This window comes from Tildeniella sp. (genome assembly GCF_059505325.1).
This window is the reverse complement of sequence record NZ_JCACKI010000001.1, coordinates 115,344-161,510: the sequence shown is the minus strand read 5'-3', so window position 1 is coordinate 161,510 and position 46,167 is coordinate 115,344. Positions and strand designations below refer to the sequence as shown.

The window sequence follows — 46,167 nt, the reverse complement described above, 5'->3', positions numbered from 1 at the left end:
ACTGCTGTTTCAGCCTATTGTGCTACGCTGCCTAATTGGATAAAGTCGAGCTTAGTGAGAAGCGATTTTTTGCTGGTCGATCGCGGCAAAATCGACGCGCTCTGCATGACCCCAAAAGGCTTCCAGATTGTAGAATTCTCGCTCTTGCGGCATCAAGATATGGACAATCACATCGCCGTAGTCCTGGAGTGTCCAGCTACCTTCTGACTGCCCTTCGGTGCGGATGGGAGTGCGCTGCAATTCCTCTTCAACCTTGTCTTTGACGGAACCCGCGATCGCCCGTACCTGCGCTTTTGAAAAGCCCGTCACGATCACAAAGTAATCTGCCAGCGTAGAGATATCGGCAACCCGCAGGAGCGTAATATCAGCGGCTTTACGATCGTCAGCGGCATGGGCAGCCGCGATCGCCAGTTGCAGGCTCGAATCATCTTCGGTGCTAGGAGTACCCTCGCTAGCAGTGGCTAAGACAGACGTTAGAGAGGATTCTTGAGCGTAGTTTGGCATTCAATCTCCAGCTTCGTAGGGTAATTAAACAGTTGCGAGTCAGAAAAGGGTCATTCAAGTTTGATCAGAGGTTGATCAAAGCAACATTGTTTCGTCTTTAACATCTTAGATTGAGAAGCATTCAGAGCTTGAACGTCATTGAGACTGAATCTTGGCGGGCGCGGGCGTTTTCTTGTGAGTCAACCCCAGCGCCCAGTTGCGAGTGAGTACCATACGGGGATGAATTTGCTGAGCGCGAGACAACAGATAGCGCAAGGATTCATCGCAGGTTAGCCAAACAGCGCGATAGAGGTCTTGCTGGCTACTTTGACGTAACACATCCAATTCTGGTGTGTCTCCGCGACCAGGCTCCAGACTATCGGCTAGAAAAACGACACAACTCAACGCACTCATGCCAGGGCAGCCCAGCGTATGGTTGCGAATAGCATCCAGCACTGCCTCATCCTGAATACCAAACTCGTCTCTAGCGACGATCGCGCCTACTGCGGCATGAAGCAAATGCGGATTTGCCATATCGACTGGATCAAGCACGATTCCTTCAGCTTGCGCCATTTGCAGCAGACGTTGCGGCTTAAAAAACTTCGCCAGATCGTGCATTAGACCTGCCTGTGCAGCTTGCGCTTGATCAAGCTGATGACACTGAGCCAGCTCGATTGAGCACTGCTCTACACGCAGAATATGTTGCAGTCGACTGATGGGCACGTTTCTTTGCAGCCAGCGAATGATGCGATCGCGCAACTCGACGGACATCACTGAGGCAGAGGTGCTGACATGAGGGTTATCAGACGGTAGTGTCGTAGCAGCTTGTGAATGATCATCAAACGGCACACGGTTCAAAGACTGAGCGTTTGGAGACTGAGGAGATGCGGCAGAGAGCGCTTTGTCGGCAATCCGCTCTACAGACTGCTTCACAGGCTTCAGATGCCCTACATCTGCGGTGTCATAAGAATCCATGTTGCCGTCTAATTCACGCATTCAGACAAGGGTCTCCTAGTTTGCACTGAGAGTGTTCAGGCTGAGAGGGTAAGTTGCAGTGAACGACAGTGTACGAAATCAAAAACTTGCTTGGAAATGTGGAGCCTCTTCATTCTAGCTCACCCCTTCCGGTTGCTTTCGACCCAACGGCAAAATTCAAAATTCGCAACACAACCCCTGCGGTGATAACTGCTTGCCTGTCCTAGCGTGACTACTTTTGACCGCACGGGAGTTCCCATTGAGTTGCAACCTTCGCTCCTAAACAAGCAAGTTGAAAGCAAGCAGGCTGGTCGGCGGATAGTATACAAATTCAGTTCCTCTTGGGGCATAAAATAGCTTTCCAAGGCACTGAAGCGACGGCTATGGGGTCGGTAGATGGCACCAGAACGCAAGTCTGGACGCAAAAGCCAGAGTGCCGTCCGTTCGTCGTAACCACGGTCTAGCCCCTCGGATGGCACCACGTAAGGTCGTCAGGCTGCTGGGAGAAAGCCAGTCGGCGCCGCCTCCGGCAGCTTGCGACGCATACCGGCATGGATCTCACGCACCCACTGCAGGGCTTGCTGCCAGCCCTGATCTTCCTGGCGAGACTGACACCGAGGGTGGACAGGAACCGACTGGCGAAGTGCCGCACCCGTTTGGACGACTTGCCGAAGTCGTCCACGTAGGTATCCTTTGCCGGGCGAATCAGTGGCTGTGAGGGGTTGGATTTGTCGTTGGTGGTGTTGCTGTGTGCTGGTGCGGTGCCGTAACAAGCCAAGAGTGCTGGTGAAACCGCTACCTGTTGAGCCACGTACTGGATGACCACGTGAGGACTCTGCAAGCGGTGCTCTGGAAAGCAGCCCAGTTGCAGTGCAAAACCCAAACGGTTGGAATCGCCTCGAACGGCATCAAGTGCTTGTTGTTCCGCAGGCGAGAGCCCAAAGAAGCGGTTTAACTCCTCCTGGCTGATTGCCTCTGGAAACCGATGCCATTGGTCTTGCTCGGCTTGGGAGAGCAATTGCACGGGCAGGATGCAAACAGGGCAAACTGTCCCATGATGGTTTGTCAATGGGTCGGACGTTGCTGAGTCGTCTCGGTAGCCATGCAGCGCTCACGTTCCCAGTGCCTCCTCACAGGCTGCGTCATGGTTGTGGCTACAAGCTGGTTAAGGACGGGCATGACCCACGCTCGATTCAGCACTCTCTGGGGCACAAGAACATTCAGCAGACGGTGCGCGACACAGAGTTAGCGTCGGCTTGCTTTAGTGACTTCCGGCACGACTGAATGCTTGAACGACCAAAGATCTTTCCGTTGCGATCACTAAGCCTGTTCGCGATCGTAGCACTGATTGTTTTTGCCTTTAAGGTTCGTCCACCCCAGCGATCGCAGGTCACCGACAAAACACCTAGTCCGAGGGTCGTGGGTCTGGTTTCGCTGCTTGCGTCGAGTGTGTTCATGGCATTAAGTCTGGTCATTGATGTTGTACTTGGCTAGGCGATCGTTGGAATTTAACTGACGCTTTATGCTCTGATGATCAAACTCGTTTCTCAATGGTCACGCTCGGCAAGATGGGGAAACGCCCACCAGTTAGCACTCGCAGGTGGAGCACTGTTGACCTATGTCTGGTATGGGTTTCCTCACCCCCCGGCTGCGGGTTCAAAGGGCGTTGTTGATTTGATTGGCAATGGCATCTTCGCGATCGGTGCGATCGTTCTGCTTGTGCTTAGCGCAAAGCGCAACTCCGAAAGAACCGCTCATCATACTGTGCAAGGATTGTGACCCAGATCTCGATAGGTAACGGTATCGTTGGGATGCTGCTGTTTCCATTGCTCGACAAACTCTTTAGTCATGCGGCGAGAGCGCGATCGCTCTCTACGTGGACTCGCATCAATGTGCAATAGATGTTTCATATTTGAATCTCCTGTTTCTACACTAAAGACTTTGTTTTTGAAATCTGAGTTGTGTTCGCATAGTAATCGGCAATATCGTCGCTCGTCGTTAACCAAACACCTTCATGCCCCGTGATGTATTCCAGTGCCTTTTCAAGGTACTTGTGACGAAACGGCTGATTGATAATAAAGGGGTGTAAACAAAGCGCCATCACTCTGCCTGACTGCTCTCCCTCTTTGTAGAGCTGATCGAATTGATCGACGACTGTACGGTAAAAGTCTTCTCCAGATAGACCTTTATTGACCAACAACATTCCGTCATTGAGTTCGATCGAATAGGGTACAGATATCATGCCTGCAATATTGAGCGGGAATGGCTGATCGTCAGCACACCAATCCAGGACATAGGAAAGACCGAGTTCCTTGAGTAGCTCTGGAGTTTCAAAGGTTTCTGTGAGACCTGGTCCCAGCCAGCCCTTGATCGATTGTCCAGTTGCATCCGAGATGGTTTTGACCACAGCAGTCAGATAGCTGCGCTCTTGCTCAACCGTCATATTGGCGTGGAGAATCGAGTTGTTCTTGCCGTGAGCAACCCAAGCCCAATTGCGCTCCTTCCCTGCATCAATGATTTGAGGGTAACGGCTGCAACAGTCCGAGTTAAGCAGAACTGTGGCACGTATGTTATATCTGTCCAGGGTCTCAATCATGCGCCAAATGCCTACCCGGACACCATAGTCGCGCCAACCGTAGTTCAGCGGATCAGGTTTTAGATGCGCTGTGCCGTCAAAGATGTTGAATGACGGTTTGTCAACTTCATAGTGTTCAATATTCAAGCCAACATAAAACGCGATCCGCGCACCGTCTGACCAAATCAGCTTGGGGCGATTGACGATCGGCGAATAGCTGTAAAGCGTATTGTCCATTTTGATCTCCAATGCTTGGAATTCACACAATCAGTCAGCACCAGTTAAGACGAAGCAGTGTCATCTGGTGTGACAAGTCTGTTCTGATCAATTTCCTGATGTTGCTAAGCAACTAAACGCGACACTTGCGGCATCCGGGAAGCAGCGTGCAACTCCTCCAACGTCACATGACCCATAAACTTGCTACTGGCGATCGCTGCCTGGTCATTCTCAATTGCTTCAGCAAATAGGACAGCAGGGTCAGACTTCAGCTTCTGCAAATACCTGTGTAGATTGGGATACATCTGCTGCAAGTCAAAGAGCTGATGATAGTCCACCCAACGACCAATCCCAGCCAAGTAGGCATCGGCTAACGTGCGGGTTTTGCCGCCTAACAGCCATTCCTGATTGACTAGAAATGTATCCAGGTAGGCACAATTTTTAGCAACTTCTGCTCGTCCAACAGTTCTCAGCAGTTCGCGATCGGCTGGCTCCAGATCTGGCATTTCATCAGCTGTCCAGAGGGGATTAAACGCTGCATAAAAGTCAGTGTTGAGATAGGCTAACATCTGGTTGAGGCGATCGAACTTTCGTGTACCCTGACGAAAGCCCAAGCCTTGATCCAAACCACGATTCGCCAGATGCATCAAAATTGCGAAGCTTTCAGTTAATGTCTGCCCATCCTCTAGCAGCAGCGCGGGAGTCAGGTACAGCGGGTTGATATAACCATAGAGCGGGTTCCACGGGTGCTGAAGCATTTCAATACGACAGAGCTGGTAGGGCTGACCGAGCCATTCGAGTGCCACGATCGAGCCAAATGAACTGCCTTGTGGCACACCATAAAACAATACAGGTTGCATAAGATAACTCCTAAAAGACTTACTCAACGAAGTACTTTGATTAGCGCAGCGGCTTCTTCATTGCCGTAACCTGCCGCCATTGCTCGTTTGAACAGCCCTGAAGCGAATGTGGGAAATTCAGCATTGATCTGGGCGGCTTGAGCGGTTTTCACCAATCGTTCTGTCGCTTCCACAGAAATTTTGAGCGGACTTTCGGAAACCGTGTAATCTCCTGTCTGAATGACCGTCCCTTCGTGTTTGAGAAACTCGCCAAAGCTCGGTGCAATATCCGCGACAATGGAGCCGTAGGTATTGACGCGAAAGCCCTCCGCCTCGCAAATACGAGCACCGTGAAAAAAGCCAAGCACTGCACCGTAGATGTAGGAAAGCGTTGCTAAATCCATTGCAGAGGCGGAACCAATCTGCTCACCTAGATAGGTCAAATTGCCGCCTAAAATCTTGAGCAGCGATTCACTCTGCCGGAATGTAGTTTCGGCACCCGACACCAGAATGGGCGTGTCTGGTCTTCCCATCTGGCTGGGAGCTGCCTGAATCGCACCATCGAGGTAGCCCGCACCTCGCTCTTTCGCCCAACTTTCGCTATCTCGTGCTTCTTAGGGGCTACCTGTAGTCAACTGAATCAGAATGCGTCCAGCGAGAGCAGCAGCGACTTCTTTGGTAGCAAGAATCTGGTTCGTAGCTGAATAATCATGAACGCAAACTACGATGATGGGACTGGCACTAACGGCAGCAGCGGCGTTGGGAGCAAGCACGGCTCCTGCTTGAACCAGTGATTTCGCTTTGGCGATCGTCCGGTTCCAGACCGTCACGCGATATCCGTTTTGCAGCAGCAACTGAGCCAATGTTGAACCCATTGTTCCTAGACCAATCACTGAAGCTTCTAGCATTGTGTGTTCTCCCTATGCTGAGATTGCAGAGCAACCAATCTAAATGAATGACTCTTTCACCTTAGGGAAACCTCTCACGATTCAACTATCAAAATCCTGTGCAACTATCAAAATCCTGCAACCAGTTTTCAGGCGACCCAACAGAAAGGCTCTGAAAGTGAATAGAATCAGAACTAGACATATTGGGTTTGCAAAATGAAGACACTTTTCACCCATCTGGCTGGAACCACTGACTTGCCTATCTGGTCGAGTCAAGCCCAGGGTTGGAACCATATTCTGGTTGAGCAATTTCAGCACCCTCCCGGCGAGGAGAAGAGTCATTTCAGCGAAGAACACGCCATTTGTCTGTCTCTGGCTCCTCGCCCAGTGCGCCTATTGCAAATTAAGGGCAGCAAAACCCATGTAGGCTTGCAATCCAAAGGGGACGTTTCGCTTACGCCTGCAAAGATTCCATCTTATTTCCGTTGGGAGAGTGACGATAGTTGTTTGCAAATTCGTATTGCATCGCAGTTTATCCAGACTGTTGCTAGGGAGACGATAAGTGCTTCGCACGGACAAGTCAACGCCACCGATTCCGATCGCTTAGAATTGCGCCTGGAATTTCAGACTCGCGATCCACAGCTTGAAGCAATCGGCATGATGCTGCTGGCTGAACTCAAGCAGGAAGGTATTGGCGGAAAACTCTACATTGAATCGTTGTCAAATGTACTGGCAGTGCATCTGATCAGACAGTACGCAGCTTCCAAATCTCGGTTTATCGTTTACGAAAGTGGTTTATCTGAACGTCAGGTTCTGCAAGTCGTAGAGTACATTGATGTCCATCTCCATCAAGACATCAAACTGGCTGATCTGGCGACCTTACTCAACATTAGTAAATCCCATCTCAGCCACCGATTCAAACAATCGATCGGCATGACTCCCTATCAATATCTGCTGCAACAGCGAATTGAACGGGCAAAGCAGTTGTTGAAGAAGGGCGATCGCTCCATCATGGACATTGCTTTCCTATGTGGATTCAACAGCCACAGTCATCTCAGCAAACAGTTCCGCCAGCTTACAGGCATGACCCCAAAAACCTACAGAGTGAATTAAACAACTTTCTCTGTGTCTTTAGAGCTTCTTGAAGTATCTGGCAACTGGAAACAGCCCGAAGCCTGCCTTTTCGTATATATGACGTGCTGGGGCATGACCAGGATCACCTCCGGTCTCAACCATCGCAACAGACATCCCAGCCTCTTTCATCCAATTCAGAGCGAATTTCGTCAGAGCGGTGCCAATGGCAATGTTCTACATAAGCTTGGCAGGGTAAAAGGCACAATATAAGATTGCTCAAGCGATTGGTCAAAGCCGCTCAAAGGAGTTAGGAAACGTAGCGAGGGATAAGATGACGACACAACCCATTAGGGTGATTGATTACAGCGAAGCAAATGCTGCTCATTCGTTATTGCCCAAGCCGTCCATCCTTTCAAGCTCTGGCTGGAGTCAATTACATCTAGAGGTCTTTCAGCAACCCAAATTTGAAATTGCTGAACACCAGCACACGATGCATGTGATTGCCCACTCGCCCATTTCTAACCATTTTCCTGCATCCTCCACTGGAGAGCGCTGGTTAGATAGCAAGGTATGTCACGAAACGCGCCATCAGGGGGAAATTGCGATCGTTCCGGCGGGGGTTACCCATCGCTGTAACTGGAATGCCTCGGTTGAGTTTATGGTGCTGGCGATCGAGCCTGTACTGCTTCAGCAAGTTGGGCAGGATGCTGTGGATGTTGATCAGATTGAACTCCCTCCCCAGTTCATGAATCAAGTCGATCCGTTGATTCAAGGCATCTTTCTAACACTGAGAGAGGAATTAGAGTTTGGCAAAATTGGCAGTAATTTGTTGATCGATAGCCTCAAAACAACCTTAGCCACTCATCTGCTACGCAACTACTGTACTTTCCAACCGAGGCGATTCGGTAATGAAACTGGTTTATCTCAATTCAGACTGGGACAGATCAAGGAGTATATCAACGAACATCTGAATTGGGATCTGAAACTGATTGAGTTAAGCGCGATCGCTCAACTCAGTCCTTATCATTTTCTGCGTCTATTTAAGCAACATATGGGCATCACTCCGCATCAATACATTCTGCAACAACGAATTGAACGGGCAAAGCACCTGCTGCAACACAGCAACCTCAGCATTGCAGACATTGCTGTGCGAACAGGATTTTCTGACCAAAGCCACTTAACGAGATGCTTTAAAGGCAGATTTGGTGTAACGCCCAAACAACTGCTGCAAGATTGATCGCAAGAATTTACTAAAATCCCGCAACTTTTTTCTAGCATTCTGAACCACCAGCTTTTTAAGTTATGAACAGGCTTTGCTGGAGAGAAAATGAAAATCAGCACAAACGAGGTGCTAATCGAAACATCGGATGGACAAATGCCTGCTGTGCTAGTGACACCGACTCAACCCGATCGCAAACCCGCCATTTTGCTACTAATGGAAGCATTTGGATTAACCTCACACATTCGAGCTGTCGCAGCCCGAATTGCGAACGAAGGCTATATAGTGCTTATTCCAGACCTTTACTACCGTGAATTGCCTCACAATAAGTTTGGCTATGACCAGGTAGAACAGGCAATGGCGATAATGTGGCGCTTGGACTTCGGCAAACTAATGGAAAACGACTTACGAGCCGCGCTAGCTTATTTGACGTCACACCAATTGGTGAATCCTAGTCGTATTGGGGTAGCAGGATTCTGTTTGGGCGGTGGCTTGACCTTCTTCACAGCCTGCAAGCTATCCGATGAAATTGCAGTAGCGGCTTCCTTTTACGGCATGGTGCTTGATGAATGGATTGAGTCTGTAAAAGAGATCACAGTGCCCGTCTACGTGTTTTTTGGCGGTAAAGATCCGTTCATTTCAAGCGATCGCATTGGGCAGATCGAATCCCGATTTCAAGTCCTAGAGAAAGACTATCGGCTGAAGATCTATCCAGACGCAGGGCACGGTTTTTTCTGTGATGAAAGGTCTGACTACAATCCATCAGCAGCAGCAGATGCATGGTCTGAACTGCTGCAATTCTTTGATCAACACTTAAACAGTTAGACTACGGTTTATCAATTCGTGATTTTATATTGACTGTTTGTTCAGTCATAAATACACTGAAAAGTAAGCAAGAACTCTGCAAACCGTTGGAGGAAGAATGATGATTTGGCAAGAAGTCATTGAAGACAGCAATGTTTGGGTTTACGAATACGTGGCAAATGGGTACAAAGCGAATGCGGTCGCAGTGACACTCGAAGACGGTGAACTCGCGATCGTCAGTCCACCGATTGGACTATCAGAAGCCGATTTTACTGAAATTGATGCAAAGGGACAGGTAACAGCACTGATCGCCCCGCATTCTGCACATGATTTAGGGCAAAACGAGTGGCAAGCCCGTTATCCCGATGCAATTCCCTATGCTCCTACAATTGCGATCGAGCAACTGAAGCATGTAGGACAACGATCGTTTACACCCGTTTCTAAGTTATTTGCTTCAACTGTGGAGTTTCGAGAAGTTCCGGGCACGAAGAAAGGCGGAACAATCGCCATCTCGCGTCGAGGTAAACGACCGATTGTCTATCTTGATGAACTAATCATCAACTGGTCATCGCTCCCCCATAATTGGACAAGATTCTGGTTCCAGTTCAGCAACAGTGCGCCCAGACTCAGAGTCAATCAGATTTACAAACAAATGTTTTGCCCCGATCTACAAGCAGTCGTGCAGACGGTGTTGGGAGCGTTAGAGGGCGATCCAGCGATCGTACCCGCACATGGAACTCCCCTGGTTCAAGTCGGTGATGCCGCACGGGTACGGGCACTTGTCGAATCCTTAACCAAACCAGTCGCAAATTAGATGATTTTTTCTGAACGCCTGGATCAGCTTTGTAGTACATTGTACTACAATTGAGATTGATGACCTCGTCGCGCTAGCTTTTCGCTCAAAGGACATTGAGATGCGTGAATTGAAGTATTTCATCGCCTGTACCATCGATCGCTCATCGACCGCGAAAATGGTTCTTTCACCGCTATGATCCACCAGACGACTTATCGACCAAGATCGCCCCTCTCACAGTGCATAGAATTTTTTTGGTTTCGGGAGGGCGATCATCTGCCACAATCCCAGTCGTGCTTGCTACCGATCGGCTCAATGGAGTTAGTCATCAACCTGCACGAGGACAGGATTCCCCTGTTTGATCGGCAGAGTCGGGCAGAGTGTGGCAGCACGAACGGCACCATGATTTGTGGCATACATACAGTTATTTAAGAGTGAGGGTTCACTAAATGACCGATCTGATTCTCACCACTTTCGATTGGGTTCCCGAAGCTCCGCGAGGCTATGTGCGCGACTTACGTGTGCGTTGGGCACTAGAAGAGGCTGAATTACCCTACCGCGTCAATAGTGTGCCATTTCGCGATCGAGGGATCGATCATTTCTCGCACCAACCCTTCGGACAGGTGCCGTGGTTGACCGATAGAGACATTTCTATCTTCGAGAGTGGTGCCATCCTGCTTCATCTCGGCGAACTGAGTAGCAAGCTGATGCCTACCGAGCCGCACGATCGGAGTGATGTCAAGGAATGGCTATTTGCAGCGATCGCTTCAGTCGAAGCCGCGAGCCAGCCCTGGTCATTCTTCAAGTTCTCAGGTGACACCGACGAAACTCCAATGCGGAAGTTTTTTGATAGCTTCCTTGAGGCTCGGCTCAAGCACATGGAAACCGTCTTGGCAGGACACGAATGGTTGGTCGGCACCTTCTCCATCGCCGATATTCTCATGGCGGATGTGCTGCGCCTTGTCGATCGATTCGACGGGTTGGCGGTATATCCTGCCTGCCGCGACTATGTGGCGCGCGCCACGGCACGCCCGTCGTTTGTGAAGGCACACGCAGACCAGATGGCGCATTTTGCTGCGGCAGACTGAACCACCGATCGTATCAAGTTGGTTGGTGGAGTCCGATATGAGCCAATGCGAGTCGCCAACTATTTCGGAGAGAGGATGATCTCATGAAAAAGCTATTGCTGAGTACCACTGCTGTTTATATGGGGCTACTCGGACTCGGATTCATCTTTGCTCCACGAGAAATCGGTATCGGTGCCGTTCCAGCAGATGCACCCGCCGCGCTGATCGCCTATCTCCGGGTGTTCGGCAGCACCTTTCTGGGGATTGCCGTTCTCAACTGGACGGCTCGGAACGCGGAGCCATCTACAGCACGTCAGGCAATTATCCTCGGCAACATTGTTGGGTTTAGTGTGGGTCCTGCTTTAGATGTATGGGGATTGCTCAGCGGCGCGCGGCAGTTGGCGGTGGTGTTCGGTTTGATTCATCTGCTCATCGCGTCAGCCTTCATCTGGGCATGGCGGGCAAGCAGATCAATCAGCACGAGTTAGAGAATGCTTTTAGCGCAACAATAATGGCACTTCCAACGCTCGTCATACTCTTAACTCTCGAAGCAAAACGCGATCGCAAGGAGGTAAAACTATGAGTTCTGATGTGCTTGCTTTTCAGGACATTGATCAAACAAAAATCGGGATTGTTGGGGGGAAAGGCGCGAATCTGGGAGAACTTTCCAAAATTGAAGGAATACTCGTACCAGAGGGCTTTTGTATTTCTACGATCGCTTTTCAAAGAATCATTGAAGAAACACCGTCGATTAACAGATTACTGGATCAGTTATCGCTTTTGAAGGTAGATGACCAAGCTAAAATCCATGAGCTTAGTACTGAGATTCGCAGAGTGATCGCAGGGATAGTCATTCCTCAAGACATTGATGAAGCGATCGCCCACTTTCTCTCCAGACTTGGTGAAAAAGACGCTTATGCAGTGCGATCGAGCGCAACCGCAGAAGATTTACCGACAGTCTCTTTTGCAGGTCAGCACGATACCTATTTAAACATTATTGGAAAAGAAGCAATCCTAACGCACATCAGCAAGTGCTGGGCATCGCTATTTACCGATAGAGCCGTCACCTACCGCCTGCAAAACGGCTTCGACCATCGTAACGTTTACCTGTCTGTGGTGGTTCAGAAGATGGTCTTTCCGCAGGCGGCAGGCATTTTGTTTACTGCCAATCCCGTCACTTGTAATCGGAAAGTATTATCCATTGATGCCAGCTTCGGGCTTGGGGAAGCATTGGTCTCCGGTCTAGTGAATGCGGATAACTACAAAGTGCAGAACGGTAAGGTAATAGATAAGAAGATATCCACCAAGAAACTGGCTATTTATGCTTTAAAGGATGGCGGTACGAAAGCACAGGAGATTGAGCCTGAGCGGCAGAATAAACAAGTGTTGACGGATGAGCAGATCTTGCAGCTTGAGCGTATTGGTCGGGCGATCGAGGCACATTTCGACAGTCCCAAAGACATTGAATGGTGCCTGGTTGATGATACGTTTTACATGGTTCAGAGTCGTCCGATCACGACTTTATTCCCAATTCCTGAAGCGAATGATCAGGAAAATCACGTCTATGTCTCTGTCGGTCATCAACAAATGATGACCGATGCCATGAAACCATTGGGACTGTCTTTTTGGCTGTTAACGACCCCCAGACCCATGCCTATAGCTGGTGGAAGGTTGTTTGTTGATGTTACCAATATACTGGCTTCACCTGACAACAGAGAAGTTTTATTAGATAGCCTGGGACAATCCGATCCCCTCATAAAAGACGCACTTTTGACTATCGTAGAGCGAGGGGATTTTATCAAATCGTCACCAGACGATAAAAAAGAACTAAGCTTCGGTAAAAGCAATAAAGTTATTTCGCCTGCGGGTTTTCGTACGCAAATCGAAAACGATCCGGCGATCGTTGCTGATTTGATGCAACAGAGTCAAACATCGATCGAAGCATTAAAACAAAACATCCAGACGAAATCAGGATCAGATTTATTTGATTTTATCCTGGAAGATCTCCAGCAATTAAAGAAGATCTTATTTGCCCCGCAAAGTCATAGTGTAATTATGGCTGCGATGGATGCTTCATCGTGGATCAATGAAAAAATGAACGAGTGGTTAGGTGAGAAAAATGCAGCAGACACGCTTTCTCAATCTGTACCCAACAATATTACTTCGGAAATGGGTTTGGAACTATTGGATGTCGCAGATGTGATTCGTCCTTATCCAAAAATAATTGATTATTTACATCATGTAAAAGATGATAGCTTTTTGGACGAGCTGATTCAGTTTGATGGTGGAGAGGAAATCCAGGACGCGATCGCTGTTTTTCTCAACAAATACGGAATGCGATGTGCGGGTGAGATCGATATGACAAGACCTCGTTGGAGCGAAAAACCAATGACGCTTGTCCCCATCATTCTCAGTCATATCAAAAATTTTGAGCCTGGTGCTAGCGATCGGAAATTTGAGCAAGGGCGACAGGAAGCTTTGGAAAAAGAACAAGAGTTATTGGAGCGACTGAAGCAATTACCGGGTGGTGAACAAAAGGCTAAAGAAACAAAACGAATGATCAGCCTGATCCGGAATTTCAGCGGTTATCGTGAATATCCCAAATACGGCATGATTAATCGCTACTTCATTTATAGGCAGGCTTTACTGAAAGCAGCCGAACCACTCGTAAGAACTAAGGTTATTCAGGAAAAAGAAGATATTTACTACCTCACGTTTGAAGAACTTCACGAAGTCGTACGCACAAATAAACTGAATTACCCGATCGTCAGTAAACGAAAAGACGAGTACAAATTCTATGAAAAACTAACGCCACCACGGGTGATCACATCTGACGGTGAAATCATCACGGGTGAGTACAAACGAGAAAATCTTCCAGCCGCAGCGATGGTAGGTCTGCCTGTTTCCTCCGGAGTGATAGAGGGACGGGCACGGGTCATCTTAAAGATGGAAGCTGCGGATCTGGAAGCTGGAGATATATTAGTCACCGCCTTTACTGACCCTAGCTGGACACCACTATTTGTATCCATCAAAGGTCTAGTCACCGAAGTCGGTGGGCTGATGACCCATGGAGCAGTGATCGCCCGTGAATATGGCTTGCCAGCAGTTGTCGGAGTCGGAAATGCTACCAAACTGATCAAAGATGGGCAACGAATTCGCGTACATGGAACAGAAGGGTATGTAGAAATTCTATAGTGGACGATGTTGCTGACGAATTTGGGGAGTTTCTAATGTTTTATTGACTCCGCGTCGCCCGCTGCTACTTCGTTGTCAAGAATAGGACGGTCTGCTTCAAACCTCCTATTCTTGGCATCAACTTCAGACTATGCGGCGACCTGCGCTGCCGCTGCGTTCTTTGGTGATGGAAATCTTATCATGCGACCTACTCCTCAAAGCGACCCGTGGTGTCACGATCGCGATCGTATCGTCTTGTGAGCGGAAACGGCGGCAACCAGGACTCGCGACGGACGATCCAGCTTTCGTAGGTGGGCATCAGTTGGTCAGAAGCATCCAGGGAGCCGAGGTTCACTTCGATTTCGTCTGCGGTGCGTGCGAAAATGGACGAGCCGCAGCGGGGACAGAAAAACCGCCTGGCGTAGGATTGGGTTTCGCCCTCGATCGTGACTGCATCCTGAGGGAACACCGCAGAAGCGTGAAAAAGCGCCCCATGATGTTTGCGGCAGTCGAGACAGTGACAAAGACCGACTCGATAGGGGAGTCCCAATGCCACAATGCGGACATTACCGCACAGGCAACCGCCAGTGAATCGATTCATGCTACGTCTCCTCTAAAATTAAGCGATCGAAATGGTTACAACGAACAGCACTAATCCACCGCCGTTCGGGATCGAGTCACAACAATTCTTATGAGCATTCTGCTGACGACCAAGTTGAGCAGCAGCAGATCAACCATAGCGATCAACGAAAAGACTCTCAACTGTCCGCTCCAACCGGGTTGTTATGCCGTTTTTTACGATCAACTCTCTGTACACCAATCGACTTCAACTTTGTGCGGAGCTGTTGAGTTGTTGCTGAAGTTGTTGCACTTCTTCGATCGACAATCCCGTTCCACGAGCGACCATTTCAACTGATAAGCCCTCTCGCAGAAAGTTGAGTGCGATCGCCCGATCTCTTTCTTCCTGGACTTCTCTCTGAATTGAACGATAAACAGTAGATTCTTGCATAATATCTCTCCACAAGAACTACTTTGTTAGAGAGAGTTAGAGAGAAACCCGGTCTCTTTGAGCAACCGCTGTAGTTTTGCGTGATCAAGTTTCGTATCCTTCTGGTGATTTCCCCACATAGCAACAAAGAAGTCTTGCATCAGCGCAATGATGCGGCGATAGTTGACAATGCTGGCAACATAGAGCGCATCTAGCTGCATGTCTCCATCAGCATGGATTTGCTCAATGTGATTCAATAATAGCGATCGCAATTCGTAGGGTTGTAAGCCTGCTTTGATATTATATTTTGCCATGATTCTACGCTGATCGTTTTCCGAACAGGCATCATAGACTGGTCGAATCAGGTGTCCTAAATTCCGCAGAACTTCTCCGTAGTCATAAAATATATGCTGCTTAAAGAAAGACTCTTCTTCTTTCGTCAATGCAAAACTCTTGTCCAGTGTCAAACCGAAATCGGTCAAATAAGCCTGTTCACCGTCAGTGAGCACATTTTGAAAATGCGCGTCAAAGTGGATGATTCCTTTCATCCTCAGAAAGTCAACTGTTGCGCGTAAGTCATTCAACGGTTTCTGGAGTTTGTTAGGATTTTCCCGCAGCCATGTTTCCAGAACGTAGGGAATATACTCTAGAAACAAAACTAATTCGTAGTTAGCGATCGCTCGATCTAACACATACTTCCCAGCGTTCTCACTATTACCCCAGGATTCCACATACCTGCTGTGCTGCGACCTATCTACCGCCGCCCGCTGCCCAACAAAAGGAATAATCCGGTAATGGTACATCAGTGGGAAGGTAGCAATTTCTCCCTCCAAGACCCAGTGGGTGGTCTTGAGATGGGTCACGAGTTCACGGAAGACCCCAAAACCCGTGGAAGCAAAGGCACCAATGCCGTAATTACAGTAAGTCGGCAGGTCATAGAGGTTTCTGGTGGAGAACAGGTTGTCATATTCAAGGTTTGTTACTGGAACCCGTTTCACAAAGACTTTGGATTGTCCAAGAATGACGACCTGACTACTTCCCCAACCCGTACTCGACTCATGCGACTCACTGTTGTCAAGCAGAGAATGCAATTCTGCATTGTTCAACTGAGCGACGTGTGAGCTGAGCTTGAAGTATTTCGTTCTTCTGAGTTCGATCGAATTGTGAGCCATTTTCGTTTGAGCTGCCGAATAGTCGATCATGGTGCCTGATACCATTCCTTGATATCGCTTAAAACTGATACTGTCCTCTGATGCTCAAGTAGGGTAGACAGTTCCTCCTAAGCCTTTCGGTAACTCTTGGCTTCTAGGTGTGGATGAACGCTTCAACAGATGATTTTCGCCATTATTCATACAGTGTAAATCGATTCGCCTCCTGAGCATCCCGATGCAGATAGCAGGTGACAAAAGTATGCGCCAATCCCCCATTGCATCAGTTCAGGTGAATGATTCATATTAGACCCATGAACTCAGGGATTCTTACAAAACTCCGCAATCACTTGGGCTTTGACTTCATCTAGCGGAAAATTTTTGGGATAGGTGGAATACATCAGCATGATGCCCTGCAACGTTGAGGAGAAATAGAGCGATCGCTGCCTCGGATTTTCGACTCCCAAGGCTTCAAACATGTCTGTCTGCACCTTAAATTGTTGGGCTTGTTCATCCATCAACTGTTGCGTGTATTTTGCAACGACTGGATCAAGTTTCGGCTGAGTGAACAGATTCAGATAAAACCGAAAGATATCTGGTTTACGGCGTACATCATCCAGTGCCCCCTCTGCAATGTGCTGAATTTGTTGAGCAGGCGTTGGTTTTGTTTGAGCCGCATTCATCACGACTAACACATCATTGATCCGAATCTCCACCAGCGCCGCCAACACCTCCTCTTTACTTTTGAAGTAGTGATACAGTAGCCCTTTTGAAATATCTGCTTGTCTGGCAATATCTTCAATTGACGTGGAGTAATAGCCCTTTTCGCAGAACAAACTCAATGCGGTATTCAGTATTTGTTCAGTGGTGGCACGACGGATGCGATCGTTTTCGGCTGGAGTGCGTGGCATTGTTGTTACTCTTTCACCAGTTCGCGTAAATCAACAGTTTCAGGATATTGAGGCAAGGCATCACTAATCTCAAGCCACGACACTTTTGCTTTCACATACAAATGTGCCACGGGCTGTGTTTTTGGATCATCATCCAGCGTCGCTAAGGGAATCCGCACGTAGTTCATTTCAGGAAATACGCTTGGTAGATTGGAACCACAGATTCGACAAAAATTCCGCACATTGCCCGCTGAGGAGTGATATCCAGTCAACAACGATTCTCCCTGAATCCAGCGGAAATGGTCTGACTGGGCATGACCAAACGTGCCAAATGCGGCTCCATGTACCTTGCGACAGGTTGAACAGTAACAATGGTTAGCAATCAGAAAGCGATCGTTGAGTTCGTACTGCACGCCACCACAGGCACAACTTCCTCTCATGCGAGTACGCTTTGCGTGTGCCATAGACATCGCTCCTTAGATTCAGGGTTAGCCTCCAGCGACCACTACAGCAAGCAGAAAGAACGCGGACTAGTTCGTTTGCTAAAGCCGCTAAGCATCTATATCATAATTATGACTGACTAAACAGTCAGTAGAGACGGCAGGTCAGACCGAGGTTTTGATGACGAAAGCTTTTAATTCGACAATCTGACCGTTGCGAAAGCGCCAGATGTCGCAGTACGAGTAATGAGCCGCCTTTCCGTCTGCGTCCTTCATTGTGATGTCGCCGAGTGCCGTGACGAAATCACCCTCAGCGATTAAGTTAGCGACCCTAAACTTTGGCGGCTCTACGTATGTCGTTGCCATCCATTGGCGAACGGCTTCTTTTCCATTGAGGGTTTTGTCACCTACAAACGTCCACTGCGTGTCGTCGGTGCAGAACGACAAGAATCCTTCATTGTTGCCTTCAGCGATCGCCGCATTTCCCTCTAATAAAATTGCTTTATTGTTCTCTGACATCTGAAACTTTCCTTTGTTTGAGTGGGTGCTTTAACGGAGCGAGGGCAGTTTTTCTATCGGCGCTTCCTTCTCCTCAGCGTAGTCGCCGAATCACCCCGTTGCCACTTGTGCAAAATTCACGGAACAATTGCAGTCACGCGGATTTCAATCCGCATCGCTGGCAGTCCAAGCGCCGCGACTCCTAACTCTGTCCAAATGGGGGCATGGTTGGGCATGTAATGACGAAATAGCCTGACCATCTCATCGTTCACCTCTGGGGGAAACCCGCCAACATGGTAAGAATTGACGTGAACCACATGCTCCCAACCCGCACCAGCAGTCGCCAAGGTTCGCTCTATGTTCCATGTTCCGAAACGCCTGAGCAATCCCGTCCGCAAGCGATTCTGGAATTTGCAGGTTGTCATCCCAACCACCTTGTCCAGATGTCTCCACGCGATCGCCTATTTTTACCGCTTGCGAGTAGTGCAATTTATTCAACATGTATTCCCCATAACCGGGAGTGACAAAAAACTCGGGCTGATTCATGGTGTTCCTTGTGTAGTACGTTTGACTCGATCTCGCGTTGCTGAAACGAGTTTGTTTCAGGATCATCCGCTTTAGACACTAATGTTCAGAATTCACTTGCCATGTAACAACAATGATTTCTGCAAACAGTAAGACAACTATTAGCCGCGAAAACGCTTGTAAAATGGCTTCCATCGTCCAGTTCTGACTCTGAACCTCCCAGATCATCCAAATAATGTTCACTCCAATCACCAACCAGGGTAGAATGACCGCTGAATTGCGGCTGCGATAGAAGCGGATCGTCGTCTCGCGCCAAAATGGGAAAGTACTGAGAATACAAACAATGTAGGATGCTCCTGCGCTGATGAACAGGCTGGTTTGAAGACCCGAAGGCAGGTTTGGGTATCCAAGCGCGATCGCTGTCAGACAAACTCCCAGCGCGAGATACAGGAAAGTAAACAAGGTAAATCGTTTCATTATTTCTTCTCTGGTGAAGCTTATTCTCTGTACCAAACACGCACACATTGAAAGCAGTTGATTGCAAGACCCTGACTGATCATCACTGGGTGAAAAGCATTACTGGTCGTCAATCCGTAAACATCATCACTGGTGCCTTCGATGCGATCGGGTAAAACAACAGTTTCAACATTGATCACCTGGATCGTGCTACTTTCAATCCACTGATTGACCTCACTCACAACCTCAGAGAAGGATTCATACTCGGCAGGTCCGCCGAAGGGTCCCCGTTCCGTAATCCGAGGCGCAAAATCTTTGTACTTAATCATTTGATTCACCATCTTAAAATTGTAGAGTTGACAATCGATTCAAGAAACCATCATGATTTGATCCGTTTAGCGCTACAACAACCATTGGGTCAGCGGAGAAACCAGGTAGCGGAGCGAGAACGCCTCCCAGATCGCGCCGACGATGAACAGTGGGAGCGTGGACAAACTCAACCAACCGAGCTGTTGCAGCCCACGGACGTAACCCTGACGATGGTTCCGAGTACCGATGGTTGCGGGGCGAACCCAAGACCGACCAAGAATGTATGCGCCAAACATCAAGAGAGCGTAAGCTTGGAATTCGATGAGTATCGTCAGCGAGTGCGGGATCAATGCCACCGCCATAATCTTGGTAGTCGGAGCCATAGCTAAACCGAGAGTGAATGTCTTATACGCAAACATGGCGATGCCAGCAAAGGGAACGATCAGCGAAGGGAGCACGATCCACAGCGCGCCGGTCGTGAGGTTGACTCCCAGGATGGTCAGCGAGAACAGCCAGGGGGTATTGATTAGCGATCGGACAAGATCAGCCGTTCCGTTGTCTTCCAGGATGGCTACCCGAGTTGCGCTCAGGTTGGGGAAGACTGTCGCCGCTATCAACCCGGTGATGACTAAGCCATACACAATGGCGTTGATGGTGAAGTAGGCGCGAAAATTAGTGCGAATGATCTGAAGAGGTTTGCGAAGAAATCGCAGAAGCGGGTGTTTGGCACTGGGAGTAAGGGGTCGTTGTGGAGACTGGTCTTTGGTGGCGATCGTTTTGCGTGACATGTTTTAGCTCCGATATTTGGTGATGGATGCAGTGATGCTTGCCAGAAAAAAGCTTAGGCAAATCTTGCCAGCAAAAGGCTAAGAGCAAAGGAAAAGGCATGAACGCTGACATGGGATAACATCGCAGCCTCAAGCGAGTATTGCCAAAAGAGCCAGCCAAACGCAATGCCAGCAATCCCATTGAGTAATATCGCTCGGGCAATCACAACTGGAGTGAGGGGAACGATCGCGGCAGTCGCTGGCAGGTGTAGTAGTCCAAAGACCAACGCGGCTAGAACGATCGCACCCTGGTAAATCCCTTGGCTCGGCAACGTAACGCCTTGTTTTAGACCTTTCCACGCAATCCAAATAAGCAGTGACATTAAACCCCAGCGCATCAAAATTTCCTCAGTGATGCCGCCATAGAACATTGCTGTGAGCAAATTCAACCCACTTAGCTCTGTATGATTGGCAGCCCGTAGCGCTTCAGGGAGGACAGGTTGCATCAACTGATCGAGCAACAAGAGAACGATCGCCGCCGCTGCACCCACACCCAAGCTCCACTTCATCTCAACGGCAAAAGATGGAGACTTAGCGGTGTGAAACACCCAATGATCAATCAAATGGGAGCGTAATCCAACACGATCAGCACAACCAATGCCGACCAGAATGCTGATTGCCAGTAGAACTGTAAGCTGTAGTCCTTGCAGAAGCATTAAAATCCACAATGGCGGCACTTTTGCCAGTGTTTCTGGAGACAGTTTCGCCAACTGTTGCTCAACTAATGGAGCCGACGTAATCGTAACCATCGCAATTCCTGCAATGCCCAAGACAAATAAAATCCCAAATTGTTTCAAAACTGCCATTGATTTAATCTCCAGATGATCCGTCCTATTAGCCCATGCCAGCAGCTACCATCACCGGGATCGTGGGCAAGTTGAAAACGACGTGAACGACGACAGCAGTCCAAACCGATCCACTACGGCGGAAGATCTCGGCAGTGGCAAGACCCGCGACTACGGCTGCGGGAAAGACGATGTTGATGCCATGAGCGAGGGCAAAGATCACGGTGCTACCCACAACCCCGATGAACGAACCGTAGCGCAGCAGCGCGTTGGCGACGACACCCCGGAAGAGCAACTCCTCACCAAGAGGCGTAACGATTCCGAGGAAAAATGTCGCTAAAACCAGAGAGAGTACCCCGCCGCTACCGCCCTCTGCGTAAACACCCTGAACATTGTTGGTGTTCCCGGTGATCTGAATCCAGCCCAGAACTGCCAATCCCTTAAGTACGAAGGCAACCAGTCCGACTCCGACCGCGATGAGCAACCAGCGCCTGGAGACGGGGCGCACACCGAAGGCTTTCAGGGAACGAATCCGAAGTAGCACTGCCGCTGCGAACCCGGCAATCCCGGCGATGCCAGTCCACGAAGTCAAGATCAGTCCGTAAACCACTGGGTCGAGACCGAGCCGCTTGAACTGCCAGATGCCTCCGAACGCTACGATCGCGAAGACGACAAGACCCACAATGATCTCAAGCCAGCCTGGACGAGAGTCCCTGTTTGGTGCGAACGCGGCAGGAGGCTTCTGTGGGCGGTTAGAAGACACTTTAGACATGATGATCAACTCCTTTGATCGAGTTGCTGATTCAAGTGGCTAATAGATTTAGGAATCAACGGGTTCGGATGCCTTGTCGCGTTTGAACACCTTGTAGGCGATCGCCAGGAACACGGGTACTACAACCAGCACTGATAGCGCGTAGAAGGTCGCATGGTACTCGCTGACCATGAACAGCGCTGGCGTGGTCGCGGCGCTTCCGGCTGCGTTGACTAGGAGAAAGAAGCTGATGTTGTTCGCGAAGTGCGCGCCGATGGCGAGTTCGGTCGTTCCCTCCACCAGCGAGACGACCACCCACAACAGTCCTCCGCTAACAAAGTAGCCAAGGAACACTTGGAGCCAGCCGCCCGCGATCGCCTCCGGGTTGCCGAGGTGCATCAGGGTGAAGAGTACTGCCGACACAAGCGCTAGAAAGACGCGGTTAGACCAGATCAGGCTCGCGCCCTGCACGATGTAGCCGCGAAAGAACAGCTCTTCGGTGGTGGTCTGGATCGCGGTGAAGACTAGCGCGATCGGCACGAAGAGCGCGAACGTCGTGAGGTCGGAGTTAAAGGAAAAGGTGTCGGGATAGAAGAAGTACTGTCCTAGCCCATCGATCAGGCAGAATGGCACGAACCCAGCCACAAACCCGTGACCGACACGCCGCCAGCTTATCCGCTCCCGCGCCGTGACCAGCGTCCGGAGGGAGCGGCGGTGAATTCCAACAACGGCAATGAAGATTCCCGCGAGGAAGAACGGGAACCCCGCCATGATCGCCAGAAAGTTGCCAAAGGGACCGAGCAAGGAGTAATCTGCCTGCCCGAACGCTATAAGCCCCTCCTGACCGCCGAGCAAGAACGTGACGAGCGGGGCGGCGATGCCGCCGACCACCAGCCACGCAAAGAGGATGACTACTAATCCTAGAACATACCGCCACCCCCGATATTTACCCCACCGGGCAGCCTCCACGTAAGTCGCGTCTTTCACGTCCGTTCCGCTTCCCTGATGTCCTTTGATTGCTTTGATCCTCATCTTTGTCTCCTTGACTCGTGCATATATGTAGTGCTTGGATCTGACCGCTAGTTGCCTTTACGATTGTTTTCAGGGTTCGATGGGATTACTAAAAACCCTTCCGATCGCTCTGGAAAACAGGTTCGGATGCCTCATCGCGTTTGAACACCTTGTAGGCGATCGCCAGGAATATGGGTATTGCAACTAGCACCGATAGCGCCACGTAGGTCGCGTGGAACTCGCTGATTGTGAACAGAGCCGGTGTGGTCACGGCGCTTCCGGCTATGTTGAACAGGAGTATGCCAATGATGTTATTTGCGAAATGTACGCCGATGGCGAGTTCAGTGGTGCCGTCAATCAGCGAAACCACAGTCCACAACAGACCCGGAACGAGGAAGTAGTTGGAGAAAACCGTGAGCCAGCCGCCTGCGATCGCCTCCGGGTTTAAGAGGTGCGGCAGGGTGAATATCACGGCTGCCACGATCGCCAGAAAAACGCGGTTGGTCGAGATCATGCTCGCCCCTTGCACAACGTATCCGCGAAAGAAAAGCTCCTCAGTGGTCGTCTGGATCGCGGTGAAGACCAGTGCCAATGGCACAAAGAGCGCGAACGTCGCCAGGTCGAAGTTGAAGGAAAAGGTGTCGGGGTAGAAGAGGTACTGTCCCAGCACGCCTATCAGACACGCTGGAACGGACCACGCCACAAACCCCTGACCGATGCGACGCCAGCTTATCTTCTTCCGCGCCGTGATGAGCGTCAGGGGATGACGGCGATGGATAAGGGTAACGGCGATGAGGACTCCCGCCAGGAAGACCGGAAAGCCTACCATGATATACAGGAACTTCCCCAAAGGACCAAGCATGGAGTAATCCGGCTGACCGCTAAACGCGATCACGACGAGTACGCTGGCACCAGTCCCGACCACCAGCCACGCAAAGAGGATGACCACCAGCCCCAGAACATACCGCCACCCCCGATACTTACCCCACCGAGCAGCCTCCACATAAGTTGCGTTTTTCATGAGAATACCTCCTACCTTTTGCAAATGATTTACACCGCGCTGCTGGGTTTAACTTTGACTTCGGTTGTGATTACGAAAGCTCTTAATTCGACCATCTTGTCGCCGCGAAAACGCCAGATGTCGCAGTACGAGAATCAGCCACCTTCCCGTCTTAGGTTTAAGCGGCATAACGTTCCCGCTTACCGGATTCAGATCACCTTTGTCTGTGACCAACAACCTATATTCGTACTGGTGAAGAGGGTTTATTAGCTGGTTTTTGTTGCATCAAACATGGAACTTTATGAATTCAACGCCTTTTCGATACGACGATCGGGAATGAGCCACAGAACTGAAACCAGAACGTACAATGCACATGCAAGCCAAGGGATTGCAAAAGCAAGTGGAATTGCAACTGCATAAATCAATACCGATAACTTGCCTTTAAAGTTCCGACCCAGAGCGTTTGCAAGTGTGGAATCTTGACCGTGGTGAAAAACAAGTGTGCGGGTCAGAGTGAAGTAGGCGATCGCAGCCAACAATAGAACCACACCATAAAGCGCCACAGGCAACGCAGCAAAATGATTTTCACCCATCCATGCGGTGACAAAGGGAAATAATGATAACCAGAACAACAAATGTAGGTTTGCCCACAAAGTTGAACCATTCACTTGTCGGACTGCCTGAAACAGGTGATGGTGATTGTTCCAGTAGATACCAACATGCACGAAACTCAACACATAGCTTAGAAAGGTTGGAATCAGCAGACGTAGCGCAGCTAAATCTGACTCATGAGGTATTTTCAACTCCAGTACCATAATGGTGATAATAATAGCAATTACCCCATCACTGAATGCTTCTAACCGACCTTTAATCATTTTTGGGTATGCTCCTTGTCTGCTTACCGCTCTGCTTACCGCTTTGTATAACTGCCGTTTGCAAAAATGTCCGGTTATCCACTATCCATTGAGTCTCTCTAGGTGACAGCAGATCGCCTCAAACTTTGTATCAAGGTCGCCAGTCCATCCGCTTCAGCAATTTGCAATTTGTTAGCCTTACACGGTTGGGGAACGCTCCAGGGCTACTCGATCCCAATGTCCTAAGTTGGCTGCTGCTTCATAGGTGCTTTGGAGAAAAGCAAGGAGCATTGCATCTGGATCGTCAGCTTGTCTCACGGCTTCATAGGGTAGGATAAACTCTTGCATCTCTGGGCTGTAAAACGCTTCTCTGGGTTGGATTGGGTAATCACGGAAACCCTCCGGCGCAGGGTAAGCGTAAGCGTAAAAAACAGGCTCCACAACTGACCCACCCCCTAGCCAAAAGCCGCAACTACTAACTTCGTGTGAATAGGCTTCGCGCGTGACCCAATCTGCCATATTCGGAACCCCACCGGGATGTTCTGGCGCACGACGACCAGAGAAACGAGTCACAGCAAGATCAAAGCTGCCCCAAAAAAAATGTACAGGGCTGGATTTACCAACAAACTGGGAACGGAAGACGGTCATGATGCGATCGACTTGCACAAGAATTCGCCAGAACCGTTGTGCATACTCCGGATCGTAAGCTGCGTGTTGATAGTCTCGCTCAAACGGGATTGGTTCTGACACTTCTTGCGGCATCGTCCAGATTTGGACTTCGATGCCGATGTCGCTCAATGTAGTTAGCACCATTTGGTAAAAATCTGCCACAGAGCGAGGAGCCAGTGCAATTCTTTTAGTGATGCCGTCGCTAGTGTCTATTTGTAGTTGATGGTCGAGAAAATCAAAGCTAATTTGAAAGTTACTAGTTCCGCAGGGGATTGAAGCGGTTGTTAGTCCACGCGGTGTGACATAAAGAGTAGATTGCCACCAGTGATTGAGTTTAGGTGCCAGTGCCAACCGGATTTTACCGATGATTTGCATCCATAGATGGAGAGTTGCATAGGTATCCTGCCAAGCTGCTAAGGGCAAACTGGGCCAAACGATGTCAACGGGAGTACTTTGATGAGAAACAGCCATGAAAATCACCCACATGAGGAGAATATGTTGAAGAAATAGGAAGGAAATCTAGATGAAATCAGAATCGCTATCAATAGTCTTTTCCCTGTTCATCTGCAAAACACCATAACCACTGCTCCCCCAATTCAGCCGAACTAACCACTGCATGATTGGTTGCTTCATAATGACGACGAGCATGTTGATGCTCAGAAGAATCACAGCACAGCATTTTGCTACAGGTTTGGCAAATCCGGAGGTGTACCCAGCGGCTATTTATTTTAATGCACTCTTCACAACGAAATATGGGATAGGCTGCTTTAGAAATCAGGTTTTCCACAGTTAGATTGTTGAGATGTTCGCAGGTCATAGTTTTTTGGTATCCCTGGTAGGAGACAACGGTGAACAGAATGATTGAGGCTATCGGAGCAAGTTCAGAATCTGTGAATTTTGGAGGTTAAATACTGTTAGAGGTCAGCAACATCACGACATCTGCATGAGCTAACACGCCATCGGGGTGGCGTTGAAGCGCCGTATCATACTTCATGGCAAACTCATCACCCAATTCGTCGGGGCTGAGCAGTGTCCGAATGTCACTGTCGATCGCTGCAATTGCCTCTGGTGTAACAAGTTCACCGTCATGAAGCAACTCATCGATTTGGATAATCAATGCTGAGAGTTGGTGCAACCAGGCAAACTGCTCATGACTAATCACCAGTTGTAGCAATTCACCGCTAGAAACTTGCCCTCGAACTTGCTCATAGGTAAGGCGCTCAGTCTCTAGTAAAAGCTTGTGCAGACGCAGTAGTTTGATTCGTAACTCACTTAAGCGTTGATGTTGACTAATTTGATATTGAGATGTGTTAAACATCAATCCGTCCCATCCTTCCTTCCTGATAGTCGTTGATCGCCTGGGTAATTTCAGCTTCAGTGTTCATGACAAATGGACCGTAGCGCACGACGGGTTCGTTAAGGGGTACACCTGCAATCAGCAGCAGATCTAGAGGACGTTGAGCAGCAGCAGGGTTGGAGATTATCACATCTTCTCCATCTTGAGAAAAGAGCACCATCTGCCCATCATCACCAGGCGCTGGCTTTGTCCCAAACAACCCAGACCCCTCCAGTACATAGGCAAAGGCGTTGTACTCTTTGGGTACAGGCTGGATCATCGTTGCCCCTGGTTGCAGTGTGAAGTGGAGGTAAGTTATGGGCGTGCGCGTCTGAATGACGGCTTTTGCCCCTAACGCTTCTCCCGTAATCACCCGCACCGTCACAGACCGATCTTCAGTTTGAGCGATCGGAATGTGAGCCGCTGGAATTTCCTGATAGCGGGGCGGCATCATTTTGTCTCGTTGTGGCAGATTGACCCATAGTTGAATGCCGTGGAGCCGTCCACCCGTTTGAGTAAACATTGACTCTGGCATCTCGGAATGCACGACCCCGGCACCTGCTGTCATCCACTGAACATCACCCGGATTTAGTAGCCCGGCGTGCCCCACAGAATCTTTGTGTTCTAACCGTCCATCCAAGACATAGCTGACGATTTCAAAGCCCCGATGCGGATGATCGGGCGCACCTTTTGCTTGACCCGGCTTGAGATTAATCGGCCCCAATTCGTCGAGGAGGAGAAACGGGTCAAATTCAGAGAAGCTACTTTTGGGAAAGGGCCGACGGACAAGAAATCCAGCCCCTTCGAGTGTTTCAACGCTGTTAATTACTCCGGCAACGGTTCGAGACGTTTGAGTAGGGACAGTCATAGAATTGCCTCTTCAGAACTAGACAAATATGTGTATCATTTGAGCCTGACTCAACGGGATGAATCACAGCGTTTTTTCACAAGCCAGAAATGCAGCAGATCACTGATTATTCCTGTTGAAGAAAGTCCAGTAACAGGGGATTGATCTGATCAGCGTGAGTCCAGTTGATGGCGTGCGGTCCGCCAGGAATGACAACCAGTTGACTGTTTTTAATCAGCTTTGGGAGTCTTGCTGCGGTGGATTCCAGTGGCAAAATCCGATCGCTATCGCCATGAATAATCAGAGTCGGTACATCAATGCGGGGCAGATCATCGCGGAAATCAGTCAACCAGGACGGTACACAATCCAAAGTTCCTTTTGCAGAAGCCCCTGCTGCCACATTCCAACTGGCTTGAATTGCCTCATTGCTGATGCGATCGCCAAGCAATACATCGACATTGAAAAACTCTTTGAAGAACGCAGAGAAATAGGCTGGACGGTCTTCAACGATCGCTTTCATAATGCCATCGAAGACACTTTGATCAACACCCTCTGGATTGTCGTCTGTCTTTAACAGAAAAGGTGGAACGGGAGCCATCAGCACGGCTTTCTGCACCCGCTCTGAGCCGTATTTGCCAAGATAACGTGTGACTTCACCTGTTCCCATTGAGAAACCGACCAGCACGGTATTTTGCAAGTCAAGCTTGGTCATCAGCCCGTTCAAATCGGCTGCAAAGGTATCGTAGTCATAGCCAAACGAGGGTTGGCTAGAAGCACCGAATCCTCGGCGATCGTAGGTAATGACTCGATACCCCGCATTTAGCAGCACTAAGACCTGCTTTTCCCAGGAATGACCGTTGAGGGGAAATCCATGAATCAGAACAATCGGTTGACCTGTCCCCAGATCTTCGTAGTAGAGATCGATGGTTGCAGAATTTTCTTGACCGACAGTAACGTAAGGCATGAGAGGTTTCTCCGTTGTAAATTGATGACGTGTTTTTGTCTGTTGCATCGTCTCGCACTGTCAATCGACTACTGCGCTACATACCCGCCATCTACCATCAACGTTTCACCTGTTATGAACGATGCCAGGTCAGATGATAAAAACAGGACTGCATTTGCAACTTCAAGCGGTGTTCCAATTCGTCCGATCGGGTGAAGTCCTGTTATATAAGCTTTGACCTCATCCTGCCCACCTGTAGCTGCTTCAAACATATCTGTTTCGATTGCTGCTGGTGCAACGACATTGATGCGAATCCCCGCTTTGGCATATTGGAGCGCGGCGGCTTTTGTTAAGCCTACTACTGCATGTTTACTCGCGGTGTAGAGGAGTTGGGTAGGAACTGCAACGACTCCAGCCCCAGATGATGTATTGACGATGCACATAGTGCCGCCAGAGGCGAACGAACCACTTCCCTGTTTCAACATCTGAGCGATTTCATATTTCATCGACAACCAAACGCCTTTGATATTGACGTTCATCGTGCGATCGTATTCCGCTTCTGTTTGCTCAATCAATGAGGGATTTTCGCCGACAGTTCCTGCATTATTAAAGGCAATATCTAACCGACCAAAAACGTCAACCGTTTTATCAACCATTGCTTTAACATCGGCTTCTTTCGTGACATCGGCTTGCACAAAAATAGCCTCTCCGCCAGCTTCCTTGATCAATCGAACCGTTTCTTCACCTTCATCCATTCGACGACCCACCACCACCACCTTTGCTTGTTGTTGGGCATAAGCGATCGCCGTTGCTCTGCCAATTCCTGAAGTTCCGCCAGTGACAAGCGCAACTTTTCCTGAGAGTTTTTGTGACATAGTGTTTTACTGCGTATGTGATTACTAATGTGATCGTCAAATCGGCAATTTACTTACCAATAAGCCCGCGAATCGCTTCGCCCTGATGACAAATGCCGGGCGGTCGAGTGCAGTGTCGGGTTATCCTGCCGCCCGCTCCGCCTGATGAATTCAGCCTGGAATACGGGCGATGACCTTGATCTCGAAGTCGAACCCCGCGAGCCAGTTGACCCCGATCGCCGTCCAATTCGGATAAGGCGCTTCCGGGAAGACTTCGCTTTTAACGGTCATGACCGTGCCGAACTGATTCTCGGGATCGGTATGAAAGGTCGTCACGTCGACGATATCGTCAAGCCCGCATCCACCCGCTTGTAGGGTCGCCTCAAGATTGGAGAATGCCAGGCGGACCTGAGCCTCAAAGTCCGGCTCGGGCGAGCCATCGCTGCGACTGCCGACCTGACCAGACACGAACAGGAGGTCACCTGATCTGATCGCTGCGGAATAGGTGTATGAGGTGTAGAGGTCATGCCGATCGGCGGGGAAAACGGCGTCACGCTGGGTCATATAGAATGCTCCTGTTGTAGGTCGCTGGAAAGCGGTGTTCAGTTTTTGCATTTTTTACAGTTTCTTCACCTTCATCAATTCGACGACCCACCACCACCACCTTTGCTTGTTGTTGGGCATAAGCGATTACCTCCGGTAGGCTTCGCCAACGCGGTAGCTCTACCAATTCCCGATGTGCCTCCAGTAACTAACACCACTTTGTCTTGCAGTATCATTGTTGTTTCTCCTGTTTCAATCAAGATTGACCTTCAGCAACGAACTGACGAGATCACCGACGACCAATTCGATCGCTTTGGAAAACGGGTTCGGATGACTTATCGTATTTGAACACCTTGTAGGCGATCGCCAGGAAAACGGGAATCAGCACGAGGGAGATGATGTCGTAGAATCTTGCATGGTACTCGCTGATGCTGAACAGGGCTGGTGCAGCGAAAAAGCTTCCAGACCAGTTGAACAAGAGAAAGTACGCGATGTTGTTGGCGAAGTGTGCGCCGATCGCAAGCTCAGTCGTGCCGTCGATCAATGAAACGATCGCAAACAGCAGACCCGTGCCGACGAAGAGTCCGAGGAACATCCCGATCCAGCCACCCTCCTGTGACTCTGGATTGGTGGCGTGCGGCAGGGTGAAGATCACAGCCGACACGATCGCCAGAAACACGCGGTTCGACCAGATCAGGCTCGCGCCCTGCACGATGTACCCGCGAAAGAAAAGCTCCTCGGTGGTCGTCTGGATCGCAGTAAGGATTAGCGCGATCGGCACGAAGAGCGCGAACGTCTTCAGGTCGGAGTTGAAGGAGAAGGTATCGGGGTAGAGGAGGTACTGCCCCAGCCCGCCTATCAGAACCCAGGGCACGAACCCAGCCACGAAGCCGTGACCGATGCGATGCCAACTGATCTGCTCCCGCGCCGTAACGAGCGTTCGGGGATGACGCTGGTGAATGAGGGTGACGGCGATGAGGATTCCAGCGAGGAACACCGGGAAACCCGCCATGACCACGACGAAGCCCCATACGGGACCGAACGCAGCGTAATCCAGCCGACTAAATGCTGCGACACCCTCCTGACCGCCGATCGCGAGTGCAACGATCGCACTGGCAAAGTTGGCGGCGACCATCCATGCAAAGAGGATGATCATCAGCCCTAGAACATACCGCCACCACCGATACTTCCCCCACCCGGCAGCCTCCACGTAAGTCGCGTCTTTCACGTCCGTTCCGCATCCCTGCCTTCCTGTGATTGCTTTAAACTTCATCTTTGTCTCCTTGACTCGTGCGTGATCGAGTTAGCGAATCTGTTTTGGGGTCATTCCAGTCAGGCGCTTAAACTGTTGTGTCAAATGACTCTGGCTGGAGAAGCCGACTTGTGAGGCAATGTCTGCGTTGGCGTAGCCTGTGCGTAGCACGTATTGCTAAGTTCGTTTACAACAGCATCAATTTCACTCGTTCCAACCGCTGTTGAATCACGTACTGGTGCGGTGAAACTCCCATTGCTTGTTTGAATGCAGTGGTAAAGTAAGGCGGACTAAGATTCAGCGCCTCTGCAAGTTCGACCAGTGACAAATCTCGTTCGCCTAGCGTCGGCTCTGCCGAATCGAGGTGGGTCTGAATATAGTCGAGTACTTGTTGCAATTGGAGGTGTGTTAGACCTTTGCGCTTGCATTCAATGGTTGGTGTTGTAGTGGTTAGCATGGTTCAAAACTTGGCAAGTTGTTCAACAAAACAGGCAAAAACTAGCTATCACGCATTAGATAACTTACTAGCACTCACAAACAAGTCAGATATGAATAGAGCTTAGTGACTTGCAGCAACAATGGCTGTCATCAACTCTGCCATTCGCCAGCGTGCGGTATACCGGATGTTATTGATAAATAGGGCTGGAGCGTCGGTCACTCCGCTGCGTATTCCACTTTCGATATTTTGATTAATGCGATCGAGGTGCGTCTGTTGAGACAACTGTTGTAAAAACTGGGGAATGTCTAGTCCAAGCTGATTGGCATACTCGACAAGATAGCCGTTTCCTAGTGCTTGGTAATGGTTGAACAAACTATCGTGCATCTGCCAAAACTGACTTTGGGCAGCGGCAGCTTCGGCTGCCTGAGCCGCACGTTGAGACTGAGGATGAATCTGGATCTGTGGAAAATGGCGGAAGATACAACATAAATAATCCTCTCCAAGAGAAACACTCAGCTCTTGCCGAATGGCTTTAATTAATCGGTAAACATCCGCGCTTCTAGAACATTGGTAGTCCCCATACATCACTAACACCACGGCGGCACTTAGCACACCTTGACTGTGATCTTGGGTTGAAGCTGGCACAACTAAAAAACTGGAACTATGGTCGCCGATCATCTTTCTACATCTGTATCAAGCCTGGAACCTTGCAATTCACTTGCTCAATCCACATGAATTAATATAGGCAATTGACTTTTAGTTGTCGTCTACAGTGAGTTAAATTTTTTACAGTACAAATCGGTGGAGCAATTGCTCTAACCCAAAATAGAAGGTAGGTTATAACTCAAGTTAGAATCCGAGTTTGATCGAAAGTTCTACAAACAGACGATTCCGCGTTTAACGGCAACAATTACAGCTTGGGTGCGATCGCTCACATCTAACTTATTCAAAATCCGATTGACATGGGATTTAACAGTGCCTTCACCGATACTTAAAGCAGTCGCAATCTCAGCATTACTCATCCCCTGTGCCAGTGAACGAAGTACAGCCAGTTCTCTTTCACTCAGTTCTGGATTACTGAGGCGCTGCACCAACTTGGCTCCTACATCGGGCGGAATATACTGCTGACCCCGATGAACGGTACGAATGGCATTCAGAAGCTCATCCGGCTCAGTTTCTTTCAACAGGTATCCTTTTGCGCCTGCCTGCAAGCCCCGATAGATATCTTCGTCGCTATCATACGTGGTCAGTACAATAATCCGAGCCGATTTAGTAGTCGCACAAATTGCACCAATGGCGGCAACGCCTTCCACACCCGGCATTCGCAGATCCATGAGCGTGACATCCGGTTGGTGTTCCTCAAATAGCGCGATCGCCTGTTCCCCATTTTCGGCTTGGGCAATCACCTGCATCTCTGGGTCACGGTTAATAATCGTGGCTAATCCTTGCCGAAAAATGGCGTGATCATCTGCAATCAAAACTCGAATCGGGGGTGTGGGGTGTGGGGTGTGGGGTGTGGAGAAGTCTCTAGGGTGTGGGGTGTGGGGTGTAAGGTGTGTCAATTGTCTATCCCCCTTTGAAGACTTTGACGAAGACGACTGAGTAACCGTCCCGTGCTTTCACACAAACTCATCAATTCAGTAATGTCATCAATATAATTTAAACTATTAGCAAGGAGAAGCAAGGTTTCTAGTTCTTTGAGACTTCCATTTGCAATACCGAGAAACTGAAGATATTCCTTACGATGATTTCTCCCATATCCCTCAGCAATGTTGGCAGGCACAGAAACACAGGCTCTACGAATCTGTGAAGTTAGTCCATAGATTTCATGCTTTGGTAGTGCTTCTGTTGCTTGATAAACTTCCTTTGCCAATCGCATTGACACTCTCCAAACCTCCAAATCACGATAACTCTCTAACTTACCCATACCCTACACCCCACACCCTGCACCCCACACCCTACACCCCAACGACTACGATAATCTCTGTTCCCTGCCCAGGTTGACTCCGAATCGTGAGTTGTGCGCCGATGCGCTCTGCCCGTTCGCTCATGCCTAATAAACCAAAACCCTCAGAGGCTGGCATACTCCCAACTCCAAAGCCCTGCCCGTTGTCTTTCACGCGCAAGCAAAACTGATTGCGATCGTAGACTAGCTCCACTCGAATTTCGTCAGCATTGGCGTGTCTAATCGCATTGGTTAAGGCTTCCTGCCCAATCCGCAGTAGGTTACTCTCGACTTCAGTCGGTAGAGCATACACTGCACCCTCAATCTCATAAGACAAAGTGGTATCTAGTGCGGCAGTTCTGAGTTGAGCGACGAGACGATGGAGAGCGCTCTGTAGACTGCCTTCCTCCAAAAGCTGAGGACGGAGCGCGACAACCGATCGCCGTGCTTCAATCAGTCCGGTTCGTGCCAATTCTTTGATCAAGTCTAGATGTGCCTGAGTTGCTTCTAAATCATCCGTTAGCACCTGTTTTGCCGCTCCGACCTGAGCCAGAATGCCTGTAAACGCCTGAGCCAGTGTGTCGTGAATCTCGCGTGCCATGCGGTTACGTTCTTCCAAAATTGAAGCTGCTTCTGCTTGCTTTTGCGGCGTAATATCTCGCGCCAACCAAATCACCTGCTCGTGCTGAATTGGGGCAATGCGAGCCGAAAACCAGATTTCTCGCCCAGCTATCCACTCGCTGTATTCAACGGTCAGAACTTGTTGGGTTCTCACCACCTGCTGAATATAATTCAGGAATTCATCAGCTTGTTCTTTAGCATAAAGTTGATACAGTGTTTTGCCAGTATACTCCTCCCTATACTCCTCTCCATAGGATGGATTTCCTTTGATTGCACAGACTAATTGCCCTTCAGCATTGAAGATACACAGCGGATCGGGAATGGCTGAAACGAGCGCCCGCAGTTCTGCTTCAGAAGCTTGTAACGCGGCTTCTGCTTGCTTTTGCAGCGTAATATCTCGCGCCAACCAAATCACCTGATCGTGGGCGATTGGAGCAATGCGAGCCGAAAACCAGGCTTCTCGTCCATTTAAAAACGCACTGTACTCGACTGTGAGGATTTGTTGGGTTCTCAGCACCTGCTGAATATAACTTAGAAATTCATCGGCTTCTTCCCTTCCGAGTTGATGCATGGTTTGACCAATCATCTCCTCAAAGGGGTGCCAGAGCAGATTTGATTCCAGTACGATGATTTCAAGGAATCGCCCTTCAGCAGTCAGTACAAATAACGGATCGGGAATTGCCTCAATGAGAGTCCGTAGCTTTGACTCTGAGGCTTGTAATGCCTCTTCTGCTTGTTTGCGATCGCTAATATCTGCAGTCACTCCTTCGAGGTAGCCATCGTCTGCATTCAAATAAGCAGAGGAAAGTCCCCAGAACAATGTCCCATCTCGTTTTCGCAGCTGAGTTTCAAAGTTTCGCACTTCCCCATCCCGCTTCATCACCTCAATTGCCTGTTGGCGATCGTTGGGATTTACAAAATAGTCGATGGTGTGTTCCAGCCCAATGATTTCTTCTGGTGAATCAAAGCCAAGCAGATTGGCATAGCGTTGATTGGCATTGAGAATTAATCCATCCGAGAGGCGGGTGCGGTAGATGCCAACCTGCGAGTTTTCAAAGATCGCTCGGAACTTGGCTTCACTGCGTTGTAATGCCTCTTCTGCTTGTCTACGCTGGGTGGTGTCATTGCCCACCGATAAGATTTCAATAACCTCTCCCTGTTCATTGAAGATGGCTTGATTCGACCAAACAACCCAAACTCGCCGACCGTCTCGACACAGATTTTCACCCTCACCTTGCGGATACGCTTGAGGATGGCGAAGTAAATCGTGGACCATCGGTTTGACATCGCGCCCAGAGATTTCGATGTCTGGAATGATGGTTTCAAACAAGGTTCGCCCTAGAATCTGATGTTCTTCATAGCCAAGAAGTTTTATCCCATAATCGTTGATGTAATGAATCCGTCCTTGCAGATCATAGCGAATGATGATTGAATTCGCGGTTTGTAACAGGTTGCGATAATTTGCTTCACTTTGTCTCAATGCGGCTTCGATTTGTTGACGTTCAGCGATCTCCTGCTGCAAGGCTTGAGTTTGCGCTTCCACCTTCCTTTCCAGTGTTTCGGCATAGTCTGCTAACTGTTTATACAGCCGAGCATTTTCCAGTGAAATCGCTGCCTGAGCCATCAATAGTTTGAGGACTTGTAAGCGATCGCTAGTAAACACTCCGGTATTGAGATTGTTCTCCAAATAAAGGATGCCGATCAACTGACTTTGATTGAGAATGGGTAGACAGAGGAGCGATCGCGTCTGGTGGTGTTGAATATAAGGATCAGTTGAAAAAGACGATTCGCTGACGGCATCATCAAGCACCAGCGTTTCTTGAGTGCGTTCTGCCGAGTGAATGATGGAGGCAGGAATCGTTGCACAATCAGCAACAGCAAGCTTTTCTACGTCACACTGTCTATTTCCGCTGCATTGAGCTACTACAGTGAGTTGATCCTCTTCCAGGAGAACCAGAGCACCAGTTTCGGCTCCTGTATTTTCGATCACGACCTGCATCAATGTGGCAATTAATTGAGCGAGATGGATCATTGGACTCTCCCCCGACGAAGGGCTGGCAGCCGTCTCCCAAAGTATATCGCTTGCCAAACTTCAGAAAATTAAGCCTCTAGTGGATTTTTTGCAGGTTTCCTACCTCGATCATCTTGGTCTGAAAACTATCAAGCAACCAGGTTTGGGCGTAGTAGAAGTAAGTGTAAGTGTTGCCACCCCTGATGACTCTACTCCTTCGGTTCCTGGTAAGGCTTGAAACTCACTTGACTCTAAAACCACGATGTCAGGAATCCCAACTAACAACTCGCTCTCAGTTTCATCGCGGTAAGTTCGCGTCTCAATCTCGATACAATACTTCGGCAAAATCTGGGGTGCGATGGCATCGGCGATCGCCACCATCAAGCAACCGTGAAAGGACGACACTTCGTATTGGGCGTGGGTGCGGTGACTGGGATCTGCTTTACTCATCTGGCTCACTCAGGGCTGTAGATATTTGCTATTCGCAGCCTACACTGAGTGAGCTTTTTTACGCCCTTCCTGACTTCTCAAACACCCTCTAAAGCTTTGCAACCGATCGCTTCCCTGTTCAATCTCATCTTTGCGATCGAGGAGGCTATACAGTTTTTGTAATTCTTCTTGCAGCCTCAGCAACTTCTCTTGCTGCTGCTCCCACTGTTTCGATTGCTCCAGTAACCTTGTTAGCTGCAAAACATCTGCTTGTACCATAGCCCATGACGTTTGAGCTTGAGTCGAGGTAACCTGGGCAGCAATTAGATCTTCTTCGCATACAGCAGCGATCGCATTCAGACGATGACTTAACGCCTTGACCTGAGACTCAATCGTTTTACGCTGTTCTTCTACACGAGCATGTAACCGCTCATAAGCACTCAAATTGACCAACTCTTTAAGAATTTGCAGGCGTTTGGGAGGAGGCACATCCAAAAGCCGCGTGCTCTGCCCCTGTAGAAGCAGCACCGATGACGTGAACGTATCGTAATTTAGCCCAATCACCGAATCAATCCAACGCTCAAACCCCTTTTCTCGATCAGTGTCTGGAATGGGATCTTCGCGGTAGGAATTGTTGCCCTCTTTTGAAATTAGGTGGAAAGCCTGCCGTGAGGTTTTGGTCAAAAGGCACCAGTCCTGGTCTAAAGATCTGATGGTGAATCGGGTGCAACGATTTCTCCTTCGCCCAGGGTCAAGAGCTGCTGCTGGTCGGTAATCAGATCACTTAGCTCGTGGAACTCAACGCCCATCGACTCACAGGCTTGCTGCAACGACTGCTTGAACGTATTGAGATCGGCACCATAGCCGCAAAGCTCAGCCGCTGTTTCGGCTCCCTGCTTTGCGTTTGCTCGTGCACAATCGACTAGCTCTAGTCCTTTCAGCGGTGTGGTTGCTGCCATCTTACATTTACTCACTCTACTCCTATCACTATGGAACGAACTGCACCAGCACTTATCCATCGACAGGCGGATTATGGACTACTACTCGTTGGAGACTGCCAGTATTGACAGGCAGCGTGGGCGAGCGTAACGACACCAGTGACGATCGCCGTTTCATCCACCTCAAATTGCGGGTGATGAAGGGGGTAGTTGTGTTTTTCTCTAAAACCGACACCCAGTCGAAACATGCTGCCTGGTGCATGCTGCAAATACACCGAAAAATCTTCCGCACCCAGCGACGGCTCGTGGATGATTTGAACGCCTTTTGCGCCCCAAGCGGCTCTAGCAGAAGACTCTAGAAGCTGAGTCAACACTTTGTCATTCTGCACAGAGGGGGTGCCGCGTCGATAGTTGAGTTCATACCGAGCACCGTAGGTCTGGCAGAGGTTCGCAACGATCTGCTCAATCCAGGCAGGTAGGGCAGCACTGGTTTCGGGATGGAGCGATCGCACGGTTCCCAATAACTGCACCCGATCAGCAATAACGTTGGGTGCGCGTCCGCCGTTGATTTGCCCGATCGTCAGCACAACAGGACGCAAGGGGTTCTGAGTGCGGCTAATGGCTTGCTGTAGCGTGGTAATGATCTGAGAGGCAATCCAGATCGCATCGATCGCCTCATGCGGACGCGCCCCATGTCCCGACTCGCCCAAAATCGTGAGTTCCAGATCATCCGCTGCTGCAGTCAGCGCGCCATAGCGAATGCCCACAACACCTGCGGGAATCGATGGAAACACATGCACCGATAAAATGCCTGATACGTCCTCCATCACACCATCCTGCACCATCCACATGGCACCTTGGGCAATCTCCTCCGCCGACTGAAACAGAAAGCGAATACTACCCGGCAAGGCTTGTCCTAATTGAGATAGCACCATTGCTGTGCCTAGCCCAACGGTGGTGTGGACATCATGACCACAGGCGTGCATCACTCCGGGTTGCCGCGAAGCGAACGCTAATTCAGTTTGCTCACGAATTGGTAACGCATCCATATCGGTACGGATTGCCAGCAATCGGCTGTCAGCCCCTTGACCGGGTAGTTCGCCAACCACACCCACTTTGCCAATTCCTTCTTTGACCTGAAGCCCACATGAGGAGAGAACCCCTGCTACATATGCCGCTGTCTGCTGTTCTTGCCCACTGAGTTCAGGGTGGCTGTGCAGGTGTCGCCGAATTTTAATCAGACGTGGCGCTAAGTTGGCAGCGAGATCTTTGATTTGGGCAAGCATGAATCAAATGTGTTGTGCTTTACCTCTATGATACGGATTGTTACAAAGTTCTGAACGTTAAACCTTGTTCGCGCGAGAAGGATTGGTGTCGATTCTGACTGAGAAGCCGAGCGATCGCGCCACTAGCATCTAAAAGTCGCGTCAATAGGCTACCAACTTGACCTTACCGTCTTCCTACCACTTGCAAAGTAGGCTTCAGTGGCTTGAAAACAATGGAGCAAACAGTGCCTTGTTTGTTGCTTGCTCCGTGTGTTGCGATCGCACGAACGCGAGAACTACGCCGCTTTCTTCTGCCGTACAGGACGCTTGTAGGCAGATTTTTTCTTGCGTCCAACGGTTTGGGCTTCACTGCTGTCAGCTCCGAACTGAGCAATCACGGCGTTTTTGGCTTCCAGGATAGTGTTGTGAAATGCCCATTCGGCAATGCGAGCAGCATCAAGCGCCGCACGATATTGGGCTTTGAGTTGGGCTTCGAGCTGTTGTAGTTTCAGCATTTCAGCCTGAGCCTGTTCGATCTGGGGGACGGAAGCTTCCTGGCGATGAGGGGTGTAGCCAGTGATGGTCTGCAATCCGTGGAAGATGTCTTGATCGGAATTCAGGATGCTGGGACTTAAGCGGTTGTTGGTGTTTTGAGTAATCATGGTTCGATTCCCTGAAGCTTTAGCTGGACAAGGTGAAGGTGCCCGATCGCAGCCCAAAACGTATAAACGAGTGGTTGGCTTTAAGGACTCTTTAATCAGAGAGCGAAAATAGGGGTATGGAGAGACGTAACGTTTACCATTACTTCATATCGACGGGTCAATTCGTTCTCTCGACGAGTCGATTCGGTTTCTCGATTGCCCAATTCGGTTCCTCAAGGGGTCAATTCGGTTCCTTAAGGAGCCAATAGGTTCTCTCAATGAGTCAATTCGCTTGCTCGATGGCTCGATTCGTTTTCTTGAGGGGGCGATCGCATCAGGAAAGTAAGAACGATCGTGAGTCAGCCCACCAGGTTCTCAAACAAAAACGTAAACCGCTGCCATCTGTCATCACAAGGCAATGTCAATACGTCCACAGTCTGACCTTACCGTCATTCCCGCCACTGGCAAAGTAAGGTTCAACTGGATTAAAGACAATAGAGTAAACGGTGCCATCGTGCTTGCCTCGTGTGTAAAGCAGCTCGCCATCGAACACGTCCCAGAGGTTGATGGTTGTGTCTTCGCCGCCACTGGCTAAGGTGCGTCCATTAGGACTAAACGCAACTGTATTCACCTTGCCGGAGTGTTTGAGTAGGGTATGTAACTGTTCACCGTTAACATTCCAGAGTTTGACGGTTTTATCATCACTACCGCTTGCCAATGTGCGCCCATCGGGGCTGAACGCCACTGCATTTACTTCCCCATCATGACCTGTCAGAGTCCGCAAGAGCTTTCCGGTGGTCAGATCCCACAATCTAATCGCTTTGTCTTTGCTACCGCTTGCCACAAGCTGACTGTTTGGGCTGATGGCGATCGAGTTAATGTCATCGTTCTCAGGTAGTTTGCCACGCACTGCTCCGGTGGTTGGGTTCCACAAAGATATTTGCTGATCTCTCCCAGCACTCGCCAGAATCTTCCCATCAGCGCTAAAGGCAACGGTGTAAATTGCCTTTTTTTGACCAGTCAGAACACGCGGTTGTTCGCCTACTTGGTTTAAGTTCCATAGCTTGACAAGAGCATCGTAGCTGCCAGTTGCTAGCGTGCGTCCATCGGGGCTAATCGCTACCGATCGCACAATACTTGCATAGCCGCCGAAGATGCGTGGATCAAGGTCAATCTTAAGGTTCTGATCTGGGTCGTAGTTAAGCTTCCAAAGTCTGGCTCCATTTTGAATCACAGCCCCCTTACTCACCTCATAGTGACCGCCAGAAGCCAATGTACGACCATCCGCGCTAAAGACAAGGCTACTAGCCCACACAGAGAAATCATCGTTCAGGACGAGCGAGTAGGTTACTTGATCTGACTGAAGATTTGCAGCCAATTGAGGCGCTTGCTGCTGAAGAGCTGTTTTTGTTGCGTTGGAGGGGCTTCGGTCATCAGCAACTGTGGGCAGGTGATGAAACGCCAGGACATTTGTAGTAAACGATCTTGCTGGGAAATGTGGTGTAACGAGGTAAGCCAGCACAGACGCAAAAAGGGTGGTGGTCGTAGCTCGGCGCATAAAATCTAGAAGCGTTATTTTTCTTCGCTGAAAGCACTATCAGCAGCGTATCACAATCGTGGTTGCCGCTTGCTCTTTCAGTCAACATAAAACGCATGAAATCAACGACTTGCGCCACCAGACGTGCCTGGATCTGTTACATCAGTGCATTTGTACGTGAGGCACTGTGCATCTGAGGATGGTGAGGGTGAGGGTTCTGGAGGCGTTGGAGATGGACTTGGCAGTGAGTTGGAAGGGGCAGGTGGAGGAGTAGAAGGTGAGACTGGCGCTGGTGCTGGCAGATCAGTGGCTATAGGAGTTGGTGTTGGGGGAATATCTACAATTGTTGCTTTCGCAGGTCTTTCTGGTACGTCTGCTTGCTGTGGGGTTGCTGATGGTTCAGGCGTAGAGGTTGCAGCAGGCAACGGCGCAGCGGCGGGGACAGTTGGGTTGCCTGAGGGCAGTGGTAACGCTGTGGAAGGCGATCGCTCTGGATAAGGTGATGGCGTAGGCGATGGTTTTGGCACTGAGATGTAGCGATACGCAAAGACAGCGAGGAACGCGACAACCGTAATGCCGATCGCCCAATAAAGCCTCTTCCGGGACTTGGGTGGAGTTGGAACGGAATCGGTTACGCCCGATCGCACGGCATTGGCTTTCGTCCGTGCGTCAGCTAGCAGTGGCTCAAACTCAACGAGGGGATCTGCCAACGTTTCAACGATCGCGGCAATACGGAGGCATTCGGTCTTGTCGTGTAGGTAGGTTTTGGACAGCATTTGTGATAGTTCTTGGGCGGCTGCACCGGGTTGAGTATAGGCGATCGCAGCCCATCGTTGTGCCTCGGCACGATCGCGAACGTCAATGTCTGGGCTATCCAACTGCTGTTGTACATAGGTCAGCAGAAAGTCAGAGAGTTGCTGAATTCGCACCTGACCAAACCGGGAATCTTGCTGCAACTGACTCAGCAACTCTGTCCTGACTTCCCGATCCATTTCGTAGAGTTCGTGCCCTACTTCTTCGCACAAACTCGAGAGCAATACATCTGCAACTGCGACCCAGGGAATATTGAGCATTTCTCCCTGCGTGTCTTGTTGAAAATTTGCCCACAGGCGATACATCAGGTCGGGAGTCAGCGCCAGCGGTAAGGCAGCATGATACGCCAGATGCAAATGCGCCTCGCTAAACCGTTTGCGAAATGCGTCCAAACGCGGATGCAACCGTTGTGGTTGGGAGACCTCAAGCTTCATGATCCAACTCCTGCAAAATTAGTTCGATCGCTCGTTTCAACGCTGGCAAATCCTGCTCCACTGCGTTCCAAACGCTACTGAGCGAGATCCCTAAAAAGTTATGAATTAAAACATCTCGAAAGCCTGCAATGAGTCGCCAGGGAATATCCAAATACGTTTGCTTTAACTCTGAAGAAAGCCGTTTTACTGCCTCACCGATTACTTCAAAGTTGCGTATCACGCCATCCTGAATCAGTGTGGACTGAAAAAACTCCGTGCGTCCGCTTTGGGTATAGCGCTGCATACGCTGCATTCGGTTCACAATTTCGCTCAGATATTTACCGTCTTCGCTCACAGAGCAATTGCCTCCTTCAGCAGGTGCGCGCTGGAGTTTTCTTGCAGTCCTTCAACCGTCGAAACGGTGACAGTGCGACCAAGGAGATCTTCAAAATCTTGCACAAGCGCGACGTAATCTAGAAGGCTCCGATCAGCATCTAGCGTCACTAAAAAATCGACTGCCTGGTCGGGCTGGTCTTCGTGCGATGGAACTGAGCTAAGAAGACGAACATCCGATGCTCCATGTTTTGCAGCTAGATCCAAAATCTCTGCACGTTTTGTTTGCACTAATTCATGCATGTTCATGGCTAAGTCCTTGAATCTAGGTCAATCTTAGCCGAATGTTTTGATGCTTTTCCTCTCAGCACATCGATCGCCCCATCCAACCCCTGACGACTCGTTTCAAACATGGGGATCACAGTCGCAATGTCGCCTGCGGTAGTGCCTGCCCAGCGCGATCGAGGCATAGGATTTAGCCACGCGATGTAACGGACGCGCTGTTTTAGATCATCAACAAAGGTTTTGGTGGCACGGCGGCGGCGAGGATTGAAGCCACCCCGTGCTGATCCCGCATCGCTAAAAATGAGCACAGCGGTACGTGAATTGAGTTGCGCGAGAAAGTCATCGATCGCCACTGCCTCTTGATGCACGGGATCGTGATAAACATAATCGGCTGGGCAGTTATGGAAGTAGTAAACGCCAGCCTTACCTAAACGCCCACCCTGCAACGCCGTATCGATCAACCGCTGCGACAGACTATGGAAGGGCACCATTGAACCATCCTGATCAATGAGCAGCAGTAGTTCGGTTCGATTCACGCGACCGGGTACGAGAACAGGCTCCAGCAAGAGTCCCTGTTGCCCAACGCGATGAATGGTGGCATCAATATCAACGTCAGTTAGTGCGCCTTCACGGATGAAGCGACGCAAATAGCGCCAACTCTGCTTCATTTGTCGTCGTGTGATGGGAAAGAATTCGGGATTGGTGAGGACGCGATCGCCCACTTCCCCATCGGCTCCCAACCGTCGCCGTACCACTCTAGCAGCCCGCACTTCATCGCCAATTTGTTGAATGAGTTCGGTTGAAAGATTGGTCGCGGCGATCGTGCCTACTTTAGTAGGGGCTTGTGTTTGTTCTGAACGACTTAATCTTTTCAAAGCTTGCTCAAGCAACCATGCTAATCGCTCAATTAACCACACCACTCCAAAAATAAGAAGGCAGATTGCTCCACAAAACAAAAGGAAACCAATATTTACAACAATAGCTAAGCTCATTGGAGATGTTGTAGTCGTTGGGGTTGCTGGTGAAGGAGCTACACTTTTATCAGGAGTTGGAGATTTGAGCGGTGTCGGTTTTAGGGTGGAATCACTGTTGGTTGGATTTGGCTGTGAGGTTGTAGATTGAGTAGATGAATTTCGGGACGCGTATATTGCAATATTCACTACAACGAGTATTACTAGGCACATGGCAGCCAACAGTCCTATCAACCACCACTTAACCTTGTGTAACCACAAGATTCGTTTTGCTGACCGTTTTTTGGACGCACCTTCTACGGCAGTAGACAACACAGCAGACTGACCAATAATCTGCTCAAAGTGGTAGTTAAAGAGGCGTTCTTCTTCGGGAGATTTGATCCAGAGGGTGCGGCAGAGTTTGGCGAGAGCCTCGCGGTTCTGGATGCCGAAGCCTGCTTGGAGCGATCGCAGCACGAGTTGATATTCAGTAATGCCCAGCGGTAAGCCAGCCTCACGCAAGCGGGTAAAGAGTTCCAGTAAGGGCAGTTCATCCACTGGATGGGGGTTCATGGGGTTAGCTCCGCTTCAGGTAGCGCAGGTGGTCGTCCCAGCTTTTGAGCAGCACGCCGAGGTAGGGGAGTTTGCCATCCAGCTTTTGCAGCGCTTCGTCGTCGGGATGGCGTTTCAATACTCGAAACCAGTCCATCAGTTCACTGGTGCTGACGTTTTTGGCGGATTCGCCTTTTTCTTTTCGCAGTTGGTCGCGCAGTTGCAGGAAGCGATCGACGGCTGCCTGGGTTAGCGTATCGGAGGCATCGGGGTAGCGATCGCGCACAATGCGTACCAACTGTTCCTGACTGGGGAACTGGACTTGTTGAAAGAGACAGCGACGTAGAAAGGCATCGGGCAGGTCTTTTTCGTCGTTGCTGGTGATGAAAATAATTGGCGCGACGGTTGCCCGAATGCGTAGCTCTTTGCCATTCTGTCGGGCTTCTTCGATCACAAACTGCTGTTCATCCAGTTCCACCAGCAAGTCGTTGGGGAAGTCAATATCGGCTTTGTCAATTTCGTCAATCAGGACGATCGTGCGTTCAGCAGTCTGAAAAGCGCGTCCCAACGGTCCAAAGCGGATATAAGCAGCAGGATTGTCGATACGTTCCAGTTCGGCTGGGGTGAGGCGATTGGAGGAGGCAAGCTGAGCATCGCGCAAACGGGCGATCGCGTCATACGTGTACAGCCCATCCCGTGCGCGACTGGTCGATTTCACATACCAGGGTTCAAAGTTCAAGCCGAGTTCGTAGGCAACGGCACGGGCAAGCTGGGTTTTGCCGCATCCCGGTTCGCCTTTGAGTAGCAAGGGGCGTTCCAGGTAAATCGCCAGGTTCACAGCTTCCACCAGTGCATCGCTGGGTAGATACGGGTAGAGGATTTGCCCAGCAGCATCCCGCTCGCCTGGTTGCGGCTGTCGTTTTCCGGTATATTCTGGCGATCGATAACTCACAGTTTTAACCACCTATCCTCTTGGTCATACCAGTTGCAGCCACACAGGTCACAAATTTCGCGCAGCGTTGGTTCTGGAAGCCCATTGTCTGTGTTTGCCAACAACGTCTCAACCATTGTTTCGGCATCATCAGTGATGGCGGTTGGCAGCACATCACTTTGTTGCTCAATCCAGGTGATGAGTAAGTCTGACGAAAACTCCGTCAGGTTTGGCAAGCCAAAGGGAATGATGGGTTTCCAGGTAGAATCATACTGCTTGGCAAAGGTGAGATTCCAGGTATTTACGCTGCCTTTGTCATCCAGCAAAAACATCAGTAGCTTAAAGCCGTTGCCCTGAGTTGCCGTTTCAGACACGCGATTTGCCAGCACAGCCCAAAAGTCGGTAATCAGGTCACGCAGATTGTCTTCAATGGTGCCATGCACATCGTAAAACACGACTAACACATTTTGCGTCTGCCACCACTGATGGACTTTCTCGACAATTTCAGTAGGTGTGCTTTGTCGCCCTAGTCCTACGCGTCCAGACAGTTCTCGCCACAAGGCAGGAATATCAGTGCGCGATGAGACTCTACCAAGATTGACCTTGACTACTTTTGCTTCCAGGCTTCTGGAGGTTTCTAATGCAAGTCGATTTAATAGCCAACGCTGACCGTATTCTGGCGAGGTTCCTTGAATCAAAAAGGCACCCACAGGATGGTCTTTGATCACCTTTTTGAACGATCGCTGTTGCTCCCAATACCCCAGTTTCAGTAATGCCCCATGAAGCTGATCCAGATTGACACTTGGGCTAATGCTGGCGGGTTCAGCAACCTCCTTGATCTGGCACTCCAGGCGATCGAGGTCTTGTTCGACCTGCTCCAGTTCCTCCGTAGTTTCCGCAATCTGCACATCCAGTTTTAGCTTGACTGCCACATCAGTTTCGAGTCTCCGCGCCTGTCGCAGACTACGCAGTTTCTTACTCAACAGGTCATATTCACCCTGGAGGTCATCAAGTTTCGTTTGCAGGCGATCG

At 49.8% G+C, this 46,167-nt stretch carries 56 protein-coding genes and 5 pseudogenes (1 of these 61 cut by a window edge); 10 read left to right on the top strand and 51 right to left on the bottom strand.

The features are described from left to right. Positions 1 to 51: 51 nt before the first annotated feature. The 4 genes and pseudogenes from rsfS to AC5JO6_RS00815 all read right to left on the bottom strand — a co-directional run. Entirely contained in the window at positions 52 to 504 is a 453-nt protein-coding gene (rsfS, locus tag AC5JO6_RS00830; protein WP_496079124.1) for a ribosome silencing factor, read from the bottom strand. A gap of 135 nt (positions 505 to 639) precedes the next feature. Further along, complete coding sequence (gene yqeK / locus AC5JO6_RS00825) at positions 640 to 1,242, bottom strand: bis(5'-nucleosyl)-tetraphosphatase (symmetrical) YqeK (protein WP_496079139.1); 603 nt, start codon at positions 1,240 to 1,242, stop codon at positions 640 to 642. A gap of 707 nt (positions 1,243 to 1,949) precedes the next feature. After that, positions 1,950 to 2,231, bottom strand: a complete 282-nt coding sequence (locus AC5JO6_RS00820; protein ID WP_496079140.1) for a hypothetical protein — start codon at positions 2,229 to 2,231, stop codon at positions 1,950 to 1,952. A gap of 47 nt (positions 2,232 to 2,278) precedes the next feature. Then, positions 2,279 to 2,482, bottom strand: a pseudogene (locus AC5JO6_RS00815) (DUF4158 domain-containing protein); the annotation flags it as partial. Between AC5JO6_RS00815 and AC5JO6_RS00810 the strand changes: the two are divergent. Both AC5JO6_RS00810 and AC5JO6_RS00805 read left to right on the top strand, forming a co-directional pair. Next, positions 2,428 to 2,742 (top strand): tyrosine-type recombinase/integrase, encoded by a 315-nt coding sequence (locus AC5JO6_RS00810; protein ID WP_496079123.1) that lies wholly within the window; start codon positions 2,428 to 2,430, stop codon positions 2,740 to 2,742. The pseudogene AC5JO6_RS00815 and the gene AC5JO6_RS00810 sit on opposite strands and share 55 nt — an antisense overlap. Further along, a complete protein-coding gene (locus AC5JO6_RS00805; RefSeq protein ID WP_496079122.1) occupies positions 2,743 to 2,952 on the top strand; it encodes a hypothetical protein in 210 nt (69 codons plus the stop codon). It begins immediately after the preceding gene. A 263-nt stretch (positions 2,953 to 3,215) separates the two neighbouring features. Here the strand turns inward: AC5JO6_RS00805 and AC5JO6_RS00800 are convergent, their stop codons facing one another. The 4 genes and pseudogenes from AC5JO6_RS00800 to AC5JO6_RS00785 form a co-directional block, all read right to left on the bottom strand. Beyond that, positions 3,216 to 3,368 carry an NAD(P)H-dependent oxidoreductase gene (locus AC5JO6_RS00800; RefSeq protein ID WP_496079121.1) on the bottom strand — a complete coding sequence of 51 codons (153 nt, stop codon included), beginning with the start codon at positions 3,366 to 3,368 and terminating at the stop codon, positions 3,216 to 3,218. A gap of 17 nt (positions 3,369 to 3,385) precedes the next feature. Further along, on the bottom strand, positions 3,386 to 4,270 hold the full coding sequence (locus AC5JO6_RS00795) for a polysaccharide deacetylase family protein (protein ID WP_496079120.1): 885 nt from the start codon (positions 4,268 to 4,270) through the stop codon (positions 3,386 to 3,388). A 104-nt stretch (positions 4,271 to 4,374) separates the two neighbouring features. Then, a complete protein-coding gene (locus AC5JO6_RS00790; RefSeq protein ID WP_496079119.1) occupies positions 4,375 to 5,109 on the bottom strand; it encodes a glutathione S-transferase family protein in 735 nt (244 codons plus the stop codon). A gap of 23 nt (positions 5,110 to 5,132) precedes the next feature. Beyond that, positions 5,133 to 5,996 (bottom strand): annotated as a pseudogene (locus AC5JO6_RS00785) (NAD(P)-dependent oxidoreductase). A gap of 195 nt (positions 5,997 to 6,191) precedes the next feature. On the opposite strand from AC5JO6_RS00785, the gene AC5JO6_RS00780 reads away from it, so the two are divergent. Next, positions 6,192 to 7,088 (top strand): helix-turn-helix domain-containing protein, encoded by an 897-nt coding sequence (locus AC5JO6_RS00780; protein ID WP_496079118.1) that lies wholly within the window; start codon positions 6,192 to 6,194, stop codon positions 7,086 to 7,088. Positions 7,089 to 7,106: 18 nt separating this feature from the next. Here AC5JO6_RS00780 and AC5JO6_RS00775 read toward each other — a convergent pair. Then, positions 7,107 to 7,274: pseudogene (locus AC5JO6_RS00775) on the bottom strand (N-acetyltransferase); the annotation flags it as partial. 106 nt (positions 7,275 to 7,380) lie between these two features. Between AC5JO6_RS00775 and AC5JO6_RS00770 the strand changes: the two are divergent. The 7 genes from AC5JO6_RS00770 to ppsA all read left to right on the top strand — a co-directional run bounded on the left by AC5JO6_RS00770 (position 7,381) and on the right by ppsA (position 14,127). Then, positions 7,381 to 8,286: a helix-turn-helix domain-containing protein gene (locus tag AC5JO6_RS00770; protein ID WP_496079117.1), complete on the top strand. Its 906-nt coding sequence runs from the start codon at positions 7,381 to 7,383 to the stop codon at positions 8,284 to 8,286. A 90-nt stretch (positions 8,287 to 8,376) separates the two neighbouring features. Then, complete coding sequence (locus AC5JO6_RS00765) at positions 8,377 to 9,093, top strand: dienelactone hydrolase family protein (protein ID WP_496079116.1); 717 nt, start codon at positions 8,377 to 8,379, stop codon at positions 9,091 to 9,093. A gap of 97 nt (positions 9,094 to 9,190) precedes the next feature. Then, positions 9,191 to 9,886 (top strand): hypothetical protein, encoded by a 696-nt coding sequence (locus AC5JO6_RS00760; RefSeq protein WP_496079115.1) that lies wholly within the window; start codon positions 9,191 to 9,193, stop codon positions 9,884 to 9,886. A gap of 174 nt (positions 9,887 to 10,060) precedes the next feature. Then, positions 10,061 to 10,297, top strand: a complete 237-nt coding sequence (locus AC5JO6_RS00755; RefSeq protein ID WP_496079114.1) for a DUF6597 domain-containing transcriptional factor — start codon at positions 10,061 to 10,063, stop codon at positions 10,295 to 10,297. 17 nt (positions 10,298 to 10,314) lie between these two features. Continuing rightward, on the top strand, positions 10,315 to 10,953 hold the full coding sequence (locus AC5JO6_RS00750; RefSeq protein WP_496079113.1) for a glutathione S-transferase family protein: 639 nt from the start codon (positions 10,315 to 10,317) through the stop codon (positions 10,951 to 10,953). Positions 10,954 to 11,036: 83 nt separating this feature from the next. Then, positions 11,037 to 11,420 (top strand): hypothetical protein, encoded by a 384-nt coding sequence (locus tag AC5JO6_RS00745; RefSeq protein ID WP_496079112.1) that lies wholly within the window; start codon positions 11,037 to 11,039, stop codon positions 11,418 to 11,420. Positions 11,421 to 11,511: 91 nt separating this feature from the next. Then, positions 11,512 to 14,127: a phosphoenolpyruvate synthase gene (gene ppsA / locus AC5JO6_RS00740; protein ID WP_496079111.1), complete on the top strand. Its 2,616-nt coding sequence runs from the start codon at positions 11,512 to 11,514 to the stop codon at positions 14,125 to 14,127. Positions 14,128 to 14,314: 187 nt separating this feature from the next. Here ppsA and AC5JO6_RS00735 read toward each other — a convergent pair whose 3' ends face one another. The 42 genes and pseudogenes from AC5JO6_RS00735 to AC5JO6_RS00530 form a co-directional block, all read right to left on the bottom strand. Then, positions 14,315 to 14,707: a GFA family protein gene (locus tag AC5JO6_RS00735; RefSeq protein WP_496079110.1), complete on the bottom strand. Its 393-nt coding sequence runs from the start codon at positions 14,705 to 14,707 to the stop codon at positions 14,315 to 14,317. A 225-nt stretch (positions 14,708 to 14,932) separates the two neighbouring features. Continuing rightward, positions 14,933 to 15,115, bottom strand: a complete 183-nt coding sequence (locus AC5JO6_RS00730; protein ID WP_496079109.1) for an Rpn/YhgA-type helix-turn-helix domain-containing protein — start codon at positions 15,113 to 15,115, stop codon at positions 14,933 to 14,935. Positions 15,116 to 15,141: 26 nt separating this feature from the next. Beyond that, positions 15,142 to 16,296: a hypothetical protein gene (locus AC5JO6_RS00725; RefSeq protein WP_496079108.1), complete on the bottom strand. Its 1,155-nt coding sequence runs from the start codon at positions 16,294 to 16,296 to the stop codon at positions 15,142 to 15,144. Between the two features lie 266 nt (positions 16,297 to 16,562). After that, on the bottom strand, positions 16,563 to 17,153 hold the full coding sequence (locus tag AC5JO6_RS00720) for a TetR/AcrR family transcriptional regulator (protein ID WP_496079107.1): 591 nt from the start codon (positions 17,151 to 17,153) through the stop codon (positions 16,563 to 16,565). Positions 17,154 to 17,158: 5 nt separating this feature from the next. Beyond that, a complete protein-coding gene (locus AC5JO6_RS00715) occupies positions 17,159 to 17,596 on the bottom strand; it encodes a GFA family protein (protein WP_496079106.1) in 438 nt (145 codons plus the stop codon). Positions 17,597 to 17,737: 141 nt separating this feature from the next. After that, complete coding sequence (locus AC5JO6_RS00710; RefSeq protein ID WP_496079105.1) at positions 17,738 to 18,091, bottom strand: nuclear transport factor 2 family protein; 354 nt, start codon at positions 18,089 to 18,091, stop codon at positions 17,738 to 17,740. 116 nt (positions 18,092 to 18,207) lie between these two features. Continuing rightward, a pseudogene (locus tag AC5JO6_RS00705) lies at positions 18,208 to 18,616 on the bottom strand (RidA family protein). 78 nt (positions 18,617 to 18,694) lie between these two features. Continuing rightward, entirely contained in the window at positions 18,695 to 19,072 is a 378-nt protein-coding gene (locus tag AC5JO6_RS00700; RefSeq protein ID WP_496079104.1) for a hypothetical protein, read from the bottom strand. Between the two features lie 20 nt (positions 19,073 to 19,092). Continuing rightward, on the bottom strand, positions 19,093 to 19,380 hold the full coding sequence (locus AC5JO6_RS00695) for a hypothetical protein (RefSeq protein ID WP_496079138.1): 288 nt from the start codon (positions 19,378 to 19,380) through the stop codon (positions 19,093 to 19,095). A gap of 72 nt (positions 19,381 to 19,452) precedes the next feature. Next, positions 19,453 to 20,148 (bottom strand): stage II sporulation protein M, encoded by a 696-nt coding sequence (locus tag AC5JO6_RS00690; protein WP_446876844.1) that lies wholly within the window; start codon positions 20,146 to 20,148, stop codon positions 19,453 to 19,455. Positions 20,149 to 20,201: 53 nt separating this feature from the next. After that, positions 20,202 to 20,993: a CPBP family intramembrane glutamic endopeptidase gene (locus tag AC5JO6_RS00685; RefSeq protein ID WP_496079103.1), complete on the bottom strand. Its 792-nt coding sequence runs from the start codon at positions 20,991 to 20,993 to the stop codon at positions 20,202 to 20,204. A 28-nt stretch (positions 20,994 to 21,021) separates the two neighbouring features. Next, complete coding sequence (locus AC5JO6_RS00680) at positions 21,022 to 21,744, bottom strand: CPBP family intramembrane glutamic endopeptidase (protein ID WP_496079102.1); 723 nt, start codon at positions 21,742 to 21,744, stop codon at positions 21,022 to 21,024. A 48-nt stretch (positions 21,745 to 21,792) separates the two neighbouring features. Further along, the gene (locus tag AC5JO6_RS00675; RefSeq protein WP_496079101.1) at positions 21,793 to 22,755 is read right to left on the bottom strand and encodes a CPBP family intramembrane glutamic endopeptidase; all 963 of its coding nucleotides are present in this window, start codon (positions 22,753 to 22,755) and stop codon (positions 21,793 to 21,795) included. A gap of 88 nt (positions 22,756 to 22,843) precedes the next feature. Continuing rightward, a complete protein-coding gene (locus AC5JO6_RS00670; RefSeq protein WP_496079100.1) occupies positions 22,844 to 23,755 on the bottom strand; it encodes a CPBP family intramembrane glutamic endopeptidase in 912 nt (303 codons plus the stop codon). A gap of 278 nt (positions 23,756 to 24,033) precedes the next feature. Continuing rightward, the gene (locus tag AC5JO6_RS00665; protein WP_496079099.1) at positions 24,034 to 24,609 is read right to left on the bottom strand and encodes a TMEM175 family protein; all 576 of its coding nucleotides are present in this window, start codon (positions 24,607 to 24,609) and stop codon (positions 24,034 to 24,036) included. 177 nt (positions 24,610 to 24,786) lie between these two features. Continuing rightward, positions 24,787 to 25,728, bottom strand: coding sequence for a DUF5996 family protein (locus tag AC5JO6_RS00660; RefSeq protein WP_496079098.1), 942 nt, complete (start codon positions 25,726 to 25,728; stop codon positions 24,787 to 24,789). Positions 25,729 to 25,798: 70 nt separating this feature from the next. Further along, positions 25,799 to 26,074 carry a UBP-type zinc finger domain-containing protein gene (locus AC5JO6_RS00655; RefSeq protein WP_496079097.1) on the bottom strand — a complete coding sequence of 92 codons (276 nt, stop codon included), beginning with the start codon at positions 26,072 to 26,074 and terminating at the stop codon, positions 25,799 to 25,801. An 87-nt stretch (positions 26,075 to 26,161) separates the two neighbouring features. Further along, complete coding sequence (locus tag AC5JO6_RS00650) at positions 26,162 to 26,575, bottom strand: hypothetical protein (protein WP_496079096.1); 414 nt, start codon at positions 26,573 to 26,575, stop codon at positions 26,162 to 26,164. Beyond that, positions 26,568 to 27,461, bottom strand: a complete 894-nt coding sequence (locus AC5JO6_RS00645; protein WP_496079095.1) for a pirin family protein — start codon at positions 27,459 to 27,461, stop codon at positions 26,568 to 26,570. The genes AC5JO6_RS00650 and AC5JO6_RS00645 overlap by 8 nt, the downstream gene beginning before the upstream one ends. Positions 27,462 to 27,567: 106 nt before the next feature. Further along, on the bottom strand, positions 27,568 to 28,404 hold the full coding sequence (locus AC5JO6_RS00640) for an alpha/beta fold hydrolase (protein ID WP_496079094.1): 837 nt from the start codon (positions 28,402 to 28,404) through the stop codon (positions 27,568 to 27,570). A gap of 68 nt (positions 28,405 to 28,472) precedes the next feature. After that, positions 28,473 to 29,258 (bottom strand): SDR family oxidoreductase, encoded by a 786-nt coding sequence (locus AC5JO6_RS00635; RefSeq protein WP_496079093.1) that lies wholly within the window; start codon positions 29,256 to 29,258, stop codon positions 28,473 to 28,475. Between the two features lie 150 nt (positions 29,259 to 29,408). Next, positions 29,409 to 29,801, bottom strand: coding sequence for a RidA family protein (locus AC5JO6_RS00630; RefSeq protein ID WP_496079092.1), 393 nt, complete (start codon positions 29,799 to 29,801; stop codon positions 29,409 to 29,411). Positions 29,802 to 29,853: 52 nt separating this feature from the next. Next, positions 29,854 to 30,016: pseudogene (locus AC5JO6_RS00625) on the bottom strand (SDR family NAD(P)-dependent oxidoreductase); the annotation flags it as partial. A 53-nt stretch (positions 30,017 to 30,069) separates the two neighbouring features. Next, positions 30,070 to 31,053 (bottom strand): CPBP family intramembrane glutamic endopeptidase, encoded by a 984-nt coding sequence (locus AC5JO6_RS00620; RefSeq protein WP_496079091.1) that lies wholly within the window; start codon positions 31,051 to 31,053, stop codon positions 30,070 to 30,072. A 30-nt stretch (positions 31,054 to 31,083) separates the two neighbouring features. Continuing rightward, positions 31,084 to 31,203 carry a helix-turn-helix domain-containing protein gene (locus tag AC5JO6_RS00615; protein WP_496079090.1) on the bottom strand — a complete coding sequence of 40 codons (120 nt, stop codon included), beginning with the start codon at positions 31,201 to 31,203 and terminating at the stop codon, positions 31,084 to 31,086. A gap of 16 nt (positions 31,204 to 31,219) precedes the next feature. Continuing rightward, positions 31,220 to 31,489, bottom strand: coding sequence for an AraC family transcriptional regulator (locus AC5JO6_RS00610; RefSeq protein WP_496079089.1), 270 nt, complete (start codon positions 31,487 to 31,489; stop codon positions 31,220 to 31,222). Between the two features lie 102 nt (positions 31,490 to 31,591). Then, positions 31,592 to 32,149, bottom strand: coding sequence for a DsbA family protein (locus AC5JO6_RS00605; protein ID WP_496079088.1), 558 nt, complete (start codon positions 32,147 to 32,149; stop codon positions 31,592 to 31,594). A gap of 197 nt (positions 32,150 to 32,346) precedes the next feature. Then, positions 32,347 to 32,958, bottom strand: a complete 612-nt coding sequence (locus AC5JO6_RS00600) for a response regulator (protein WP_496079137.1) — start codon at positions 32,956 to 32,958, stop codon at positions 32,347 to 32,349. A 71-nt stretch (positions 32,959 to 33,029) separates the two neighbouring features. Continuing rightward, a complete protein-coding gene (locus AC5JO6_RS00595; protein WP_496079087.1) occupies positions 33,030 to 33,398 on the bottom strand; it encodes a four helix bundle protein in 369 nt (122 codons plus the stop codon). A 31-nt stretch (positions 33,399 to 33,429) separates the two neighbouring features. After that, positions 33,430 to 36,126 carry a sensor histidine kinase gene (locus AC5JO6_RS00590; RefSeq protein ID WP_496079086.1) on the bottom strand — a complete coding sequence of 899 codons (2,697 nt, stop codon included), beginning with the start codon at positions 36,124 to 36,126 and terminating at the stop codon, positions 33,430 to 33,432. Between the two features lie 51 nt (positions 36,127 to 36,177). Further along, on the bottom strand, positions 36,178 to 36,498 hold the full coding sequence (locus tag AC5JO6_RS00585; RefSeq protein ID WP_496079085.1) for a DUF4058 family protein: 321 nt from the start codon (positions 36,496 to 36,498) through the stop codon (positions 36,178 to 36,180). Positions 36,499 to 36,537: 39 nt separating this feature from the next. Continuing rightward, entirely contained in the window at positions 36,538 to 37,161 is a 624-nt protein-coding gene (locus AC5JO6_RS00580) for a hypothetical protein (protein WP_496079084.1), read from the bottom strand. Between the two features lie 17 nt (positions 37,162 to 37,178). Then, a complete protein-coding gene (locus tag AC5JO6_RS00575; RefSeq protein WP_496079136.1) occupies positions 37,179 to 37,436 on the bottom strand; it encodes a hypothetical protein in 258 nt (85 codons plus the stop codon). A gap of 71 nt (positions 37,437 to 37,507) precedes the next feature. Then, on the bottom strand, positions 37,508 to 38,701 hold the full coding sequence (locus AC5JO6_RS00570) for a M20 family metallopeptidase (RefSeq protein WP_496079083.1): 1,194 nt from the start codon (positions 38,699 to 38,701) through the stop codon (positions 37,508 to 37,510). A 275-nt stretch (positions 38,702 to 38,976) separates the two neighbouring features. Then, entirely contained in the window at positions 38,977 to 39,342 is a 366-nt protein-coding gene (locus AC5JO6_RS00565; protein WP_496079082.1) for a hypothetical protein, read from the bottom strand. Between the two features lie 400 nt (positions 39,343 to 39,742). Then, complete coding sequence (locus tag AC5JO6_RS00560) at positions 39,743 to 40,879, bottom strand: WD40 repeat domain-containing protein (protein WP_496079081.1); 1,137 nt, start codon at positions 40,877 to 40,879, stop codon at positions 39,743 to 39,745. Positions 40,880 to 40,980: 101 nt separating this feature from the next. Beyond that, a complete protein-coding gene (locus AC5JO6_RS00555; RefSeq protein ID WP_496079080.1) occupies positions 40,981 to 42,105 on the bottom strand; it encodes a hypothetical protein in 1,125 nt (374 codons plus the stop codon). Then, positions 42,095 to 42,439: a HepT-like ribonuclease domain-containing protein gene (locus tag AC5JO6_RS00550; protein WP_496079079.1), complete on the bottom strand. Its 345-nt coding sequence runs from the start codon at positions 42,437 to 42,439 to the stop codon at positions 42,095 to 42,097. The genes AC5JO6_RS00555 and AC5JO6_RS00550 overlap by 11 nt, the downstream gene beginning before the upstream one ends. Next, positions 42,436 to 42,726, bottom strand: coding sequence for a nucleotidyltransferase family protein (locus AC5JO6_RS00545; RefSeq protein WP_496079078.1), 291 nt, complete (start codon positions 42,724 to 42,726; stop codon positions 42,436 to 42,438). The genes AC5JO6_RS00550 and AC5JO6_RS00545 overlap by 4 nt, the downstream gene beginning before the upstream one ends. Positions 42,727 to 42,728: 2 nt before the next feature. Beyond that, positions 42,729 to 44,225 carry a hypothetical protein gene (locus AC5JO6_RS00540; RefSeq protein ID WP_496079077.1) on the bottom strand — a complete coding sequence of 499 codons (1,497 nt, stop codon included), beginning with the start codon at positions 44,223 to 44,225 and terminating at the stop codon, positions 42,729 to 42,731. A gap of 4 nt (positions 44,226 to 44,229) precedes the next feature. Then, positions 44,230 to 45,168 carry an AAA family ATPase gene (locus AC5JO6_RS00535; RefSeq protein ID WP_496079076.1) on the bottom strand — a complete coding sequence of 313 codons (939 nt, stop codon included), beginning with the start codon at positions 45,166 to 45,168 and terminating at the stop codon, positions 44,230 to 44,232. Beyond that, positions 45,153 to 46,167: the 3' portion of a hypothetical protein gene (locus AC5JO6_RS00530; RefSeq protein ID WP_496079075.1), read on the bottom strand. It continues 11 nt past the right edge of the window; 1,015 of the gene's 1,026 nt are visible here — the last part of the coding sequence; its start codon lies off the right edge, out of view — the gene reads right to left on this strand; it ends in the stop codon at positions 45,153 to 45,155. The genes AC5JO6_RS00535 and AC5JO6_RS00530 overlap by 16 nt, the downstream gene beginning before the upstream one ends.

Coding starts and splice junctions, on each gene's coding strand:
- rsfS (WP_496079124.1), bottom strand. CDS start 504: ATGCCAAACTACGCTCAAGAATCCTCTCTAACGTCTGTCTTAGCCACT.
- AC5JO6_RS00805 (WP_496079122.1), top strand. CDS start 2,743: ATGCTTGAACGACCAAAGATCTTTCCGTTGCGATCACTAAGCCTGTTC.
- AC5JO6_RS00800 (WP_496079121.1), bottom strand. CDS start 3,368: ATGAAACATCTATTGCACATTGATGCGAGTCCACGTAGAGAGCGATCG.
- AC5JO6_RS00795 (WP_496079120.1), bottom strand. CDS start 4,270: ATGGACAATACGCTTTACAGCTATTCGCCGATCGTCAATCGCCCCAAG.
- AC5JO6_RS00790 (WP_496079119.1), bottom strand. CDS start 5,109: ATGCAACCTGTATTGTTTTATGGTGTGCCACAAGGCAGTTCATTTGGC.
- AC5JO6_RS00780 (WP_496079118.1), top strand. CDS start 6,192: ATGAAGACACTTTTCACCCATCTGGCTGGAACCACTGACTTGCCTATC.
- AC5JO6_RS00770 (WP_496079117.1), top strand. CDS start 7,381: ATGACGACACAACCCATTAGGGTGATTGATTACAGCGAAGCAAATGCT.
- AC5JO6_RS00765 (WP_496079116.1), top strand. CDS start 8,377: ATGAAAATCAGCACAAACGAGGTGCTAATCGAAACATCGGATGGACAA.
- AC5JO6_RS00760 (WP_496079115.1), top strand. CDS start 9,191: ATGATGATTTGGCAAGAAGTCATTGAAGACAGCAATGTTTGGGTTTAC.
- AC5JO6_RS00755 (WP_496079114.1), top strand. CDS start 10,061: ATGATCCACCAGACGACTTATCGACCAAGATCGCCCCTCTCACAGTGC.
- AC5JO6_RS00750 (WP_496079113.1), top strand. CDS start 10,315: ATGACCGATCTGATTCTCACCACTTTCGATTGGGTTCCCGAAGCTCCG.
- AC5JO6_RS00745 (WP_496079112.1), top strand. CDS start 11,037: ATGAAAAAGCTATTGCTGAGTACCACTGCTGTTTATATGGGGCTACTC.
- ppsA (WP_496079111.1), top strand. CDS start 11,512: ATGAGTTCTGATGTGCTTGCTTTTCAGGACATTGATCAAACAAAAATC.
- AC5JO6_RS00735 (WP_496079110.1), bottom strand. CDS start 14,707: ATGAATCGATTCACTGGCGGTTGCCTGTGCGGTAATGTCCGCATTGTG.
- AC5JO6_RS00730 (WP_496079109.1), bottom strand. CDS start 15,115: ATGCAAGAATCTACTGTTTATCGTTCAATTCAGAGAGAAGTCCAGGAA.
- AC5JO6_RS00725 (WP_496079108.1), bottom strand. CDS start 16,296: ATGATCGACTATTCGGCAGCTCAAACGAAAATGGCTCACAATTCGATC.
- AC5JO6_RS00720 (WP_496079107.1), bottom strand. CDS start 17,153: ATGCCACGCACTCCAGCCGAAAACGATCGCATCCGTCGTGCCACCACT.
- AC5JO6_RS00715 (WP_496079106.1), bottom strand. CDS start 17,596: ATGGCACACGCAAAGCGTACTCGCATGAGAGGAAGTTGTGCCTGTGGT.
- AC5JO6_RS00710 (WP_496079105.1), bottom strand. CDS start 18,091: ATGTCAGAGAACAATAAAGCAATTTTATTAGAGGGAAATGCGGCGATC.
- AC5JO6_RS00700 (WP_496079104.1), bottom strand. CDS start 19,072: ATGAAACGATTTACCTTGTTTACTTTCCTGTATCTCGCGCTGGGAGTT.
- AC5JO6_RS00695 (WP_496079138.1), bottom strand. CDS start 19,380: ATGATTAAGTACAAAGATTTTGCGCCTCGGATTACGGAACGGGGACCC.
- AC5JO6_RS00690 (WP_446876844.1), bottom strand. CDS start 20,148: ATGTCACGCAAAACGATCGCCACCAAAGACCAGTCTCCACAACGACCC.
- AC5JO6_RS00685 (WP_496079103.1), bottom strand. CDS start 20,993: ATGGCAGTTTTGAAACAATTTGGGATTTTATTTGTCTTGGGCATTGCA.
- AC5JO6_RS00680 (WP_496079102.1), bottom strand. CDS start 21,744: ATGTCTAAAGTGTCTTCTAACCGCCCACAGAAGCCTCCTGCCGCGTTC.
- AC5JO6_RS00675 (WP_496079101.1), bottom strand. CDS start 22,755: ATGAGGATCAAAGCAATCAAAGGACATCAGGGAAGCGGAACGGACGTG.
- AC5JO6_RS00670 (WP_496079100.1), bottom strand. CDS start 23,755: ATGAAAAACGCAACTTATGTGGAGGCTGCTCGGTGGGGTAAGTATCGG.
- AC5JO6_RS00665 (WP_496079099.1), bottom strand. CDS start 24,609: ATGATTAAAGGTCGGTTAGAAGCATTCAGTGATGGGGTAATTGCTATT.
- AC5JO6_RS00660 (WP_496079098.1), bottom strand. CDS start 25,728: ATGGCTGTTTCTCATCAAAGTACTCCCGTTGACATCGTTTGGCCCAGT.
- AC5JO6_RS00655 (WP_496079097.1), bottom strand. CDS start 26,074: ATGACCTGCGAACATCTCAACAATCTAACTGTGGAAAACCTGATTTCT.
- AC5JO6_RS00650 (WP_496079096.1), bottom strand. CDS start 26,575: ATGTTTAACACATCTCAATATCAAATTAGTCAACATCAACGCTTAAGT.
- AC5JO6_RS00645 (WP_496079095.1), bottom strand. CDS start 27,461: ATGACTGTCCCTACTCAAACGTCTCGAACCGTTGCCGGAGTAATTAAC.
- AC5JO6_RS00640 (WP_496079094.1), bottom strand. CDS start 28,404: ATGCCTTACGTTACTGTCGGTCAAGAAAATTCTGCAACCATCGATCTC.
- AC5JO6_RS00635 (WP_496079093.1), bottom strand. CDS start 29,258: ATGTCACAAAAACTCTCAGGAAAAGTTGCGCTTGTCACTGGCGGAACT.
- AC5JO6_RS00630 (WP_496079092.1), bottom strand. CDS start 29,801: ATGACCCAGCGTGACGCCGTTTTCCCCGCCGATCGGCATGACCTCTAC.
- AC5JO6_RS00620 (WP_496079091.1), bottom strand. CDS start 31,053: ATGAAGTTTAAAGCAATCACAGGAAGGCAGGGATGCGGAACGGACGTG.
- AC5JO6_RS00610 (WP_496079089.1), bottom strand. CDS start 31,489: ATGCTAACCACTACAACACCAACCATTGAATGCAAGCGCAAAGGTCTA.
- AC5JO6_RS00605 (WP_496079088.1), bottom strand. CDS start 32,149: ATGATCGGCGACCATAGTTCCAGTTTTTTAGTTGTGCCAGCTTCAACC.
- AC5JO6_RS00595 (WP_496079087.1), bottom strand. CDS start 33,398: ATGGGTAAGTTAGAGAGTTATCGTGATTTGGAGGTTTGGAGAGTGTCA.
- AC5JO6_RS00585 (WP_496079085.1), bottom strand. CDS start 36,498: ATGAGTAAAGCAGATCCCAGTCACCGCACCCACGCCCAATACGAAGTG.
- AC5JO6_RS00575 (WP_496079136.1), bottom strand. CDS start 37,436: ATGGCAGCAACCACACCGCTGAAAGGACTAGAGCTAGTCGATTGTGCA.
- AC5JO6_RS00570 (WP_496079083.1), bottom strand. CDS start 38,701: ATGCTTGCCCAAATCAAAGATCTCGCTGCCAACTTAGCGCCACGTCTG.
- AC5JO6_RS00565 (WP_496079082.1), bottom strand. CDS start 39,342: ATGATTACTCAAAACACCAACAACCGCTTAAGTCCCAGCATCCTGAAT.
- AC5JO6_RS00560 (WP_496079081.1), bottom strand. CDS start 40,879: ATGCGCCGAGCTACGACCACCACCCTTTTTGCGTCTGTGCTGGCTTAC.
- AC5JO6_RS00555 (WP_496079080.1), bottom strand. CDS start 42,105: ATGAAGCTTGAGGTCTCCCAACCACAACGGTTGCATCCGCGTTTGGAC.
- AC5JO6_RS00545 (WP_496079078.1), bottom strand. CDS start 42,726: ATGAACATGCATGAATTAGTGCAAACAAAACGTGCAGAGATTTTGGAT.
- AC5JO6_RS00540 (WP_496079077.1), bottom strand. CDS start 44,225: ATGAACCCCCATCCAGTGGATGAACTGCCCTTACTGGAACTCTTTACC.